Consider the following 57671-nt stretch of genomic DNA (forward strand, 5'->3'; position numbering starts at 1 on the left):
CCGCGCTTCCCGGTGATGTCGGCGGTCAACCGATCCGACTCGGAATCGTTATCGCCAGGACCGCCCGTGAGCAGGGCTTATCGACAAATCCACTGCGGTCGTTCGGCGCGCACTCGCCGATAAGCCGCACTTCGGTCAGCCTCCGTCGACCGGAACCTCGGCCTCCGTCAGCCGGGGCCTCGGCCTCCCGTCCGGGTCCGTCCGGGCCGGTCGGTGTCCGCCGGTGGCTGACCTCACGTCACCGTGGCTGGTTCCGGACGCTGTTGGGCATCCGCGTCCGCGGGTGGCGGTGTCTCCCAGCTGGGTTCGGGCTGCGACGGCGTCCCGGCCGTTCCCGCCTCCGGGCGGGAGGCGCGGCGGAAGGCCGAGGTGCCGCGCGCGAGATCGTGGCCGATCGCCAGCGCGTCGATGTCGGCCGACGTCCAGCTCTGGCCCTCGCGTACGTCCGAGCGCACCTTCAGCCTGCCCTGCACCACGACGGGGTCCCCCACGCTCAGTGACGCGGCCGCGTTGGTGGCGAGCTGCCGGTTGGCCCACACGGTGAAGAAGTTGGTGTGGCCGTCCGTCCAGGTGTTCTTCTCTCGGTCCCAGTACCGCGAGGTCACCGCCAGCCGGAAGCGCGCCGACGCTCCCGACGCCAGCTCCCGGAACACCGGCTGCGTCGCCACGTTGCCCACCGCGCAGATGACCGTCTCGTTCATCTCGATCCCCTCCCTCGCCCGAGCGCACGCCGAGCGGGTACGCGTACGGGCCCCTCCCGTACGGCCGCGTCCGCCGCGACGCGGCGAGCCCTGTGCCCGCCGCGATCACCGCGATCGCCGCGAAGCCAGACTGCCGCCGTCGGGCCGAGCCCGCGGAGCGCTGTGGACCACCGCCGGACTGTGGACAACTCCACCACCCGAACGGGGGACCCCAGCGCCGCCCCGCGTCGCCCCTGCCGGGTCACCGTGCCGCGGGCACCCCCATGAGCCGCCCGTACTGCTCCCGGACCTCCCGGTACCGCAGCAGCTCCGCCGCCACCGGATCCAGCACCCGCGCCCGCCCGCAGCCGGCGGACGCCTCCCGGAGCCGTCGTTCCGCCTCCTGGCCATAGCGCCGCGCGGGCCCCCGCGCCGCCATCCGGCAGCTCCACTCGACCAGCGGGCCGCCGATGATCCCGGCCACCATCAGCAGGACCGGGACACCCAGGTTCGGCGACATGAACCCGATGATCTGCCCCAGCAGCCACAGGCCGCCGACGACCTGAAGGATCGTCATGGACGCCTGGGCGAACACGGCGGCCGGCCACCAGCCCGGTCGCGGTGGCCGGCCCGGCGGCAGTCCGGCCCGGGCCGCCAGCTCGTCCAGCGCCTCGGGAAGCCCCTGCGCACCGCGTACGGCGGCCTCGCGCACCGCCTGCCCCCAGGGCGCGGGCAACCCCGTGGACGCCCGCTCGGCCAACGTCCGCACGGCCTGCTCGACCCGCTGGCGGGCCGTCGCCTCCTCGTCGACCTGGGCGCGCGCGGGGAACCGTCCCGTGGGAGCGTCGAGGCGGTCCTGGTACCACCGCCACAGCCGTAGCCAAGGGGTGCCGCAGGCGCGGTTGGCGTTGCGCAGCCAGGCGCGTTCGGCCGCCTCGCCCGCCGCGGTGGCGCCGATCGCCTCCGCGAGCCGGGCGGCGAACTCGTCCCGGTCCTCCTCGCTGAGCCCGGTCCGCTGCCCGGTGGCGTACACGGACCGCAGCCGCCACCCGGCGGCGTCCACATCGGCCGCGATCCGCCGGGCCGGCGCTCCCCGCTCCGCAAGGAACTGGCCGAGCGACTCCCGCAGTTCACCCACGCCGTCCCCGGTCAGCGCCGACAGGGCGAGCACGGTCGCACCCGGTTCGCCGTACTCGCCCAGTGCGATCCCGTCCTCGTCGAGCAACCGCCGCAGATCGTCGAGGACCTGCTCGGTGGCCTCCCCGGGCAGCCGGTCGATCTGGTTGAGGACGACGAACATCACCTCCGCGTGTCCGGCCATGGGGCGCAGATAGCGCTCGTGGAGGACGGCGTCCGCGTACTTCTCCGGATCGACGACCCAGATGACCGCGTCCACGAGCGCCAGCACACGGTCCACCTGCTCACGGTGCTGTACGGCGGCGGAGTCGTGGTCGGGCAGATCCACCAGGACGAGCCCGCGCAGCTGCGCCTCCGCCTCGGCGCTCTGCACCGGACGCCGACGCAGCCGGCCGGGGATGCCGAGCCGGTCGATGAGGCCGGCCGCGCCGTCGCTCCAGCTGCACGCGATGGGTGCGGCCGTGGTGGGCCGTCGTACGCCCGTCTCCGAGATGGTCACCCCGGCGAGCGTGTTGAACAGCTGCGACTTTCCGCTGCCCGTCGCGCCGGCGATGGCGACGACGGTGTGCTGTCCGGACAGTCGTCGTCGTGACGCCGCCTCGTCGAGGACCCGGCCCGCCTCCGCGAGGGTCCTGCTGTCGAGCCGCGTACGGGACAGTCCCACCAGTTCGCGCAGTGCGTCCAGCCGCGACCGCAGCGGTCCGTCGTACGCCAGCGGGGCGGTGGCCTGGGGTGGGGACGGCCGGGCCGGCGCGGTGGGGACGTGCTGTGCGGCGGTCTCCTCGGTGACCCGCCGCGCGATCAGCCCGTCGTCCCAGGAGCCCTCGGAATCGGCCTGCACACGCGCGTGGCGGTCCTTGGCGGGTGCCTCCGGCCCCGTGGCGGCGTGCTTCCCGGCGCTCGCCGCCGCGGACTTCTTCGATCCGCCGGCCGCGCGGTGCTCCGGCTCCTCGCCCTCGGACTTCTCCAAAGCCGCCTCGGCGGCCGGCTCCGGCCCCTCCGCCACGTCCTCGCCATCGGGACCGGCCGCCGTGGAGCGGCCGTCCTGTGGCGTGCCCTCTTCGGAGGCGGCGTTCTCGGAACGCTCCTCCGCGCGGCCCGTATCGTCGCCCGCGGCGTCCGCGTGCCCCTGGCCCCCCGCATGGTCCGCGTGCTCCGTGTGGTTGGTGTGGTCCGTGTGGTCCTGGTCTGTGACGGCGGTCACCGGTCACTCACCTCTCCTTCTGCAGTACGGACAGCGCGGCGATGAGTTCGGCCTGCGGTTCGGGGTGGACTTCGAGGGCGTCCAACGGGGCGAGACGGCGCTCGCGTTCGGTGTGCACGATCCGGTCGAGGTGCTCGGTGAGCAGCCGTCCGCCGCGGTCGCGGAGCCGCAGCGCGCCGTGCGCGCCGATCCGCTCGGCGAGCCCCTCGCCCGCCGACCGGGCCCGGCGGCCGCCCAGCAGCGCGGTGGCGACGAGCGCGGCGACCGCCTCGGGAGCGGGCGCGACGTTGCGGTCGAGGGCGCGCACCTCCTCTTCGGCGTACTCCTCCAACTCCCGCCGCCACCGCCGTACGGCGAGTCCGATCCGGTGCTCGGCACTCTCCGGGGACGATTCACGGCCCGTCAGCTCCGGGGCCGCCGCGGCTGGTTCGCGCCGCCAGATCTCGTCGACGCGCTCGTCGGCTGCGGTGACGGCGCACAGCACGAGGGCGCCGAGGCTCTCCACGAGGGCGTCGAGGAGCTCCTGAGCGGTGCAGTCGAGCGGGAAGGCCCGCCAGCGCTTCAGGGCGTCGCCGGCGAGCACGGCACCGGCCTGCAGACGGCTCCGTACGCGCGCGTGCTCGCTGTCGTACGCGTGGTCGACGGCGGCGGTGAGCCGCAGCGCCGCCGAGTACTGGGCGGCGGCGGCGCTCGCCAGCTCGGGCATCCGGGACCTGAGCGAGTCGAGGACGCCGTGCGCGGTCCTGGCCAGCGTGTGCTGGCGGGCCGCCTGGTCCTGGGCCTGATGGACGAGCCAGGTTCGCAGCGGCGCGACGGCGGTGGCCGGCAGGAGCCCGCCGCCCCACGCCGACTCGGGCAGCTCGGGCACGGTGAAACGGGGTACGTCGCCGAGTCCGGCCTTGGTGAGCAGCGCTCCGTACTGTCGCGAGACCTCCGAGACGACCTGGTGGGGCACGCGGTCGAGCACGGTGACGAGCGTCGCGTTGTACTCCTTCGCGGTGCGCAGCAGATGCCAGGGCACGGCGTCGGCGTACCGGGCCGCCGTGGTGACCATGACCCAGATGTCGGCCGCGCAGATCAGTTCGGAGGCGAGGACACGGTTGTCGGCGACCAGGGAGTCGACGTCGGGCGCGTCGAGGAGGGCGAGACCGGGCGGCATGGTGTCGGCGGTCTCGATGCGCAGGACGCGGGTGGGGTCCTCGCCGGGCAGCAGGAGTTCGTCCCCCTGCTCCCGTTGCGGCACCCACACGCGCGTGAGGTCGGGAAGCACCCTCATTCCGCTGAACCAGTGATGGTCCTCCGGATGGCAGACCAGCACCGGCGTCCGGGTGGTCGGGCGCAACACCCCCGCCTCGCTGACTCTTCGTCCCACCAGGGAGTTGACGAGCGTCGACTTGCCGGCCCCGGTGGAACCCCCCACCACGGCCAGCAACGGCGCTTCGGGGTCCTTCAGGCGGGGCACCAGATAGTCGTCGAGCTGGGCGAGCAGTTCGTCGCGGTTGGCACGCGCGCGTGGCGCCCCCGCCAGGGGCAGCGGGAAGCGTGCGGCGGCGACACGGTCGCGCAGGGCGGAGAGTGCGTCGAGCAGCTGAGGCCGTACGTCCAAGGTCACCACATGCGAAGAATGCCCAATTTTAGGGGAATTCTGAAGCATATGAGCATGTCTGCGCGCCGACGGAACACAACGGACGGAAGGGATGACTGGGACACGGGCACAGTCCAGGCATAACGAGTGCACAACACCCGGGGCGCGAGACGCCAAAAGCGATGCACGATTCGTACCTGCCTGCGATTATCAGGACCGCTTCACCGAACCTCCACATCGAGCCACGGAGGGGAGGCAACAGGGACCAGGACGCGGGAGCCCTATCCTTGTCCCCGGCAACGTCACGGAACGGCCCACATCCGGGCACCCAAGACAGAGGCCACCACACCCGGCCCCCGTAGCTCAGTGGATAGAGCAGGCGCCTTCTAAGCGCTTGGCCGCAGGTTCGAGTCCTGCCGGGGGCGCAAGTCTCCGCCCTCCCTTCGGGAGGGCGTTTTTGCTGCTCGGGGCGCGGCGGCCGTCGCGTACCGGCTTCCGGCCGGCGAAGTCCGGTCAGCCCTGCGTGAGTACGCGCGGATGAGGGGTCGCGAACCCCGCCGGTGCCGCGGGAGCGGTCCGGGTCCCGGCCGGGCGTGGCAGCCCCCGGGCGTGCCGCCGTCCGCTGTAGAGAATGGGCATGATTCTCAAGCATCCGTCCGACCGCGGAGGCTCGCGGAGCAAGCCGTTCGAGAGGCTGGCCGAGAACGCCTCACGGTTCACCAGTTCGGCGACGTTCTTCGGGATCTGCCTGATCCTGGTCGCCGTGGCTGTCGCGTTGCACGTGATCGGTCTGCCGATCGCGTGGCTCCTGTTCGTGGGCGAGGCCATGTCCGCGGTGACCCTGCTCATGGTGGCGCTGTTGAAGAACTCCGAGCTGCGGGCCGAACGCGCCGTACAGCGCAAGCTGGACCTCATCGCGGCGGCCCTGCTGGAGGGGCTTGAGGGCGGCGGCCCCGGAGAGGCACACCAGAGGCTGCGGTCCCTCCTCGACAGGGAAGAGAAGCCCTGAGGTGTCCGTTCCCCGCACGCGCGCTCCCGCGCCGGGCCGAGCGAGGGCGTCCGAGGGTCTCGACGGTGACCGAAAGTGACAGGCGCGTCGCAGCGGGCAACACTGAACCCCAGGTCAGAGCCCCTCGGCCATACGCGTTTCCCCCGAGGGGTGGCGGTCGGGCAAGATGGGGTGTATCTGCCCACTGCCCACCTGCCAGACTTCAAGCTGCCGGACGGTTTCTCTTGGCTGAGTACATCTACACCATGCGCAAGACGCGCAAGGCAATCGGCGACAAGGTCATCCTTGATGACGTCTCGCTGAACTTCCTGCCCGGCGCGAAGATCGGTGTGGTCGGCCCGAACGGTGCCGGTAAGTCGACCATCCTGAAGATCATGGCGGGGCTGGAGCAGCCGTCGAACGGCGATGCCTTCCTGTCGCCGGGGTACACCGTCGGCATCCTCCTGCAGGAGCCGCCGCTGAGCGAGGGCAAGACCGTCCTGGAGAACGTCCAGGAGGGTGTCGCCGAGGTCAAGGGCAAGCTCGACCGGTTCAACGAGATCGCCGAGCTGATGGCGACCGACTACTCCGACGCGCTGCTCGACGAGATGGGCAAGCTGCAGGAGGAGCTCGACCACGCCAACGCGTGGGACCTGGACGCCCAGCTGGAGCAGGCCATGGACGCGCTCGGGTGTCCGCCCGGCGACTGGGCCGTCACCAACCTCTCCGGTGGCGAGAAGCGCCGCGTCGCGCTCTGCAAGCTGCTGCTGGAGGCCCCCGACCTGCTGCTCCTCGACGAGCCCACCAACCACCTCGACGCCGAGTCGGTGAACTGGCTGGAGCAGCACCTCGCCAAGTACGAGGGCACCATCGTGGCAGTGACCCACGACCGGTACTTCCTCGACAACGTCGCCGGGTGGATCTGCGAGGTCGACCGGGGTCGGCTGCACGGTTACGAGGGCAACTACTCCAAGTACCTCGAGACCAAGCAGACCCGTCTCAAGGTCGAGGGTCAGAAGGACGCCAAGCGCGCCAAGCGGCTCAAGGAAGAGCTGGAGTGGGTGCGGTCGAACGCCAAGGGGCGTCAGGCCAAGTCCAAGGCGCGTCTGGCCCGCTACGAGGAGATGGCCGCCGAGGCCGACAAGATGCGGAAGCTGGACTTCGAGGAGATCCAGATCCCGCCGGGCCCGCGGCTCGGGAGCATCGTCGTCGAGGTCACCAACCTGACCAAGGGCTTCGGCGACAAGATCCTCATCGACGACCTCAGCTTCACGCTGCCGCGCAACGGCATCGTGGGCGTCATCGGCCCCAACGGCGCCGGCAAGACCACCCTCTTCAAGATGATCCAGGGTCTGGAGACGCCGGACTCCGGTGACATCAAGGTCGGCGAGACCGTCAAGATCTCGTACGTCGACCAGAGCCGCGCGAACATCGACCCGAAGAAGACCCTCTGGGCCGTGGTCAGCGACGAGCTCGACTACATCAACGTGGGACAGGTGGAGATGCCCTCGCGGGCCTACGTCTCCGCCTTCGGGTTCAAGGGCCCGGACCAGCAGAAGCCGGCCGGTGTCCTCTCCGGCGGTGAGCGCAACCGTCTCAACCTGGCGCTCACCCTCAAGCAGGGCGGCAACCTGCTGCTCCTCGACGAACCGACCAACGACCTCGATGTCGAGACACTGGGTTCGCTGGAGAACGCGCTGCTCGAGTTCCCCGGCGCGGCCGTGGTCGTCTCCCACGACCGGTGGTTCCTGGACCGGGTGGCCACGCACATCCTCGCCTACGAGGGTGACTCCAAGTGGTTCTGGTTCGAGGGCAACTTCGAGTCGTACGAGAAGAACAAGATCGAGCGGCTCGGCCCGGACGCGGCGCGTCCGCACCGCGCCACCTACAAGAAGCTGACCCGGGGCTGATCTTGCGGCACATCTACCGCTGCCCGCTGCGCTGGGCGGACATGGACGCGTACGGCCACGTCAACAACGTGGTCTTCCTCCGCTACCTGGAGGAAGCCCGTATCGACTTCCTGTTCCGCCCGGAGAAGGACTTCAAGCAGGGGTCCGTGGTGGCGCGTCACGAGATCGACTACAAGCGGCAGCTGGTCCACCGGCACACCCCGGTGGACATCGAGCTGTGGGTCACGGAGATAAGGGCGGCGTCCTTCACCATCGCCTACGAGGTGAAGGACGGCGACCAGGTGTACGTGCGGGCTGCCACGGTGATCGTGCCGTTCGACTTCGAGGCGCAGCGGCCGCGCCGGATCACCCCGGACGAGCGGGAGTTCCTCGAGGGGTACCGGGATGACGCCGAGGAGGAGGCCGTCGCCGCATGACGGTGCTTCACCTCGCCGACGAGGGGGAGGCAGCGGACCTCGCGGCCTTCCTCTCCCGGCTGCTCCACTACGACCGTGGGGCGGCGGTGCGCCTCCAGGCGGCCGGCACCGCACTCGCCGTCTTCGGGCGGCCGCCGTCCTTCGAGGTGCTGGCGATCCGCGCGGTGCGGCTCGCCAAGCCCTACGAGGACGGGCTCGACGTCACCCTGGATGTGACGGTGTCCGCGGGTGAGCTGCTCGAGGCCGTCGACGAGACCGCGGTCACCGCGGCCGTTCCGGCGGCGGTGACCGGGCCGCCGTGGGCGGGGGTGCTGCCGCCGCGTGGCGGCTGGCTGGAGGAACCGGGGCTGCCGGCGCCGGACGACCTGCGGGCGACGGTCGCCGCGGTGGTCGCGGAATTCCGGTCCCGTACACAGGAGTTGGAGCCCGAACGGCGTACGCGGGCCGAACTCGACCGGATCGGGCGGGACATCTGGTCCCGGACCGTCGGTGACACGCCGCTGCCGGTACGGGCCGTGCACGCCGCCCAGTCCCTGGGGTTCCTGCGGTCCATGGAGACCGCCGGGGACCTGGCGTTGCTCTCGTCGGGCGCGTGGCTGCGGCTACGCACGCCGTACGGGTCGATCGCCGTACGACGGGCGGGCCTCGGGATGCTGGACGTCAGCGTGCGCTGAGGTCTGACGGTGACGCTCGGGGCGGCGCCTCGGCGAACCCTGTGCGACGCCCGCTGGACCCCCTTGATCAGTCCCGCTCGCTGTCGTCCGGCCAGACGCCGATGTGGTCCGGTTCCAGTTCCAGGGCCACGCGGTCGCGCATGCCGAGGGCCCGGGTGTACTCCGCAGGGAGCTGGAGGCGGCCGGCGCGGTCGAGCATGGCGTACTCGCGGGCCACCACCGTCTCGTGGCCGGTCGTCGCGTCGACCTCGCTGCGACGCAGCACCTCCGTGGAGGTACGGCCGTCGCGGATGGCCACCGTGCGGCGGACCTCGCCGGCGACCGCCTGGTCGTGCGTGACGATGACGATGGTGGTGCCCAGCTGTTCGTTCGCGGTGCGGAAGGCGGCGAACACCTGTTCCGCGGTGTGGGAGTCGAGTTCGCCGGTGGGTTCGTCGGCGAGCAGGACCGCGGGGTTGTTGGCGAGGGCGACGGCGATGGCGGCGCGTTGCTGCTGGCCGCCGGACATCTGGTGCGGGCGGCGGTCTCGGCAGTCGGCGACCTCCAGCAGATCCAGGAGTTCCAGGGCGCGGTGGGTGGCGTCGCGGCGGGCCCCGCGGGAGCGGGTACGTCCGGACAACTGCAGCGGGAGCGCGGTGTTCTGGGCTGCCGTCAGGTAGGGCAGCAGGTTGCGCGAGGTCTGCTGCCAGACGAAGCCGACGACTTCCCGGCGGTAGGCGAGGCGGTCCTTCGCGGTCATCGTGAGGAGGTCGCGGCCGGCCACGCGGGCGGCGCCGGCGGTGGGTGTGTCCAGGCCGGCGAGGATGTTCATGAGGGTGGACTTGCCGCTGCCGGAGGCGCCGACCAGCGCCATGAGTTCGCCCTCGCGGACCAGGAGGTCGAGGCCCTGGAGGGCTTGGACTTCTATGCCGTCCGTGGTGAAGATGCGGACGAGGCGGTCGCAGGTGATGAGGGCGTCGTGGCCGTAGGTGGGGCGGTTGCGGTGTGCCGCGGCGCGGTGGGTCAGGTCGGCGAGGGTGGGGTTCGTTGTCATCTGGGTCTCCTGAGCGGGTGCCCGGGGTGGTTGCTGAGGGGTGCGTCGCGCAGCCCGGCGCTGCGGGGTGCCGCTGCGCCCACCCGTGCCGCCCCAGCGGCACGACTGCCCGCAGCTGCGGCGGTTGGGGGTGTTGTGGCGGCTGTGGCGGCTGTGGGGTGTCGCTGCGTCGACCCGTGCCGCCCCAGCGGCACGACTGCCCGCAGCTGCGGCGGTTGGGGGTGTTGTGGCGGCTGTGGCGGCTGTGGGGTGTCGCTGCGTCGACCCGTGCCGTCCCGGCGGGACGACTGCCTGCAGCTGCGCTGGTTGGGGGTGTTGTGGCGGCTGTGGCGGCTGTGGGGTGTCGCTGTGTCGACCCGTGCCGGCCCGGTGGGACGACTGCCCGCAGCTGCGGCGGTTGGGGGTGTTGCGGCGGCCGGGTCGGCGGGTCATCGCGCGTCGCCCGCTCTCAGCTCCCGTACCGACCCTCGCCGCCCCGACCACCAGGCCTGACCCACCGCGACACCCACCGCCAGCAGCAGGACCGAAGCCGCCGGGACCGTCAACGACAGGACGTCCGCGTGGAGTTCGGCCTCGTTGGTGGAGGACGGGGCCGAGGCGAGGGCGAGGGTGGTCAGGTCGACGCCGGGGGAGAGCAGGCGGATGGCCGCCCAGCCCGTCAGGGCGCCGCCGAGAGCCGCCAGCACGGCCTGGGGGAGGGACTCCAGGATGAGAAGGTGGCGGCCCTGGGCGCGGGTGAGGCCCATCGTGCGGAGGCGGGCCAGGAGCGCGCCGCGTTCGGGGGCGGCCCGCAGCAGGGCGAGGAGGAGGGCCAGGACGGCGTAGCCGGTGCCGGCCGCGACCGCGATGGCGTAGACGCGTTCGGCGCCGGACTGGAGGGGCGAGTCGACGAACCCCGCGCGCTCCACGGCCCGCAGCCGGACGGTCGCCGAGTCGCCCGCCGCCCGGCGCAGCGCCCCCGCGTCCAGACGGTCGCCGGTCACCAGCAGTGCCGTCGGCCGGGCCGCGGTGCGCGGCAGCCCGGCGCGGTCCACGACCAGGAAGTGGGCGCCGGAGATCGCCGGGGTGCGGTCCCGGACGAGGGTGATCCGGACGGTCACCGTGTTGCCGTCCTCCATCCGGACCGGGAAGGGACGGGTGCCGTAGGTCGCCGCGGTGGTCGGGGAGGCCAGCGCCGGGAGGGGCGCCGACCCGCGCTCGCCGGAAGCGGTGGCCGACGGGTCGTCTCCGGAGGCCGGCCCGCCCTTCCCGGCCGTCAACTCCCGCCCCTCGAACCCTCCGATCCCCGTCCGCTCCGTCAACGTCGCGTACGCTCCCGGGTCCACCCCCACCACCGGCACCGTCACCCGCCCGTCGTCCGGCTTCGCCTGGTACGCGATGCTCGCCTCGGCCAGCCCGCGCACGCCCGGTGTGTGCCGGACACGGTCGGGCAGGGCGGCCGGGAGGGGCCCGGTGGTCTCGATGCGGGCGTCCGCGCCGACGGCCAGCAGCGCCGCGTGGTCGCGGGCCTCGCGGACCCCGGCGAGGACCGAGCCGCCGAAGGCCGCGGTGGTGAGCGCGGTCAGCAGGGCGAGGAGGGGCAGCGCCGCGGGGACGGAGGTGCGGCCCGCGCGGGCCAGCGAGAGGTGTCCCACCGCGCCGCGCAGCCGGCCGGCCGGGCCGGCCAGCGCGCGCAGCGGGAGCGGGTACAGCCTCACCAGTACCAGCGCCGCGATCACGCCGACCAGCACCGGTGCCAGGGAGACGAGTTGGTCCCCGCCGGAGCCCGACGTGCCGCGTCGGCGCAGGGTCTCGACCGCGCCGGCCGCCAGGACCACCAGCGTGAGCTCGGCGACCGTACGGCGCCGGGACGGACGGACGGACGTCACGTCCTCGCGGCCGCCGTGGACGCGTACCGTCCGGTGCGCGGCGGCGGCCCGCAGGGGCAGGGCGACGCAGGCGAGGGCCGTGACCGCCGCGGCGGCCGGCACGGCGGCCGAGACGCGGGGTGCGGGCAGGGCGAGCAGCGCGGCCGTGAGGCCCAGGGCACCCGCGGGGAGGGCGGTCACCGCGGTCTCGGCGAGCAGCCGCCCCGTCAGGCCCCGCAGGGAGGCGCCCCGGGCGCGCAGGAGGGTGAGCTCCAGGCGCCGGCGGTCGGCGGCCAGGCCGCCCGCCATCAGCAGGACGACGGCGGCGACCGTGCCGGTGCCGAACGCGGCGACGGCGACCAGCGGGTCGACGCCCTCGCGCAGCCGTGCGTATGCGGTCAGCACGTCGTCGAGGTCGGTGGTGACGTCGACCACGCCCGAGGTGTACTCGTCCGAGAGGCCGCCGACCGTCGAGCGCACCTTCCGCAGCGCCGGGCCGGACTCCAGGGAGGCGATGGCGGACCGCAGCCGGTCGACGTCGTGGGCGTGCAGGGCGTCGGTGTCGGGCGCCAACTGCCAGTAGCTCCAGGGGTTTCCGGGCGTGCCGAGGATCGCGGGGGCCGCCTCGGGGGCGAGCAGGAGGGCGCCGAGCCAGTAGCGGTCCGCGTCCGAGGACGGGCCGGGCAGGCGGACCAGGGTGGGGGTGCGCAGCAGGGGCTGGGCCGACCAGTAGGGGCCGGCCGGGTCGCGCGGGGTGACGATCGCGGTGACGCGGACGGCGAGCGGGGCGCGTTCCACGCCGGGTACGTGGATCACCGAGCCCACCTTGATGTGCAGGCTCTCGGCGGTCTCGGCGGTGACCGCGGCCTCGACCTCCGCGCTCGCCGCGGTCACCTGGCCGTTCGCGCGCGGAAGCCTTCCCTCCCGTACGTCCGCGTGGTCGGCGAGGCCCGCCTGGGCGGCGAGGGACACCTGCGCGGGCAGACCGGTGGGCCGCGGCAGCCAGGGGTCCCGTGTCACCAGGTCCATGGTCGTGCGCACCCCGTACGCCGACTGGTCGCGGTCGACGGTCAGCGGCGCGGGAACGAGGGCGCGGACCCGGGCGTCCTGCCGGGCCAGGGCGTCGGGGCGCAGGGCGTCCTCCCGCTGCTTCTGCGGCAGACGCAGGTCCGGGGGCGGCGCGGCGACCCCCACACCGCTCCGCTCGGGCCGGGCCTGCTCGACCGCCCGGTGCAGGCCGGCGTCGCCGTACCGGTCGACGGCCAGCGGGAACGCGGCGGCCAGACACGCGGTCGTCGCCACCAGCAGCGCGAGGGCCCAGGCCGCGCCCGGCGCGGTCCGCAGCCGGGTACGGACCCAGGGCGCCAGAGTCGAACCCACCTCACTCACCCCCCTGTTCCCGCAACGAGGCCACCGGATCCGCCCGTCGCACCGCCAGCGCCGCCGTGACCAGCACCGGAGGCAGCGCGACCGCCGCCAGCAGTACGGCGATCCCCCCGGCCGGCAGTTCGACGAGCACCCGGGGCACCGGCCGGGTGGCCTCGGAGGTGAGGACGATCAGGGGGACCACGGCCCGGGTCAGGACGGTGCCCAGGGCCGCGCCCACCAGCAGGGCCAGCGCCACCAGCACCCCCTGCTCGACGGCGATGGTGCGGGCCAGCCGTCGGCGCGGGGCGCCCAGCGCGCGCAGTACGGCGAACTCGGCGCCCCGCTCCCGCAGGGAACCCGCCGAGCTCACCGCGAACCCGACCGCGGCCAGCGCCGCCGCCACCCCGGCCGCAGCGGCGAACGCGGCCTCGGGGCCCGCGCCGAACGGGTCGTCGCGCAGCTGCTCGGCGATCTCGTCGCGGACCACGACCTGTGCCGGATCCATGTCGGGCCGCGCCCGCAGCGCCGCGGCGACGTCCGCCGCCGCGCCCGGCGCCGTCCGCAGCCACCACTCGGTGGGCGTCACGCTCTCCCCGGACCGCGCCTCCAACACCCGGTTCACCGAACGCAGATCGACCACGATCGTCCCTCCGGTGGCCTCCTCGGTGGTCGGCAGCGCCTGTACCGAGCGCACGATCCGCACGGGCAGGGTGCCGCCGCCGAACGGCAGGTCCACGCGCTGCCCGGCGCGGGCGCCCGCCGAGGCGAGGAACCGGTCGGTCGCGACGGCCGTGACGGCGGGTGGCGGTGGCTGCGCCGCCCGCAGGCGCAGCGTCAACGACCCGAGGACCCAGGTGTCCTCGGCCGGGACGTAGCCCGTGCCGTACTCGACCGTCGGTGGCCCAGACCGTGTGCCGAGGCGCGGCTCGGTCGGTTTCGTCCGCTCGTCCGGCGACGACGTCTCGGCGTCACTGGCCGACGTGACCGTCCAGGCGTCCGGCAGGGGCACGCGGCGTTCCGCCCCCTCGGCGTCGGTGGCCGTCAACGCGTCGACGACGAAACGGTGTCGCTCGGCGCGGCCGATCGGCTGGGGCAGGACCAGTGCGACGCCGGTGAGCGTGAGCGGACCCGGCGGGACGTCCACGCCCAGGGTGTGGCGGCGGCCGTCGGCGGGCAGTTCGCCGGCCGGGAGCCGGTACGGGGTGCCGTGGCGGTCCTGCAGGGTGAGGGTGACGTCCGCGGTGGTGCCCGGCCCCGCCGAGTTGTGCAGGGTCGTGGTCAGCCGCAGCCGGGCGGTGCCGGCCGGTACCCTCGCACCCGCCGACGCGCCCTTCCCCTGCGGGCCCAGCCCCGCCAGCAGCGGCCGTACCGGCTCGGAGGCCAGGTCGGAGCGCATCAGCAGGGCGTCCGCCGCGTGCGCGGTGTCCAGCGCCAGCACGGTCGCGGTCCGGTCGCCGGACAGCGCGAGCTCCGAGCGGGCGGCGGGGGCCGCCTCTCGTACGCCGGGCACGGCCGCGTACTCGTCGGTGCGGCCGAGGCCGTCCGCCCCGGCGGCGAGGATCCGCACCGGCACCCCGGCCCGGAAGTCCGCCTGGTCGTTCTGCGAGCGGTCCCACGAGGAGCCCTGCCCGATCGCCAGCATGCCCAGCGCGACGGCGAGGACCAGCAGCAGCACCGGGCCCGCCCCGCGCATCGGGCGGCGGGCGATCTGCCAGCCCGCCAGCGCCGTGGTCAGCCCCCGTCCGCCGGCCGCCCGGCGTTCCGCGAGCCGGGCCACCGGCGGCAGCAGCCGTAGCGTCAGTACCGTCCCGGCCAGCAGCGCGAGCGCGGGCGCCGCCACCAGCAGCGGGTCGACGCCGAGGGCGCGCGTGTCGTCGCCGGTGGCGCCGGAGGTCTGGCGGTCGAGCTGCCAGTAGGCGACCGCGGCCACCGCCAGCAGCCCTAGGTCGGCGCCCGCGCGGATCGCGGAAGGCAGCGCCCGCGCCCGCCCGGAGGCGAAGGACGAGGTCAGCGCGGGCAGCGTCACCGCGAGCGCGCAGCCCAGGGCCACCCCCGCCGCCACCAGCCACACCCCCACCCGCCCGCCGGCCGGCACGTCGAGGCGCAGCCCGATCCGGGCCAGCGGCCCCTGTCCGGCCAGCAGCCGGGTCAGTGGCCCCGCGAGCAGCGGCGCGCAGACCACCGAGGGGACGGCCAGCAGCAGCGCCTCCAGCGCGGCCAGGCCCGCGATCCGGCGGCGGGAGGCACCTCGGGCCAGCAACAGCCGTGTCTCACCGGTGCGTTCGGTGCTCAGCAGCCGGGCCACCAGCAGCAGGGCGCAGGCCGCGAGCAGCGCCAGTTGCAGGGCGACGATCAGCAGCGTGGAGCGGGAGACGAGCAGCGAGCGGTCGACGCGGTCGAGGACGTCAGGCAGCGCGGTGGTGGCCACGGTGACGCCGCTGAGCGCGGGTTGTTCGCGCAGGGCCGCGTTCTCGGTGCGGGCCGCCTCGCGCAGGGCGTCGATCCGCCCGGTCGTCAGCGTCGAGAAGTCGGCCGACGCCAGCCAGGCCGACGCCCCGGCGCTCACCGTCCCCCCGGTCAGCACACCCGGATCGGCGAGCAGGGGGCCGTAGGTGGTGAAGTCGCTCTGCTTGATGCCACGGCCGCCGAGGTCGTCCAGCTTCCAGTACGGCGCGTCCGTCCGGGCGGGACGGTAGAGACCGGTCACGGTGACCCGCACCTTCGGGCCGCCGAGCCGGTCGGTGACGGTGAGGCTTTCGCCGGGTCCGAGCCCGAGGCTCCGGGCGGCGGCCTGCGGGAGCGCGACCTCCACGGCGCCGGAGGTCCGGGCGGGCGGCCGTCCGGCGACGAAGCGCACCTGGGTCCGGTCCAGGGCCGCGAAGAAGGTCAGATCCGGGTCGCCGGACCGCTCGGCGGGCGGCTGCAGGGAGCGGGGCAGGGCGTACGGGCCGGAGCGCCGCAGGGTCCGCACGGTCACCGGCAGCCCGTCGAAGGTGCGCTTGGCCGCCTCCCGTACGGCGGTGTCGGCGGCCGTACGCCGCTCTGCCGGCACGTCGGCCTTGACGATCAGCGCGGTGTCGACGGCGTTGCGGGGATCACGTAAGGAGTGGCGCAGGGCCGCGTCACCGATGGCGCCCGAGTAGGCGGCGAGCGTCGCCAGGACGGCCGTGGTCAGCAGGACGGTGAGCAGAGCCGCGGCGAGCAGCAGCCGGTGCGCCCGGGCCCGCTGGAGGACGAACCCCGCACTTCCCCCTGTCCCCGTCACCCGGCCCCCCGCCGTGTTGTCCAGACCTCCGGGTGATGTTGTCAGAGGGGACGGGCCGCGGGTAAGCGCTTGTGAGCTGGACTTGACCGGATCGTGACCGGAATCCGGAATCGTGCGACCGGAATCCGGGCCTCAGCGTGGGCGGGTCAGTCGGGGGTGTTCACCATCGAGGCCGCCGCGTACGTCAGGTAGTTCCACAGCGTGTGCTCGTGTTCCTCGGACAGGCCGAGCTCGTCGACGGCGTCCCGCATGTGCCTCAGCCAGGCGTCGTGCGCCGCCCGGTCGACGGTGAAGGGGGCGTGGCGCATCCGCAGCCGCGGGTGGCCGCGGTTGTCGCTGTACGTCGTCGGACCGCCCCAGTACTGGATGAGGAAGAGCACCAGCCGCTCCTCGGCCGGGCCCAGGTCCTCCTCGGGGTACATGGGCCGCAGGACCGGGTCCCCGGCGACTCCCTCGTAGAAACGGTGGACGAGGCGGCGGAAGGTCTCCTCCCCGCCGACCTGCTCGTAGAAGGTCTGCTCCTGAAGCGTGCCGCGCCGAATCTCTTTCACCCGTCCATGGTCTCAGACGGGGCGACCGAGGACTCGAGGCTTAGGACCACCCTCACAGAGCCCGACCGGCGGGGGCAGCGGCTCGCTTCCGGAGGGCCGCCGCAGCACAGTGGACGTATGGGCGCGCACGAGCTCGACCGGGACGGCCAGGACGAGGGCCGGGGCCTCGACGGCCTCGACGACCTCGCCGCCTCGGCCCGGGCGGAGCTGGTGGCGGAGATCGACGCCAGTGGGGCGTGGACCGGGGACCCGGTGTGGCGGGAGGCGTTCCTGGTGGTGCCACGGCACCTGTTCGTCCCCTACTACTACGTGGGCGTCATGGACGGCTACGAGCGGCGCTGGAGCGAGAGCCCCGACGCGCGCGGCCGTGAACGCTGGCTGCGCGGTGTCTACGCCGACACCCCGCTGGCCACCCGGCTGCACGACGGCGAGCTGGTCTCCTCCAGCAGTCAGCCCTCCCTGATGGCGCTGATGCTGGCCGAACTCGAGGTGGCCGACGGCGACCGGGTCCTGGAGATCGGCACGGGCACGGGCTACAACGCGGCCCTGCTCGCCCACCGCCTCGGCGACGACGACCTCGTCACCACCGTCGACCTGGAACCGGAGATCACCGAGGCGGCCCGGCGGCATCTGGCCGTGGCCGGCTTCAGGCCCGTCGTCGTCACCGGCGACGGGGCGGGCGGGGTGCCCGAACGGGCCCCCTTCGACCGGATCATCGCGACCTGCACACTGCGGTCGATCCCGCCCGCCTGGCTCGCCCAGTGCCGTCCCGGCGCCCGTGTCCTGGCACCGCTCGCCACCGGCCTGATCGCCCTGACGGTGCGGGACGCCGGGCAGGCCGAAGGGCGCTTCCTGCACACGCCCGCCTACTTCGTGCCGCTGCGCGGTGGCGGGCCCGAGCCGGAGCCGGCCCCGCTGGGCGGGGTGCCGCGCCCGGCCAGGGACCACGAACTGTTCCGGTTCCTGCTCGCTCTGACCCGCTCCGCCCTCGCCCCGCAGGAGGCGTACGCGCTGTGGGAGCGCGAGGGGCGGCCGCCGCGCGATCGCTACGGCATCACGGTCAGCGGCGGACGTGAGTGGGCGTGGCTGGACGAACCGGAGGGACCGTATGCCTGGCCCCTCCGGTGACCGACCCGTGTCGTCCTAGCCGCGGCGGATGGTGATCGTCGTCCAGGCGCCCACGTGGACCCGGTCGCCGTCCTGCAGGGGCACCGGCACGAAGGGCTGGATCGGCTCCTCGCCGTTGTTGACCGTCGTGCCGTTCGTCGAGTTCTGGTCGACGACCGCCCAGGAACCGTCCGGCTGCTGGACCAGCACCGCGTGCTGGTGCGAGACGCCCGGGTCCTCCGGCGGCACCGCCAGGTCGATGTCGGGGGTGTCGCCGGTGGAGTGCCGGCGGCGGCCGATGGTGATCTGGTTGCCGGTGAGGGCACGCTGCTGCTCGGGCGAGTACGCGGGCAGGTTGAGGCCCGCGGCCTCGGGCCCCGAGCGCTGCATCATCGCCATGAAGTAGTCGCGGTCCGGGCCGATGGTCGCCGTCCAGGTCGACGGCTGCTGCGGGAAGCCGGGGCCGGGAGGTGCGGGCGGGGCCTGGGTCGCGCCGGGCTGCGGATAGCCGTAGCCACCGCCGGGGCCCTGACCGGGCCCGCCCGGGCCACCCGGGCCGCCGGTCGTCGGCGGGGGCAGCACCCAGTCGTCGCCACCGCCACCGAAGGAGGGGCCGCCCGGCTGCTGCCGGTTCGGGTCCTGCGGGTATCCGGGCGGGCCGCCGGGGCCGGGCTGCTGGAACGCCTGCGGTGCCTGAGGTCCGCCGGGACCGCCAGGTCCGCCAGGTCCGCCGGGACCGCCGTGGGGGTTCGGGCCGGGGGGCGGCGGTACCGGGCGCGACGGGTCGGTACCGAAGGGCCCGGGTCCGCCAGGTCCACCGGGTCCGCCGGGTCCACCCTGGCCGCCGGGGTTGTTGGGGTAGCCGTAGCCACCGGGAGCGCCCTGACCACCGGGGCCGCCGGGGCCGTTGGGGCCGCCGTAGCCACCGGGAGCGCCGGGACCGCCTTGCCCGCCGGGGCCGTTCGGGCCGCCGAAGCCGCCAGGGCCACCCGGGCCGCCTTGCGCGCCGGGGCCACCCGGGGCGCCGAAGCCACCGGGGCCGCCGGGGCCACCAGGTCCCGACGGCGCGTTGCCGAACGGCGGGCCCGGCGGGATCGGCTCGGCCGGCCGGTTCACCTGCGAGGGGCGTGAGCCCTGGTAGTCGTACGAGTCACCGCCGCCGTACGACGGCCCCGGAGGCTGCTGGAACCGCCCGGCCGGGTTGGGGCCGGGAGGCGGCGCTGCCGGGGTGTACGAAGTCGCCGTGTTCGTCAGGAAGTTCCACCGGCACTCCTCGCAGAAGGGCGCACCGCCCTCACGGGGCGTGCGGCACTGCGGGCACAGCTCGGGCTCGGGCGCACGGCCGCCGGGCGGACCCGGCTGCGTGCCGGGACCCTGGGACGGCGGGAAGCCGTAACCCCCGCCCGGGGGCGGCGGTGGAGGAGGTGGAGGCACGGCACCCGCCATGCGGTGACCGCAGACCTCGCACCAGTCGTCGGAACCCGACTGGTGTCCGTTCGGGCAGGTCGGCATGTCGGCGCGTCCCCCTTTCCTTTGATTTCCTTCGATTTCCTACAGGGTCACTCAGGTCACTTCTTTACACGAACAGTCTTTGTCGACCGGGTCTCGAGAGTCATCTCGTCGGCCTCCGTGACCTTCGCCTTCAGTCGCACAGTACCTGTCGCGGCATCGACGACGTCCACCACCTTCGAAAGCAGTTTCGCAGTATCCGCGTTTCCGGAGGCGCTGGCGAGCTGGACGGCCCTGCCCAGTTTGGCCGTTGCTCCGTCGAAGTCTCCCGCTTTGCGTAGATCGAGCCCTTGTTGGATGGCCTGGGCCAGTTCGGCCTGGCCGGTGTAGTGGGCGACCTGGGGGTTGATCGACGTCGACGCGACCATGTCGTCGGTCCACACGGCCCGGACCAGGCCCTGCGCGCCGACCAGCGGCTGGGTGCTGCCGTCGGGCTGCGGCACGACCAGGGAGACCCGGGCGGCGAGCATCTCCTGGCCCACGTTCGCGGCCGGGACCTCGACGCAGACGTGGTAGTCACGGGACTCGTCCCCCCAGGAGCCGGTGGGGTAGTCCCCGGCGCGCGGGCCGGCCTCGGTGCGGCGGTCGGTGAGTTCCTCGACGGTGGGCGCGACCTGCTTGACGAACTTCACGGCGGTGCCGACCGGGGTCCACAGCCGCAGCGCGACGTCCGCGACCTCCTTGCCCATCGCCGTCTCCATCATCTGCGTGAAGTCGGCGGCCAGGGCGGCCGGGTCGGCGACGATGTCGGCGGTGCCGAGCAGCGCGGAGGCGATCGCTGTGACTTCTTTCACTTCCCAGTCGGTGCCCACCCCGCGGGCGTCACAGGTGAAGCGGCCGGCGCAGGCGTCCAGGGCGGCCTTCAGGTCCTCCGGCGACTCGTGCTCGTTGCGGCCGTCGGTGAGCAGGATGCCGTGGCGGATGGCGACGTCCGCGGAGGACAGCAGCCGGTCGGCGAGCCGCAGCCAGGTGCCGATGGCCGTGCCGCCGCCCGCGCTGAGCTTGCGCAGCGCCTGCTTGGCCTGGTCGCGGGTGGTGGCGTCGGCGACGGCGAGGCGACCGCCGCCGGGGTAGACCTCCTTGGCGACATGGGTGCCGCCGATCACCGCGAAGTGCACGCCGTCGCGCAGGGTGTCGATGGCGGCGGCCGTCGCGTCCCGGGCGTTGCGCATCTTGGTCGGCGGGTAGTCCATGGAGCCCGAGCAGTCGACCATGATCGCCACGGCGGCCGACGGTCCCTGCCCGTGCGAGTACAGATGGGGTGCCGCGACCGCGCTTCCGATCGTGCCACCGCCGGTCGCGGTGACGGTGACGATCGCGCTGACGTCGCGGCCGCCCTCCGGCAGGTACTCGTTCTGGTACACGTCCACCGAGAACTGCGGCACGTTCGACTTCGAGAAATTGGCCATACCTACTCAAATCCCCCTTGAACTCCCCACGGACGCGGGGCGATGACGGTGTGACGGACCGGTCCCCTCCGGTCCGTCGAGACGTCCCCGTGGTGCTCGGGCCGTAGTGGGCCTCAGGCCGATCCTGCCCCCTGCGGCGGGGCGGGGAACGGCAGGACGGCCACTGTTACGTTGTCGTGGCCCCCGCCGTCCAGGGCGTGGCCGACCAGGACGCGGGCGCTGTGCAGGGGGCGCACGGAGGCGTCCGGCGGCAGGACCTGGGCCATCTCCTCGGCAGCCTCCGCGTAGTTCCACAGACCGTCGGTGCACACCACCACCACGCCAGGCCGGTCCGGCTTGAAGGAAGCGGTGTGCGGCTCCAGTTCGTAGGCGTCCGCGCCGAGCCAGCCGGTGATCGCGTGGGCACGCTCGTCGGCGTACGCCTCCGCCTCGTTCATCAGGCCCGCGGCGACCATCTGCGCCGCCCAGGAGTCGTCCTCGGTGAGCCGCGCCGGGGGAGCGGTGCGGTCCACCGGCACCCAGTAGACGCGGCTGTCGCCGACCCAGCCGACGACCAGCAGCCCGGACGTCACCACCGCGCCCACCAGAGTGCAGGCGGGGGCGTTCTGGTGCGGGGCGTGCTCGCGGGCCGTCGCGGGCTCCTCCGCCAGCGCGTTGACCGCGTGCGAGGCGGCGACGATGGCGTCGTGCATGGCCTGCTGGGGGTGGGTGCCCAGGGGCAGGGCGGCCAGCAGTGCCTCGCTCGCGGCGCGGGAGGCGGCCAGCGAGGCGTCGTCGGGACGGGTCGCGGAGGACACGCCGTCGCAGACGATCGCCAGGACCGCCGTCGAGCCGTCGGGCAGCGTGGCACAGCCGAGACCGAACGCGTCCTCGTTGCGGTGGTGGCGCAGACCGCGGTCGCTGACGGCGGCGACCGGGCCGATGTCGTGCTCCATGTGGTCGCGCTCGCGGGGCTGGGCGTGCCCGCAGTTCTCGCAGTAGCCGTCGTTGTCCACCCGGCCGGCCCGGCAGGCCACGCACACGGGGGTGCCCTCGGCCGGGGCCGGGGCGTCACCGGCCACGCGCGGGTCCGGCGCCTGCAGCGGGTAGTCGTCGGGCTCCGACGGCCGGTCGAACCGTACGCCGGAGGCGGGGGAGACCGGGGAGCCCGTGAAGGGGGGCTGCGAGGCGTCCCCGACGGGCGGCTGCCGCGGTGCGGCCGGCGGCATGTCGGGCACACCGTCCGGCCGGAGCGGCACGGCGCCGTTCATGGCGATGGTCGGATGGTCGCCCGGGGGCGCGGGCACGGCGGACAGGTCGTATCCGCACGCGCCGCAGAAACGGTCACTCGACTCGAGGGGTTCCTCGCAGCTCGGGCACCTCGACAGGGCGGTCTGGGGCATCTGCGACATCAACTACACCCATGTCCGGGGGCGGTAACGGTTGGCACGTTCCACCAGGTCGATCCTCTCCTCGCCGCCCGACGCCAGCCGGGCCAGCGTGCGGTACGAACGCTCCAGGCCGAAGCGCAGGCCCCGCTCGTCCAGGCCGCTGCCGAGCAGCACCCGTCCCCCGACGGCGGGGGGCGGGGCGGAACCCTGGCTACCGGAGAGTATCCAGTCCAGCGCGCAGCCGAGGACTTCCGCGGACAACTGTTCCCGCCGCGCCGGGTCCAGACCGTACGCCTCCAGGGCCTCGACCTGGCCGGCTGCCGCCGTCAGATCGTCCAGGAAGGGTACGTCGGAAGCGACCGCGGTGCGCTGCCGCAGCCGTGCCCGCACGGCCGCCACGCGCGCGGCCGTGTAGTGGATGGACGACTCCGGAACCGACTCCAGCGTCCGTACGGCGCCCCGCCGGTCGCCGGTGGCGAGCTGGACGCGGGCCAGGCCGAAGGCGGCGCTGACGTAGCTGGGGTCGGTCGACCAGACGAGGCGGTAGTACTCGGCGGCGTTGTCGAGCTGCCCGAGCACCTCCGCGCACAGGCCGAGAGCGAGCTTGGGGGCGATCTCGCCGGGGAAGGCGTCGTAGATCGCGTCGAAGGCCAGCGCGGCGGCCTCGTGGTCACCGGTGACCAGCGCCGCGACCCCGCGGTACCAGACGACCCGCCAGTCGTCGGGCCGCTCCTCCTCCAGCTCCAGCAGGGACGCGTGCGCGGTGCCCGCGTCCCCGTTCTCCAGCCAGGCCCGGATCTGCCGCAGCCGGGTCTCGGTGGACCGGGCCGGAGCGGCCGCGATGGCCCCGAGCAGCTCGGCGGACGCGGTGGCCATCAGACCGGCGAGGAAACCGGCGTTCGGGTCCGAGGGATCGACGAGCGGAACGGGCAGCGCGAGCGCCGCGGCCGAGGCGTTGACGGTCTTGACGATGCCGGGCGTGACCGCTGCCGTGGCGCCGGCGGGCGGGGCGGCCGCGGGAAGCAGGGAGCCGGCACCGGCACGTGAGCCGGCACCGGCGCGCCGCCGGACCGGCACCGCCCGCGCGCCCAGCCGGGACACCTCACCGTCCAGCTTGGGGAACAACTCCGCGTCCGTGACCCGGACTTCGGGACCGAACAGGGTGGACAGCGCGGGGCGGGCCCGGCCCGACTGCAGGGACACCACCTCCCGGAGTACGCCCGTGAGCTGTTCCGCCATCTCCTGCGCGGAGGCGAAGCGGCGGGCCGGGTCCGGGTCGGTGGCACGGACCAGCAGCCGGTAGAAGGACTCGTACTGGCGGAAGACCTCGATGTTGTCCGGGTCGGGCAGGGAGTCCACGAAGACGTTCGTGTAGCCCTGGAAGTCGAAGGCCAGCACCGCCAGCGTGCGCGCGACCGTGTAGAGGTCGGACGCCACGGACGGGCCGACCTCCGCGACTTCCGGCGCCTGGTAGCCCACCGTGCCGTAGATGGCCGACTCGTCGTCGTCCATCCTGCGCACCGCGCCCATGTCGATCAGCTTGAGCTGGTCCTCGGTCTGGATGGCGTTGTCGACCTTGAAGTCGCAGTACAGCAGGTTGCGGCTGTGCAGGTGGCCGAGGGCCTCAAGGGCCTCGATGCCGTACGCGCACGCCTGCTCCACCGGCAGCGGGTCGCGCTTGCCCGCCGGTGTGCGGCGGGCGTTGGCGATCTCCTTGAGGGACTTGCCGCCGACGTACTCCATGACGATGTACCCGTCCAGCGAGCCGGTGCGCTGGTCGAGATGCTCGACGAAGTTGTAGATCCGCACGATGTTGGCGTGCTCGATCTCCGCGAGGAAGCGCCGCTCGGAGATCGCCGCGGCCATCGCGTCCTGGTCGCCGGTGTCCAGCAGGCCCTTGAGGACGACCCAGCGGTCGGAGACCGCGCGGTCCACGGCGAGATAGACCCAGCCGAGCCCGCCGTGCGCCAGACAGCCCGCGACCTCGTACTGGCCGTGCACGACGTCGCCGGACTTCAGCTTCGGTACGAAGGAGTACGGGTGGCCGCACTTCGTGCAGAACCCCTCCGTACGCCCCGGCCGGTCACCGCGCGACCGCCCCACCGCCGCCCCGCAGTCGGAACGCGAGCAGAACCGCTTGCGCTCCGGCACCTCGGGGTTGTCCAGGACCATCGCCCGCGGATCGGGCCGCGGCACCCCCGGCACCTCGACCAGGCCCACGCCGAGCCGGCCGCGCGCGGACGACCCGGCGCTGGAACCGGAGCTGCGCACCGACACCGAGCGGCCCGTGGAGCGGCCCGACACCGAGCGCGACAGCCGCCCCGACACCGAGCGCCGCGACTTCGACGACTGTGACGACGTACGCGAACTGCGGCTGCTGGAACGCGAACTGGTGCTGCCGGACGAACCCCGGGAGCCCCGGCCGCCGGCCGTGATCCCGGTGGGCGGCGAGCTGACCATGCCGGTCGTGGAGACGACCGGGGCCAGCCCGCAGGTGTCGCAGTACAGCTCGCCGCCGCCCACGTCCTCGTATGTCCCGTCGCAGTCCGGCCGCTGGCAGGGCTGTTGTGCCTGACTCATGACGACGCCGTCCCCCTTCTGTCGCTCACGCTCCCGGCCCCCTGCCGTCCTGTGGTCCGTCCGGCACCCGGGGGGCGGCGAGCAGTTCGGCGGCCGCGTGCTGGTAGCGCAGCACGGCCTGCTCGGCGACCCGCAGGTCGCAGGGCGCGCTCCACAGCATCCGCCGGGCCGCGTCGTACCGCTCGACCAGCAGCGAGTCCTCCGCGAGGCCGTGCCGGGCGACCTTCGCCTTGTACGCGTCGAGGCGGCCGCGCAGCTCCGCGCGGACCGCCAGGGGCGCGGTGACCGCGGTCAACGACTCGCGGGCGCGCAGCAGTTCGTCCTCCGCCTTCTGCTCCAGGGACTCCAGGAGCGGGGACAGACGGTGCCACTGGGCGTGTCTGCGGTACTCGGCGGCCGTCGCCAGCTGCTCCTGCAGCACGGTCGGCGGTCCGCCGACCACCGGCACCTCCGTGGCGGCGATCTTCGCGAGAACCTCGGTGCGCGCCGTGCGTGCCTCGGCGAGGGTGCGGTCGGCGCGGGAGAGCACGTCCCGCAGCTTGACCAGCCGGGTCTCCGCGTCCTGCCGGACCGTCAGCACGGCGTCGATCTCCCGGCGCACGTCCTCCAGAGCGCGCGCCTCCCGGTCGTAGACCGTGGTGTCGGGCTTGCCGCCGCCCGGGGCGGTGCTGCCCTCGGCGCGGATCCAGAACGCCAGCGGGTCGGACACCACCTGCTCGCGCAGGGACGTCAGCGTGCGCGTGATGCGCTCCAGGTCGTCGCCCGCCGGGTGTTCGCCGGGGCGCACACCGACGGGGTGGGCCAGCCGGCGGGTGCGCTGGAGCTCCGCGGCCAGTAAGTCGATCCTGGCGGGCAGCGCCGACCAGACCGCGTCGGCGGCGACGACCATGTCCAGCGAGGTCGCGTACAGCTCGTTCATCCGGTCCACGAGCGTGACCAGTGAGAACTGTTCGCTGAGCTTGCTCGGACCGCCGTGCAGTGTCGGTGCGTTGGCGATCGCGTGGGCGGACCCCGCGACGGTGACGGACTCGCCGCGCAGCAGCTCCGTCAGCTCCACCAGGTCCTCCCGGCTGGACCAGCGGCGGCGGGAGCGGATGTCCCGCGCGGAGCGCAACGCGTCGGTGTAGGCGTCGAAGTACGCCCACAGCAGGGTGATCGACGCCTCCGCGGCCTGCCAGCGCTCCTTGGTGACGCCCGTGAGCTCGGCGCCCTCGAGGAGTCTGCGACCCGCGTGGTCCTGCAGGGCGAGGAGCGAGGTCTCGATGGCCTCGTGCTCCGCGCCGAGCCGCGCCAGCGCACGGTCCACCTCGTCCCGGTCCATCACCGGCCCGGCGGGGTCCGTGACGCCCATCGATCACCTCTCGCTGCGTTGAGTTCGGTCAGTCGTCCAGGAATCCGTGTCGGTCGGCGGGTACTTGGTGAAGCGTCAGCTCTTGCGGAGGTACTCGGGCGACGCCGGCGGTTCCGACGTCGAGGAATCCTCGTCCAGTGTCGCCGAAAGCCACCTGTCGTACGACGCCTGCCAGCCGTTCGCGGTGTCCTTGCGGTAGTCCACCAGAACCTGGTTGACCCGGCGTACCAGATCGTCGGCGTCCTTCTTCATGGCCACTCCGTAGTACTCGGTCGTGAAGGGCTCGCCCTTGAGCTCGACCGTCGGGTCCTGTGCGGCCTGACTGGCGGCGAGCGCCCCGTCGGTCACCACGGCGTCCGCCTCGCCGAGTTGGAGCCGCACCAGACAGTCGAGCTGGTTGGGGACGGTGGGCTTCAGCTTGGCGGACGACACGAGGTCGCCGGCCTTCTGGTCGTCGACCAGCTTGGCGTTGGCCGTGGACCCCTTCGCCGAGCAGATCCGCTGCCCGGCGAGCGAGTCGTCGTACCCGCTGATCGTCGACGACTTGGGGGCCAGGACCTGCTGCCCGGTCTTGAAGTAGGGCGCGGAGAAGGCGACATCGGCCAGGCGCTTACAGTTGATCGTCATCGTGCGGACGACCATGTCGACCCGGCCGTCCTGGATGGCCGGGATGCGCTGGTCGGTCGGGATCGCCTTGAACTGCACCGCGTCCGGGTCGCCGAGTATGTCCTTGGCGATGCGGTGGACCAGGTCGATGTCGAATCCCTCGAGCACCGCGTCCTCACCGCTGTTGGGGTCGCGGTAGCCCCAGCGGTAGCTGTTCTGGTCGACACCGACGATCAGCTTGCGCTTCTCGCCCGGCCGGCTCTTGATCTTCTCTATGGTCGCGCCGTCGGCGCTCGACGGGGGCAGGGTCTGCTTCTCGGGCGCCGCCTCCATCTCGGGGGTGGTGCAGCCCCCTTCGGCGCGGGCCTGGACGCCGTGCGCGAGCCCCGGGCCGCCGGTGCCCGTGCTGCCGTCGCCGCCCGACGGGAACAGCGGGAGCAGCAGTGCGAACGTCAACGCCAGGGCGCAGACGACCGCCATCGCACCCACACCGCCCCAGCCCTTCAGACCGGTCCGCAGACCGCGCCCTCGCATCCGCCACCGCATCGTCACGCCCCCTCTCACCGGTACTCCGACAGCCTGCGGCCGATGCCGAGGACCGCGCCGGCCGCGCCCAGGACCGCGAGGACGGCGGCGCCCACCGTCATCCCGGTCATCGCGTCGAGGCCGTCGCCGGCGGCCTGGGCGAACTCGGCCTTCTCGTGGGTGAGCGCCTTGGCGAGGTTGGCGTCGACGCTGTCGAAGCACTCGCCGGTCGCGCCCTCGGCGCCGATCACCCGGTCCAGGGCCGCCTGGTAGTCGCCGTTCTCGTCCTCGTCGCGGGCCGCGGCGTGACGCTTCTTCCACTCCGCCATGTTGCCGACGGCCGAAGTGACCGGCTGCTCGCCCGCCTTGTCGTCGGCGAGGTTCTCGGCGAGGGCCAGCCCCCTGCCGAGGGTGTTCATCTCCTGGCCGAAGTCGTAGTCGTAGGCGTCGAAGGTCTCGCCGTCCACCTCGACGGTCTCGGCGCCGCGCGCCACCAGGGTGAGGTTCTCGCTGCCGCGTGCCTTCAGGGAGGCGATGCGGGCGTCGTGCAGGACGTTCAGCGAGCGGACGCCGTGGTCGTAGGAGTCGTCGAGCGCGGCGCGGGCCACGGTGTGGCCGACGACCAGCCACAGCAGGACCACGGTGGTGGTGGCGGTGGCGGCGACCAGGCCGTGGTTCAGGACGCGGTTGGTACGCCGGTAGTTGCGGTGCTGGGCCCAGGCGAGCCCGGCGAGCGCCAGGACCCCGAGGCCGATCGCCGCCCAGGGATAGGGCGTGGCGTCGGAGTAGTCGGCGCTCAGCCGCTGGTTCTCCTTCTTGTAGAGATCCTCCGCCGCCGGGAGCATCTCCTGCTGCATCTTCTCGTTGGCGTACCGCAGATAGGCGCCGCCGACCGGGAAGCCCTGGCGGTTGTACGTCCGGGCCCGCTCGACCAGGCCCTTGTACTCCGGCAGCAGCCGGTTCAGCTCGGCCACCGTCGCCGCGGCCGGCGAGTCGGGGTCGGAGTTGGCCGCGGCCTGGACCAGCCCCTCGGCGGCGGCGTCGATGTCCTTCTCGTACCGGTCGCGGGAGGCGGGTGTCTCCTGGCCGCCCGCCAGGAAGCCGCTGGAGGCCGCGGTGTTGGCGTCGGCGAGCGAGCGGTAGATGTCGGCCGCGGCGGAGCTGAGCGGCTGGCTGTTGTGGAGGACGTCGTCGGCGGCGGTGCGCCGGTCGGCCGTCTGCCAGGCCGTGACGGCGCCGAACGCGACGACCAGGAGCGCGAGGACGGCGCCGATGATGCGCAGCCGGCCGGGTTCGGTGGTGGCGGCGGCACGCAGCCGGTCGACACCCTCGGCGAAGGCGGTACGGCGGGGCTCCGCCGGGACGGGGGGGACGGGCCGGCTCGCGCCGCCGTTGTGCGCGGGGGCGCCGTACGCGGCCGACGCGGCCGACGCGGACGGCCCGGACGGCTGCGGCGGGACCGCGGGCATCGTGGGCACGCCGGTCGGCGGTGGTGGCGCCGCGCTGCTCTTCGGCGGGTGTGTCACTGTGACCTCCCCCATGGTCATCCGTCGCCGCAAGTATCGCTGCCGGGACTGACATCCGCACCGGCCTTGGCTTGATCTTGATCAGATCGCAGCGTGCGCTGCGGCGGTGCCGCGGCACCGCACCACCCCCTGCCCATGAATACGCCGGCGGAATCGGTTCGGTTCCCTCCCGGGGCGCTCGCGTAGGGTCGCGGCCATGGGTGGTGCGCGGGTGGTACTCATCGGCGGGACGTCGAACGCGGGCAAGTCCACCCTCGCCCGGGCGACCGCGCACCGGCTCGGGTTCGAGTGCCTCTCGACGGACGGTCTGGCCCGGCATCCGGGACGGCCCTGGCGGACCCCGGACCGCGAGGTCCCCGCGCATGTCGCCGACCACTACGCGACCCTCACGGTCGACGAGCTGGTCGGGTCGGTTCTCGGCCACTACGAGCGGCTGTGGCCGCGGGTGGAGGAACTGATCCGCGCCCACGCCGCCGCAGGGACCGGCCTGGTCCTCGAAGGGTCGGCGCTCTGGCCCGCCCTGGTGGCCCGGTCGGCCGTCCCGCGCACGGCTGCCGTGTGGCTCACCGCCGACGAGACCGTCGTACGCGCGCGCGTGCACGCGTCCGGGCGGTACGAGGAGGCGACCGGGGCGGAACGCCTCCTCATGGACAAGTTCCTGGCGCGGACCGTCCGTTACCAGGAGCTGATGGTGCGGGCCGTCGACGCGCTGGGGCTCACCCGCCTGGACGTCGGCGACGGCCGGCCCGTCACCGACCTGGTCGACCTGCTGCTCACGGCAGTCGGCCCTCAGCCCTCGAAGTAGGCCCGCGCCCGCGCCTGCGTCCGCGGGGACGCCCCGACCCGGTCCAGCCCGAGCAGCGCCGCCCCCAGCACCGGACTGGCGGTCACCACCCGGGGCACCGCCTTCGGGGCCCGCGAGGCCAGCAGGTCCCGTACGCCGTCGTCCAGTCGCGGGTGTCGAGCAGCCAGTACCCCGCCCCCCAGCAGGACCGGTGTCTCCTCCTCCAGCAGGCCGAGCCGTGTCAGCGCCACCGTGGCCATCGTCGCCACCTCCTCGGCCAGGCGGTCGACGAGGCCGCGGGCCACGGCGTCGCCCGAGACGGCCGTCGCGAAGAGGACCGGCGTCAGCTCATGACGGCGGGCCGGGCCGATGTGCTCCAGGTGCAGGGCCTCGACCAGGGCGTACACGGAGGTCAGCCCGAAGTGGGCCGGCAGGGTGTGCGCGAGGGCCGTGGGACCGCCGCGGCCGTCCTCCGCCCGGGAGGCGTGCCACAGGGCCTCCTCGGCGAGGCCCCAGCCGCCGCCCCAGTCGCCGGAGATCCGGCCCAGGGCGGGGAAGCGGGCGGTGCGGCCGTCGGGGCGCATGCCGACGCAGTTGATGCCGGCGCCGCAGACGACGGCGACCCCGCGCGGCTCGGTGACGCCCGCCCGCAGCACCGCGAACGTGTCGTTGCGCACCTCCGTGCTCGCGCCCCACGCGCGCGCGTGCAGCGCGGCCGCCAGCCGTTCCTCCTCGACGGGGAAGTCCGCGTTGGCGAGGCAGGCGGAGACATGCTCGACGGACGCCACCCCGGAGGCGGTGAAAGCCCGCGTCACCGCCTCCGCCACCTTGTCCACCGCCGCCTCCACGCCCACCACCGGCGGCCGGAACCCGCCGCCGCGGGCCGTGGCGAGGACGGTGCCGTCGGACGCCACGACCGCGACGTCGGTCTTGCTGTTGCCCGCGTCGACGGCGAGGACGCTTGCGGTCAGGCCCACGCGAGATGCTCCCGGTTGTGTGCGATCAGCTGGTCGGTCAGGGTCTCGGCGTACGCGTACTGGCCGACGAGGGGATGGGCGAGGAGCGTGCGGAACACCCGGTCGCGACCGCCGCGCAGCGCGGCCTCCAGTGCCAGCTCCTCGTACGCCGTCACCTGCGCCATCAGGCCCGCGTACAGCGGGTCGACGGCCGGCACGGCGAGCGGTGCCGCGCCCTTCGGCCCGACCGCCGCCTGCACCTCGATCACCGCGTCGTCCGGGAGGAACGGCAGCGTGCCCCCGTTGCGGGTGTTGACCACCTGGTAGGGGCTGCCGCCCGCCCGTCTGCCACCACCACCGTCGACGGAGGGCTCTTCGGGCCCGCTTCCTGTTCCGCCGAGCAGACCGGCCGCCAGATCGACGGCCGCCTCCGAGTAGTAGGCGCCGCCCCGCCTGGCGAGCAGCTCAGGTTTCTCGTCCAGCGTCGGGTCGGCGTACATGGTCAGCAACTGCCGTTCCATCTCCGCCACCTCGGCGGCCCGGGACGGCTTCGACCTGAGCTCCCGCACGACCTCGTCGTGCGCGTAGTAGTAGCGCAGGTAGTAGGAGGGGACCACGCCGAGGCGGTCCAGGAGCGGGCGGGGCAGGCGCAGGTCGGCGGCGATCGCCTCGCCGTACTCGGACAGCAGCCCGGGCAGGACGTCCTCGCCCTCGGGTCCGCCCAGGCGTACGCCCGTCTCCCAGGTGAGGTGGTTGAGGCCCACGTGGTCCAGGTGGATCTCCCCGGGCGCCACACCGAGCATCCTCGCGAACTTCCGCTGGAAGCCGATCGCCACGTTGCACAGGCCGACCGCCTTGTGGCCGGCCTCCAGCAGGGCGCGGGTCACGATGCCGACCGGGTTGGTGAAGTCGATGATCCAGGCGTCCGGGTTCGTACGGCGGACCCGTTCGGCGATGTCGAGGACCACCGGGACCGTGCGCAGCGCCTTGGCGAGTCCGCCCGCGCCGGTGGTCTCCTGGCCGACGCAGCCGCACTCCAGCGGCCAGGTCTCGTCCTGCTCGCGGGCCGCCTGACCGCCGACGCGGAGCTGGAGCAGGACCGCGTCGGCGCCCTCGACGCCCGCGTCCAGGTCGCCGGTCGTCACGATCCGGCCGTCGTGGCCGTGCCGGGCGAAGATCCGGCGGGCCAGGCCGCCCACCAGCTCCAGCCGGTCGGCGGCCGGATCCACGAGGACCAGTTCCTCGACGGGCAGGGTGTCGCGCAGACGGGCGAAGCCGTCGACGAGTTCGGGGGTGTAGGTCGAGCCTCCGCCGACCACGGTGAGTTTCATACGTCTCTAACCCTTCACTCCGGTGAGCGTGACGCCCTCGACGAACGCCTTCTGGGCGAAGAAGAAGACGAGGATCACGGGGGCCATGACCAGCACGGTCGCGGCCATGGTGAGGTTCCAGTCGGTGTGGTGCGCGCCCTTGAAGGACTCCAGGCCGTAACTCAACGTCCAGGCGCCGGGGTTCTCGGAGGCGTAGATCTGCGGGCCGAAGTAGTCGTTCCACGCGTAGAAGAACTGGAAGAGGGCGACCGCGGCGATGCCCGGCTTGGCCATCGGCAGCACGACCCGCAGAAGGGTGCGCAGGTCACCGCAGCCGTCCACCCTGGCCGCGTCCAGGTACTCGTTCGGGATGGTGGTCAGGAACTGCCGCAGCAGGAAGATGGAGAACGCGTCACCGAACGCCATCGGGATGATCAGCGGCCACAGCGTGCCCGACAGGTCCAGCTGCTTCGCCCAGAAGAGGTACATCGGGATGACGACCACCTGGGGCGGCAGCATCATCATCGAGATCACCAGCATCAGCGACAGATCGCGGCCCCGGAAGCGGAACTTGGCCAGCGCGTACGCCACGGGGATCGACGACACCACCGTGAGGACGGTCCCCGCGCCGGCGTACAGCAGCGTGTTCCTCCACCAGGTCAGGAAGCCGGGTGTGTCGAAGACCGCGGCGTAGTTGCCCCACTCCCAGGTGCGCGGGACCAGATCGCGGCTGAGGGCCTGGGATCCGCTCATCAGCGAGGTCAGGAAGACGAACACGAAGGGGAGGGTGAAGAAGAGGGCCGCGGCGACGCCGAGGGAGTGGATCCCGACCCATTCGAGGACGGCCCGGCGGCGGGCCGTGCGCTCGGCGGGCGAGGCCGGGGCCTTCGACTCCACGGGCTTGGCCAGTACTTGGGTCATGGTCAGTCACCTGCCTGGATGAGACCGCCCCGGCGCCGCATCAGCAACCCGGTGAACGCCATCGACAGGGCGAAGAGCACCAGGGCCACCACACAGGCGGAGCCGTAGTCGAAGCGCTGGAAGCCGAGGTTGTAGACGAGCTGGGGAAGGGTGAGGGTCGACTTGTCCGGGTAGCCGGGCTCGAACTGGGTGCCGGCGCCCTGGATCACGCCCGAGGCGACCTTCCCGGCGATCAGCGGCTGCGCGTAGTACTGCATGGTCTGGATCACGCCGGTGACCACGGCGAACATCACGATCGGCGAGATGTTCGGCAGGGTGACGAACCGGAACCGCTGCCACGCCGAGGCGCCGTCCAACTCGGCGGCCTCGTACTGCTCCCGGGGCACGTCGAGCAGCGCCGCCATGAAGATGACCATCAGGTCGCCGATGCCCCACAGGGCGAGCAGGGTGAGGGCCGGCTTGGACCAGGAGGGGTCGTTGAACCAGCCGGGGGCCGGGACGCCGATGCCTTCGAGGATCGAGTTGACGGGGCCCGTACCGGGGTTGAGCAGGAAGGCGAAGGCCATGGTGGCCGCCACCGGCGGGGCCAGGTAGGGCAGGTAGAACAGGGTGCGGAAGACACCCGTGCCCGTCTTGATCTTCGTGATCAGGAGGCCGATGCCCAGTCCGAACAGAACCCGGAGGGTGACCATGATCAGCACCAGCCACAGGGTGTTGCGCAGGGCGGGCCAGAAGAGGGGGTAGTTCTCGAAGACGTACGTCCAGTTCCTCGTGCCGGTCCACGTCGGCGTTCCGAAACCGTCGTAGTGCATGAAGGAGAAATAGACCGTCGAGATCAGCGGGTACGCGAAGAAGACCGCGAAGCCGATCAGCCAGGGCGACATGAAGGCGGCCGTGCGCAGTGCCTGTCTCCGCTGCTTCGCGGCGAGGCCCGCACTGCGGCCCTTCGAGGCGGGAGTGACCGTGCTCATCACTTCGCCTGGGCGATGTCCGTGTCGATCTGCCGCGCGGTGCTCGCCAGGCCCGCCTTGAGGTCCTTGACCTTGCCGCTCTCGTACTCGTAGCCGAACTGCTGGATCGTCGTCAGGTACACCCCGCCGTTGACGGAGGCCGGGGACGTCGTGGAGTTCGGGTTGGCGGCGATCTCCAGGAACGTCCTGAAGCGCGGGTCGTACTTCAGCTTCGGCGACTTCAGGGCGGCCAGGGTGGACGGCACGTTGTGGATGGCGTTGGAGAAGTTCACCACCGCGTCCGTGTTCGTGGTGATGTACTTCACCAGCTCCCAGGCCGCGTTCCGCTTCTGGCTGGTGGCGGCGATCCCGGCGATGGTGCCGGTGATGTAGCCCTTGCCATATTGGTCGGCCTGGTCGTCGGGCACGGGAAGCGGGGCGACGCCGATCTCGAAGTCAGGCTCGGCGTCCAGGGCCATGCCCAGCCGCCACTCGCCGTCCAGCTGCATGGCGACCTGACCGGTGTGGAAGGGGTGCTTGGGGCCCCACTCGTCGCCGAGCGTGGAGCGGTACTTCTCCAGCCGCCGGTAGCCGCCGAGTTCGTCGACGAGCTTCTTCTGGAGGGTGAACCCGGCCTCGAACGCGGGGTCCTTCGCGAGGTTCGACCTGCCGCTGGAGTCGAAGTACGTGGGCGAGAACTGTCCGAGGTAGTGCTCGGTGGTGGTCTCCCAGCCGTGGTAGTTCGGCATGAAGCCGAGCTGCTCGTAGCCGTCCCCGTCGGAGATCGTCAGCTTCCTGGCGTCGGACGCGAACTCGGACCAGGTCTTCGGCGGGCTCTTGATGCCGGCCTTCTCGAACGCGGTCTTGTTGTAGTAGAGGCCGTAGGCGTCACCCAGCAGCGGGACGCTGCACCGGTCGCCGTCGAACTGGGTGTACTCGTTCATCGCCTTGGGGAACGTCTTCTCCGGGTCGATGCCCGACTTCTCGAAGAACGGGTTGAGGTCGACCAGCGCACCCGACGAGCAGAACTTGCCCACGTTGTTGGTGGTGAACGACGAGATCACGTCGGGCGCCTTGTCGCCGCCGGTCCGCAGCGCCTGGTTCATCTTGTCGTCGGTCATGTTGCCGACGACGTTGACGTGGATGTTGGGGTGCGCCTTCTCGAAGCCGGCGACCAGCGACTTCACGGCCTGCACCTCGGCGGGCGCGCTCCAGGCGTGCCAGAAGTTGAGGGTCGTGTCCTGGGAGGCGTCGTCGCTCGCGCCGGACTCGGACCGACCGGTGCAGGCGGTGGCGAGGAGGACCACGGAGGCGGAGGCGGCGAGTATGACTTTTCTTGATATTCCGGGCATAGCTGGGTCTCCCTAGGGCAGGGCAGGGCAACGGTGGTGGGTGTGTGAGCGTGCGGGGCTTTTCGGTGAGGGGCCTGGGGCTCAGCGCGAGGTGTCGAAGACCTCGTCGCGGGTGGCCGCGAGCGCGCTCTCCAACGCGCCGCGCAGCACGGGGTGTTCACGGACGTCGCCGACCACGAGCCGGGGCCGGGACGCGGCCAGCTCCTCCAGTTCGGCCTGGACGAGGGCGCGCAGGGGTTCCCCGCCGGAGGTGAGCGAGGCGCCGCTGAGGACGACGAGTTCGGGGTCGAGGACGGAGACGAGGGAGGCGAGACCGGTGGCGAGGTGCGTGGCGTACGCCTCCAGGAGGCGCCGGTGGGGGCCGTCCTCGGCCTCGGCGGCCCGTTCGACGAGGGTCGCCGCGACCTCGGCGTACGGGCCCGACGGGATGTCCTGGACACCGAGTTCACGGGCCAGCCTGGGAAGCGCCTGCGAGCCGGCCAGTTCCTGGTAGCCGCCGCTGCCCGCCTTGCTGACCTGTCGGACCAGGGGGGTGCCCGGCACCGGCAGGAACCCGACCTCGCCGGCGCCGCCGGTCCAGCCGCGGTGCAGCCGGCCGCCGAGGACCAGGGCGGCACCGAGGCCGCCCTCGTTCCACAGCAGGACGAAGTCGCCGTGCCCGCGGGCCGCGCCGAGCCGCTGCTCGGCCACGGCGACGAGGTTCACGTCGTTCTCGTACTCGACGGGCATCGGCAGGATGGCGGCGAGCTCGTCGAGCAGCGTGGGGGCGTGCCAGCCCGGGAGGTGGGAGGCGTAGCGCAGCCGGCCGGTGTTGGGGTCGAAGGCGCCGGGGGTGGCGATGACGAGCCGGTGGACGTCGTCGCGGGTGAGCCCCGCCGCCTTCACCGCGCCGTCCAGGGCGTCGGTGACCTGCCGGACGACGGGCTGGGCGGGGCGCCGGCCCGGTGTCGGGAGTTCGTACGACCCCACCGTGCGGCCGGTGATGTCGGCGACGGCGGCGCGTACCCGCTCGGGGGTGACGTCGAGCCCGGCGGCGTACGCGGCGGCCGGGTTGACCTCGTACAGCTGGGCGTTGGGGCCCGGCCTGCCTTCGCTGGTGCCGGTCGCGAGGACCAGCCCCGACGCCTCCAGGCGGGCCAGGAGCTGGGACGCGGTCGGCTTGGACAGGCCGGTGAGCTTGCCGATCCGGGTGCGGGACAGCTGCCCGTGCTCCAGCAGGAGGTCGAGGGCGGCACGGTCGTTCATGGCGCGCAGGACGCGCGGGGTGCCCGGCGTACCGGCGGTTCCTGCCATGGGGTCCACACCTGCCCTTCGGCTGTCCAGGTTCCCAGTGATCACACCGGGAAGTCCATCCGCGTGATTGTTAGGAAGGTTTCCTGTTCGGTGGTCTGGACCATAGGACCGGTGCGAAGGGGTCGTCAAGAGGCGTCGGCCGAGGCAACAGAGTCGTTACCTGCGGGCGGTACGGAGGGCGCCACCAGGAGAGAGGGCATGGCGAGGGGGGAGGGCATGGCGAGGGGGGGAGGGCATGGCGAGGGGGGAGGGCACCACGAGGGGGAGGGGGGCACCGCGAGAGGGGGGAGGGGCGTGTCGCCCCTCCCCCCTCTCGCCGCCTGGTTGTGCCCCGTGCCCTCGCGGCTACTTCGTCGGGCTCGGCGGCGTCAGCGGGGTGGCCGCCTGGGCCTGTGGCGAAGCCGTGTTGGAGTACGCCGACGGGGCCGCCATGCCGGCCGTCGGGTCGGCGTCGGCGGGGGCCTCCGTCAGGAGGGGCGGGCCGCCGACGATCGGGATGTCCGCGGCGTCGAAGGCCCGCTTGATGCGCCAGCGCAGTTCGCGCTCGACGGTGAGGGCCTTGCCGGGCATGGTCTTCGCGGAGACGCGGACCACCATGGAGTCGAGCAGGACGCTGTCCAGGCCGAGCACCTCGATCGGGCCCCAGAGGAGCTCGTTCCAGGGCTCCTCCTTGCTCATCTTCTCGGCGACCTCGTTCAGGGTGCGCCTCACCTTGTCGAGGTCCTCGTCCGCGCGGACGGTCACGTCGACGCCGGCCGTCGCCCAGCCCTGGGAGAGGTTGCCGATGCGCTTGACCTCGCCGTTGCGGACGTACCAGATCTCGCCGTTGTCACCACGGAGCTTCGTGACGCGCAGGCCCACCTCGATGACCTCACCCGAGGCGACACCCGCGTCGATGGTGTCGCCGACGCCGTACTGGTCCTCCAGGATCATGAAGACGCCGGACAGGAAGTCCGTCACCAGGTTCCGCGCGCCGAAACCGATCGCCACACCCGCGACACCGGCGGACGCCAGCAGCGGCGCCAGGTTGATCTCGAAGGTCCCCAGCACCATCAGCGCCGCGGTGCCGAGGATCAGGAACGACGCCACCGAGCGCAGCACCGAGCCGATCGCCTGCGAGCGCTGACGCCTGCGCTCCACGTTCACCAGCAGACCGCCGAGGGAGGAGCCGTCGACCGACTGCACCGACCGGTTCATGCGGTCTATCAGCTTGGTGATCGCCCGCCGCACCGCCACTCTCAGCACCGCCGCGATCACCAGGATCAGCAGGACCCGAAGACTGATCGCGAGCCAGGTGGACCAGTTCTGCTCGACCCAGCTGGCGGCGTTCGTCGCGCTCTCCTGCGCGTCCTCCAGGGACGGCACCGCGGGGGTCGTCTCGGAAGGGGACGGCGTCGGCGACGCGGCGGCCAGTAGGGCGGCGGACAAGGACACGGCAGGTACCTCCAGTGCAGCGGTCCGCCCCGCCGGCAGCGGTCAAGGTCATCCGTCGTGTTTCAAGGTCACGAAAAGGTCACCGGTGGGGCAGGCCCACCACACTATCGGGGCATCGTGTGTGGATCGTTGCAATGTTCGGGGGAGAGACTGCCTGAGCCTGGGGATGAACAGGTGGGATGAACAACTCATGATCCTGGGGATGCTTCAGATGTGGTCGAAAACACTCCCAGCCCGTTACCGGGACATGGTGGCGCTTCGGCCAGGCATGAGGGGACACTGACTTACGAATCGTCCCGGCGCGAGCCACGCGCCGCCGGCGTCCAAGGAGGCCACGTGCCGCATGTCCTGGTCCTGAACGCGTCGTACGAGCCGCTCGGCGTCGTACCGCTCCGCCGCGCGCTCATCCTCGTCCTGGAGAACAAGGCCGTGTGCCTCGAGGAGTCCGGCGCCTTCATGCACAGCGCGACCGTCACAGTCCCCGCACCCAGCGTGGTCCGGCTCAAGCGTTTCGTCCGGGTCCCCTATCGGGGGCCCGTTCCTCTGACCCGCCGGGCACTCTTCGCCCGGGACGGGGGCCGGTGCATGTACTGCGGTGGCGTCGCAACCAGCGTCGACCACGTCATCCCGCGCAGCCGCGGAGGCAAGCACGTCTGGGACAACGTGGTGGCGTCCTGCCGCCGCTGCAACCACGTGAAGGCCGACCGTCATCTCGTCGAGATCGGCTGGCGGCTGCGCCACAAACCCGCCCCGCCCACCGGCCTGGCCTGGCGCATCATCGGCACCGGCCATAGGGATCCGCGCTGGCTGCCGTACTTGCAGCCGTTCGGCGCGGACGACGCCCTGGCCCGGATCGACGGCATTTCCGCCTGACGACGATCCGGGCTTTCGCACACCTGGCGCCAGGGAGGGGCCTACGTCCGGGACGTGAGGCCCCTCCGAGCGGCTCTCAGGAGCGCGGGCCCTCCGCGCGCGCTCCCCGGGCGACGTACAGCGCCCCGCCGCCCAGGAACACCACCAGTGCCGTGGCCCAGGAAGCCGTGCCCCCTTCCGGCTGCACCGGCCACGCCCACACCCCGCTCGCGCCCCCGCGGGCACCGGCCGCCCCCAGGTACACCGCGCTGACGTAGCCGAAGGCCGGCAGCCAGCTCAGCCGGGCGCCGACCAGCGTGGCCGCGGCGGCGGTCAGGCCCGTACCGCCCAGCGTGTTGCGGATCATGGCCGGCGGACCGAACACGGAGGTGTGCCCGAGGACCGCCACCGGCAGCAGGGCCGCGGCGAGCCCGGTCAGGGCCAGCAGGTGCAGCGCGCGCAGCCGCCACCACGGGCGCACCGCGGTGCGGTCCAGCTCGTCGGACGCGGTGTGCAGGCTGGAGCCGATCACCGCCGCCGCGAACAGGGGGGCCAGCGCCACGACCGGAACCCGTCGATCCGGATCGATGTGGGCGTTCAGGCTGTGCGCCGCCCACACGGCGAGACCGGCGGTGGCGAGGAGCACGACGAGGGCGCGCGGGACGGTACGCGAGCGGGCGTACAGAAGCAGTCCGGCGGCGAGTGCGCGGTCGTGGCGCAGGGTGGGTGCGCTCACAGCGTCGGCACCCCGTCCGGCGTGCACTCGTCCGCCGTCGCGAAGTACTCCGACAGCCACGCGCGGCGCTCCTGCTCGCCCATCCCGCGCAGCCGGGCGCGGGCCTTCAGCTGTTCCCGGAGCTCGGCGCGGTCGGCCTCGCTGCCCTTGGCGTACATCTCGTCGAAGTCCTTCTCCAGGGCGCTGGGGGCCAGGTAGTTCTCGACGGCGTCGTCGATCCGCTGCACGCGGGGATCCGTCCGGTCGCACTCGGCGCGGCCGTACAACGCCATCCCGGCCTCCCACGCGTACTGCCGCGGATCGGTGAGCCGCCCCCGTACGACGCTCCGGCCGATCGGCGTGAGCATCGGCAGCTCCACCTCGTCCCGGGCCGGCCGCCCCGGCCGGTCCTCGAATCGCACCGGCAGGTTCCGTACGCCCTCCAGGCGTCCGGTGAGACCGGACAGGGCCTTCCTGACCTGCGGCAGAAGGGCCTCGTAGCGGGCGTTCACACAGATCTGCGGGGTGGTGGAGGTGTCGCACACCTGGCGGCGGGCGACCGGACCGGTGTGCCACAGGCCGTCCCCGGTCTGCACCAGCAAGGTGGCCGCGGCGATCGCGGCGGTCAGCGGCAGCACGGCCACCGCCCGGCGGCGGGCCGCGAAGGCGAGGACGGCGGCGGCCGCGAGCCCGCCCGCCCACACTGCCATCGCCGCCGGCTGCCACCACACCGGGACAGAGGCGGTCGTGCCGTCGAGGACGGGTGAGAGGTGGGCGAGCGCGTTCTCGCCGGTGCCGTACGTGAGGACGCCGATGCCGACGTACCCACCCACCGCCAGCAGGGGTGCCCCGAGCCGCCAGGCCACCACCCGGCCCACGACGTGGCCCGCCAGGACGGCGGACGCCAGCACGACCGCGTCCGTGAGCGGCGTGACCGGGTACGGGCTGTCACCCGTGGCGCGGTACCAGGTGGCGAGCCAGGCGAGGACGGTAGCGACCGCGTGTCCGGCGACCACCCACAGCACCAGCGGCAGCGCCGACGCCAGCAGCCGGGCGAGCGGACCGCGCGCGGACACCGTCATCAGCTCCTCGGTACGGCGTCTGCGCTCGCGGCCGCCGTGCCAGCAGCCCGCGGCCAGCGCCAGCGGGACGGCGAGCAGCCCGGACGCCGTGTGCAGACGCTCCCGGGTCTCGGCCCAGCCGCCCTGCCACTGCTGAGAGTTGGAGGCCAGCGCGACCGTGAGCATCAACAGGACGGCGGCCCCCGCCCAGGGGCCGAAGCCGCGGACGACCTCGGCGCGCAGGGGATGCCGCGAGCGCTCCCGCCTTCTCTCCGCCACGAGGGTCATCGCGCCGTCCCCTCCACAGCGAGGGCCGGTGCGGGGGACGCGCGGTGCGTGCGCAGGGCGGCCGTGTAGCCGCGCTCGATCGGGTTGTCGCCGACGCCGCCCGCCGCCTCGCCGAGCGCGGTCAACGACTCGGGGGTGCCGCGGTAGGCGACGTGGCCCGACTCGATGAGGGTGACCTCCGTGCAGGCCGCCGCCACGTCCTCCACCAGGTGCGTGGAGACGATGACCGTCGACGAGGTGCCCAGCTCGCGCAACAGCTCGCGGAACTCCACCCGCTGCTCCGGATCGAGACCGGCGGTCGGCTCGTCGAACAGCAGCACGTCCGGGTCGTTGACGATGGCCTGGGCGATACCGACGCGGCGGACCATGCCGCCGGACAGCGTCTTCACCTTCGCGTCGACACGGTCGGCGAGGCCGACGCGGGCGACGGCCCGTTCGACGGCGGCCGGGGTGTCGGCGGCGGGCATCTCCTTCAGCCAGGCCACGTACGCGACGAACTCCCGCACGGTGAAGCCCGGGTAGTAGCCGAACTCCTGCGGCAGATAACCCAGCCGGCGGCGCACCGCAGCCCGCCGCCGATGGTCGCGGACGTCGTCCCCGAGCAGTTCCACCCGGCCGTCGGTCGGCGCGGCGACCGTCGCGAGGACCCGGATCAGCGAGGTCTTGCCCGCGCCGTTCGGCCCGAGCAGCCCGTGCACACCGGGGCCGAAGTCGAGGTCCACCGAGTCGAGGGCGAGGGTCCTGCGGTGCCGGACACTCAGCCCGGCCACTCGTATCGTGCTCAACGGTTCTCCAGAGGTGGCAGGCGAGGAGGGCGCGGCCGTGGTCACGGCCTCTCCAGGCGGTCGTAGGCGGGACGGCGGGCGGCCAGCAGTACGGCGCACAGGACGGCCGCCGCCGCCCAGCCGCCCTGCGCCGGGGCGCCGTCCAGGCAGTACGAGAGCTGCTCGGACAGCCGTGCGGTCAGCCGGCCGCCGGGCGCGGCGAGCGCCGGGACGAGCACGGCGCACAGCCAGCCGCCGCCCGTCACGGCCGTCGCCGTACGGCAGCCGACGTACCCGGCCAGGGCCAGCGAGGCCAGCGTGAGCGCCAGCCCCGGCAGCAGCCAGGCGGCCGCGCCCGGCGCCCCCGAGGACGGCACCAGCAGCCCGGCCAGCGTCAGCAGCGGCAGGCTCACCGCCAGCACCGCGACCGTCCGCGTCAGCACCAGCCGCAGCCCCGCGGCCGGCGTGGACGCGGCGATCTCGTGCAGCGGGTCGGCATGCGCCCCGTAGGACAGCGCGACCCCGACCACCGGCACCAGGGGCGCCACCGCCAGCAGCAGGGGGCGTGTCCCCGCGAACCCGGCCCCGTAGGCGAGCACGACCGCCCCGACCGCCACGAGCAGCACGGCCGGCAACCAGGCGCCGCGCACGGCGGGCCCGGCGGCCCACAGGACGCGGGTGAGGCGGGGGACGGGGGAGGGGCGCCCCAGGTACCGGGAGGACCAGATGCGGGCTCGGGTGGAGGGGAGGGAGGGGCGCGGCGCGGTCCTGGCGGGGACCGCACCGGGCGCCGCACCCGCCGGGACCTCACCGGCTCCGACCGCGACCCCGGCCGCACCCGCCGGGACCTCACCGGCTCCGACCGCGACCCCGGCTCCGGTCGGGGCCGGAGCCGGGGCAGGTGCCGGGGCCGCCCCCAGTACGGCCCCGCGCACCTCCGCCAGCACCACGCCCGCCGGAGTCGTCCGTACCGCGTGCGACACGCGGGCCGCGCAGTGGCCGCAGCTCTCCAGGTGTTTCTCCAGGGACCAGGCGTCCGGCTCCGGCAGGGTGCCGTCGCCGTAGCGGGTGACCAGGTCGTCGGACGCGTGCCAGCCGGTCATGCCGGGCCTCCCAGCGGTGACGGGTTCAACTGGGCGAGGGCCGCGCGCAGTTCGGCGCGGGCGCGCATCGCGCGGGACTTGACGGTGCCCTCGGGGATGCCGAGCAGCCGGGCCGTCTCTCGGGTGGTCAGCCCGTCGACGACCGTGGCGCGCAGCACCTCACGCAGCTCGGGGGAGATCCGGTCGAGGGCGGTGCCCACGTCGCCGTACTCCAGGGCCGCCAGCACCCGGTCCTCCGCGGACGCCGACGCCGACGCCGACGCGTAGGTGGAGTGCGCCTCGTCCGGTGGCGCGTTCATCGGAGCGGCCTCCAGTCGCGTCGCCCGCTCGTGCGCCCGCCGGGCGTCGACCAGGCGCCGCGCGGCGATGGTCCACAGCCAGCCGCCGGCCTCCTCACCGCGGTGCCCGGCCGCCGACCGCCACACCGTGACGAACGTGTCCTGGAGCACCTCGCGCACCACCTCGGCGTCGGCGCAGCGCCGGGTCAGCCGGGCGTGCAGCCAGCCCGCGTGCCGGTCGTACAGCTCGGCCATCGCCGCCGAGTCCCCGGCCGCGACCGCGCGCAGCAGTGCCGCGTCCGCCTCGTCGGAGGCTCCCTCGTCCTTCTCCCGCTGGCCCCCCATGGGGCGGAACAGTCTCACACCCCCTCTATCGACCGGCTCCGAGCGCGCGGTTCACGGCCCTGAGCGCCTCCCGTGTGTCGTGCGTCACCCCTGGCTGTCCCACCCGTGACTGTCCCGGTCGTGGCTGCCCCAGTCGTGGAGGGAGCCGGCCGTCCTGCGGCGTTTGCACCGGTCTGGAGAGCCCTAGCCGGAACAGAATGTGAGGAGACGCACGTTGTCCCTCTCGATACGTCTGCCGCCGCGACCACTGGGTAGGGCTGCGATAACCGATCGTCGAACTCGACAAGGAGGCCCCCGTGGCCGCATCGGCACACCTTCTGCTCCCGGCCCCTTCCAAACCCGAGGCGGAGCCGTCCGCCGCACCCGATCTGCACTTCTGCGTGTTCAGCGCGGAGGGAGCCTGCGTGGAGACCCCCCTCACCAGCGAACCGCCGCTGCCGGATGCCGAACCCCTCACCAGCGAGCCGCCGCTCGCCGACGCCGCCCCCCTGACCAGCGAGTCCGACGCGCACGCGGAGCCCTAGGTGACCGCGTCCCGGCCGGTCGAGCCGCCCTCCGAGGACCTGTCCCGGCTCGCCGCCCTGCACGGCGTCGCCACCTCCTACAGCCCGTCCCCGGACCGTACGGTCGCGGCCTCGGTCACCGCCGTCACCCGGGCCCTGTCGGCCCTCGGCGTCGACGCGGACACCCCCGCGGCCGTCCGGGACGCACTCGCCGCCCGCGAGCGGGAACTGCGCGAACGCCTGCTGCCCCCGACGGTGGCGTGCTGGAGCGGCGCCCGCCCCGCCGCCCTCGACGCCCTCCCGGACGGCACCCGCCTGCGCATCGAGACCGAACAGGGCGAGATCCGCGCCACCGCCGACCAACTCCCGCCAGGCTTCCACCGGTTGACCGCCACGGCCCCCGACGGCCGCACCGCCCGCGCCCACCTGATCGTGGCCCCGCCCCGGCTGCCCGCACCCCCCGGACGCTCGTACGGCCTGCTCGTCCAGCTCTACTCCCTGCTCTCCCGGCGCTCCTGGGGCATGGGAGATCTCGGCGACCTCGGCGAACTCGCCGCCTGGGCGGGCCGCGCGCTCGGCGCCGGGTTCATCCAGGTCAACCCGCTGCACGCGGCCGTACCCGGTGCCCCCACCGACCCGTCCCCCTACCGGCCCTCCTCGCGCCGCTTTCCCGACCCGGTCCATCTGCGGGTCGAGGACATCCCCGAGTACGCCCACGTCGAGGACGGCGAGCGGGCGCGGGCCCTGCTGGAGCGGGCCGGGCGGCTGCGGGCGTCGGTGCTGGAGAAGGGCGCGCTGATCGACCGGGACGCCGTGTGGGAGCTCAAGCGGGAGGCGCTGGAGCTGGTCCGGGACGTGCCGCTCGGGCCCGGCCGCCGCGCCGCCTACGTCGACTACCTCGCCGAGCAGGGCCAGGCCCTCGAGGACCACGCCACCTGGTGCGCCCTCGCCGAGGTGCACGGTGTTGACTGGCACCGCTGGCCGGCCGGCCTGCGTGACCCCCGCTCGGCCGAAACGGCCCGCGCCCGCGGCGAGTTGATGGACCGGGTGGACTTCCACTGCCGTCTCGCCTGGCTCACCGACACCCAGCTCACCGCCGCCCAGCGTGCGGCCCGGGAGGCGGGCATGCCGGTGGGCGTGGTCCACGACCTCGCGGTCGGCGTCCATCCCGGCGGCGCCGACGCGTGGGCGCAGCAGGACCACTTCGCGGCCGGCATGTCGGTCGGCGCGCCCCCGGACGCCTTCAACGCCCGCGGCCAGGACTGGGGCCTGCCGCCCTGGAGGCCGGACCGCCTGGCCGAGTCGGGGTACGCGCCCTTCCGCGCCCTGCTCAGGGGCCTGTTCCGCTACGCCGGTGCCCTGCGCATGGACCACGTCATGGGCCTGTTCCGGTTGTGGTGGGTGCCCCAGGGCGAGCTGCCCACGGAGGGCACCTACGTCCGCTACGACGCCGAGGCCATGCTCGCCGTCCTGGTCCTGGAGGCCTCCCGCGCCGGGACCGTGGTGATCGGCGAGGACCTGGGCACGGTGGAACCCGGGGTGCGCGAGACGCTGCGCGAGCGAGGGGTGCTCGGCACGTCGGTGCTGTGGTTCGAACGCGACTGGGGCGGCGACGGCCGCCCCCTGCCCCCCGACCAGTGGCGCGCCGACTGCCTGGCCACCGCCACCACCCACGACCTGCCGCCCACCGCGGCCCGCCTCACCGGCGAACACGTCGAACTCCGTGACAGCCTCGGCCTGTTGGCCCGCCCCCTGGACGAGGAACGGGCGGAGGCCTCGGCGGACACGGCCGAGTGGCTTGAGCTGCTCGCCCGGCTCGGCCTGCTGCACGGCACCGGCGGCGGCACCGACGTGTCCGCCGAGGAGGCCGAGATCCAGGCCGTCCACCGCTATCTCCTGCACACCCCGGCCCGCATGATCGGCGTCTGGCTGCCCGACACCGTCGGCGACCGCCGCCCGCAGAACCTCCCCGGCACGTGGGACCAGTACCCGAACTGGCGTCTGCCGATCGCGGACACGGAGGGGCGGCCGGTGACGCTGGAGGAACTGGCGGCCTCGCCGCGGCTGCACGCCCTGGTCGAGGTGGTGCGGTCAGCGCCCCAGGCCGCGTCGGGCGGGCGGGAGTGAGGGTGTTCGCGGCCGGTCCGCGCCTCGTACGCACCCCCCGGGCGAGCGACTCCGATCGCCGTTGGGTACTTTGGCCCCGTGGACAAGAAGAACGCCCTGCGCGCCGGCGCCCTGGCTGCCGGTACGACGCTGATGTTGCTGCTCATGTCGTCTCCCGCGCTCGCGCTGACCCGCGACGACGGTGACGACCCCGGCCCGGGCCTGAGTGTCATCGACACGCTGGGACTCTTCGTCGTGGCCCCGATCGTGCTGTTCGCGGTCATCGCCGGTCTGGTGATGGTCCTGGACAAGTCGCACGAGTCGCACCGGGTGACCACCCGCAACATCAAGACCAAGGCCAAGGCCGGCTCGAAGGCCTGACCTGGCGCATCCCCGAGGGCGCCGACCCCGCCGTACGTACGCGCACCCGCGTACGTGGGCGAGGCCGGCGCCTTCGGCGTGTTGCGAGGTCCCCTCTCAGGGGCTGGGTGCCGTCAGGTACCGCTGAACCGCGGGCCCCAGCCACGCCACGACCTCCCGGGGGTGCAGCGCCACGGCCGCCGGCAGCCGCAGCACGTACCGGGTGAGTGCCAGCCCCAGCAGCTGGGTCGCCACGAGCGCGGCCCGCGTCGGCACCTGCTCGGGGTCCGGGCACACCGCACGGGTGACCGGCAGCACCTGGTCCCGGAAGATGCCCTGCATCCGCTCGGCCCCCGCCTCGTTGGTCGCGCCGACCCGGAGCAGGGCGGTGAGCACGTCGTTGTCCTCCCACATGCGCAGGAAGTGCGTGACGAGCGCCGGGCCCGCGTCCTGCCGGGGCAGCGCTGTCAGGTCGGGCAGTTCCAGGTCGACGGAGACCGCCGCCGCGAAGAGGCCCTCCTTGTTGCCGTAGTAGCGCATCACCATCGACGGATCGATGCGCGCGTCCTTGGCGATGGCCCGGATGGTGGCCCGCTCGTACCCGTCGGCGGCGAACCGCTCGCGGGCCGCGGCGAGGATCGCGTTGCGGGTGGTGTCGGAACGCCTGGGCTGCGGGGAGGAGCTGCTTTCCGTCATGCCAACAAGTGTAGGCCAACACGTGTTGACCCTTGCGTGGCGCCGCGTTACGCTCGCCAACAAGCGTTGGCAAACAGGTGTTGGCAAACGGCTGCCGACAAACCAGCGCCGGCATCAGGAGGCCCTCATGGACGGCACCGGCACCCGCACTGGCACCCCCCACGGCACTCCCACCCCCCACTCCGTGATCGTCGTCGGTTCCGGTCCCACCGGCCTTCTCCTGGCCGGCGACCTCGCCACCGCCGGCGTCCCCGTCACCCTCGTCGAGAAGCGCCCCCACCAGGTCGGCAACCTCTCCCGAGCCTTCGTCCTGCACGCCCGCACCCTCGAGCAGCTGGACGCCCGCGGTCTCGCCGACGAACTCGAAGCCGTCGGCCGCCCCCTCGACCGCATGAGCCTCTTCCGCCGGCTCACCGTCGAGCTCGACACCCTGCCCTCCCGCTTCAACCACCTCCTCGTCCTCCCGCAGTACGAGGTGGAGAAGGTGCTGGAGCGGCGGGCCGTCGAGGCGGGCGTCGACTTCCGGTACGAGACCGAGGTGACCGGCCTGGCACAGGACGCGGACGGCGTGACCGTCGAGGTCCGGGCCGGCGGGGGCAGCGGGGACGAGAAGGGCGGGGCGGCCGAGAGGCTGCGCGCCGCGTACGTCGTCGGCGCCGACGGCATGCGCAGCTCCGTGCGGGACGCGGTCGGACTGCCCTTCCCGGGGCGCTCGGTGATCCGTTCCGTCGTACTCGCGGACGTGCGGCTGGCCGAGGAGCCGGACACCCTGCTGACGGTCAACGCCGCCGGCGACGCCTTCGCCTTCCTCGCACCCTTCGGCGACGGCTACTACCGCGTGATCGGCTGGAACCGGGTCCGCGACGTCCCGGACAGCGAGCCCCTGGACCTGGACGAGGTCAAGGAGGTCACCCGGCTCGCCCTCGGCAGCGACTTCGGGATGCACGACGCCCGCTGGATGTCCCGCTTCCACAGCGATGAGCGCCAGGTCCCGGCCTACCGCGTCGGCCGCGTCTTCCTGGCCGGCGACGCCGCGCACGTCCACACCCCGGCCGGCGGCCAGGGCATGAACACCGGCCTCCAGGACGCGGCCAACCTGAGCTGGAAGCTCGCCCAGGTGCTCGGCGGCCACGCGGACCCGGCACTCCTCGGCACCTACCAGACCGAACGGCACCCGGTCGGCAGGTCGGTGCTCCGCAGCAGCGGCGGCATCGTCCGCCTCGCCATGGCCCGGCGTCCCTGGGAGCTGGCGCTGCGGGCGACCGTGGCGACCTTCCTCAACGTCGTCGCCCCGGCCCGCCGCAGGATGGCCGGCAGGCTCACCGGCATCGGCTACCGCTACCCGGCCCCTCGCGGCGCCCACCGTCTCGCCGGCACCCGCGCCCCGGACGCCGCCCTCGCCGCCGGCGGCCGCCTCTACGAGTCCCTGCGCGGCGGACGGTTCGTGCTGATCACTCCCGAGGGGTACGAGGTCCACGGCGCCCGCCGGGGCCGGCTGGCCGTGGAGCGCTGGGCGGGCGACCGCCGTACGACGGTCCTCGTGCGCCCCGACGGATACGTGGCCTGGGCGGCCGACCGCGCCGACCGGGCGACGGTCGAGTCCGCTCTCGCGTCCCGTGTGGGCTGAGCCGGCTCAGGCCCTCTCGGTCCCCGCCAGCAACTCCCGCAGCAGGTGGGACAGCTGCTCGGCCTGCTGGTCGTCCAAGGCGGCCTTCAGGGCCTGTGTCTGGACGGCCAGCCCCGCGCCCACCGCCTCGTCGACCAGCTTCAACCCCTTGTCCGTCAGGGTCACCTGGAGGCCCCTGCGGTCGTGCGGGTCGGGGGAGCGGCGGAGCAGGCCGGCCCGCTCCAGTTTGTCCAGGCGGCCGGTCATGCCGCCGGTGGTGAGCATCAGGGTCGCGGAGAGCTGGCGGGGGGAGAGGGTGTGCGGGGCTCCTGAGCGGCGCAGGGTGGCCAGGACGTCGAACTCGCCGCGGGAGATCCCGAGGGGCGCGTACGCCTCCTCCGTGCGGTCGCTCATCGTGCGCGCGAGCCGGTAGATCCGCCCGAAGACCTCCATGGCGGCGGTGTCGAGGTCGGGCCGCTCCGCGGCCCACTGCTCGATGATCGCGTCGACCGGGTCCCTGTGCTGTGCGCTCATGCGTTGAGTATCCGCTCGTCGGCAGGTCGCCCGCAAGAAAGTAGCTTGACTGTAAGTTGCTTAGCGCTAAGCTAATCAGCGTCAAGTTAACTTCGCAGAAGGGTGCCGTCATGCCACGGCCCGGGACCGTCCTGCTCACCGCCCTCGCCCCGATCTCCTGGGGCACCACCTACGCCGTCACCACCGAGTTCCTGCCGGCCGACCGCCCCCTGTTCACCGGCCTGATGCGCGCCCTGCCCGCCGGACTCGTCCTGCTGGCCCTCGCCCGGGTGCTGCCGCGAGGCGCCTGGTGGGGCAAGGCGACGGTGCTCGGCGCGCTGAACATAGGCGCCTTCTTCCCGCTGCTGTTCCTGTCGGCGTACCGGATGCCGGGCGGGATGGCGGCGGTCGTCGGGTCGGTCGGGCCGCTGTTCGTCGTGGGGCTGTCGGCGGTGCTGCTGGGGCAGCGGCCGACCGCACGCAGTGTGGTCACCGGGTTCGTGGCCGCGGCCGGCGTGAGCCTGGTCGTGCTGAAGGCGGCCGGGGCGCTCGACACGGTGGGTGTGCTGGCGGCGCTCGCCTCGACCGCCTCGATGTCCGCCGGGACCGTGCTGACCAAGCGGTGGGGCCGCCCGAACGGGGTCGGGCCGCTCGCGCTCACCGCCTGGCAGCTGACCGCGGGCGGCCTGCTCATCGCTCCCCTCGCCCTCCTCGTCGAGGGGGCACCGCCCGCGCTGGACGGCCGGGCGGTCGGCGGCTACCTCTACCTGGCCCTCGCGAACACGGCGGTCGCGTACTGGCTCTGGTTCCGCGGCATCGGCGGGCTCTCCGCAACGCAGGTCACCTTCCTCGGCCCACTGTCACCGCTGACCGCCGCGGTGGTCGGCTGGGCGGCGCTCGGGCAGGCACTCACGCCCGTACAACTGGTGGGCATGGCCCTGGCGTTCGGGGCGACGGTCGTGGGACAGCTGGGACCGCGCACGGACGGCGCGTCCGGTGCGTCGTTCCGTTCCCCCGCGGCGACCGCTCGCGAGGATGCGACGGCCCTGGCGGGTCCGGCACCGCGACGGTAGGAACCGCGGCTGCGCGGAGGGCTGTCGACACACAGCCGAGGGGCGCCCGATGTACCACCGGGCGCCCCTCGCCGACGTACGAACGTACGACGTACTACGACTCCTGCTACCTGCTACCTGCTACCTGCTACCTGCTACCCGGCCGCCGCGTCCGCCGCCTGGGCCTTCAGGGCGCGCTCCACGCCCGCCCGGGACTCGGAGACCAGGCGACGCAGCGCCGCGTTGGGCTCCGCCGAGGCCAGCCACTCGTCGGTCTTGCGGAGGGTGTCCTCGGAGACCTGGAGCGACGGGTAGAGGCCGACCGCGATCTGCTGGGCCATCTCGTGCGAACGGGACTCCCAGACGCCCTTGAGGGCCTCGAAGTACCGGTCCGTGTACGGCGCCAGCAGCTCGCGCTGGTCGGTCTGGACGAAGCCTCCGATGACCGCCTCCTGGACGGCGTTCGGGAGCTTGTCGGACTCGACGACCGACGCCCAGGCCTCGGTCTTCGCCTCGTCCGTCGGGCGGGAGGCCCGCGCGGAGGCCGCGTGGCGCTCACCGGCGGCCGTCTTGTCCCGCTCGTACTCGGCGGCGATCTCCGCCTCGTCGAACCGGCCCACGGTCGCCAGCCGCTGCACCAGAGCCCAGCGCAGCTCCGTGTCGACGGCCAGGCCCTCGATCGTCTGCGTGCCCTCCAGCAGCGCGTCGAGCAGGTCCAGCTGCTCCGGCGTCCGCGCGGTCGCGGCGAACGCGCGCGCCCACGCCAGCTGGTGGTCACCGCCCGGCGCGGCCGCCCGCAGGTGGGCGAGCGTCGCGTCGGTCCAGCGGGCCAGCAGGGCCTCGCGCGCGGCCGGGTCGGCGTACAGCTCGATGGCCATCTTCACCTGGCGGTGCAGCGACTGCACGACGCCGATGTCGGACTCCTTGCCGATGCCCGACAGGACCAGGGACAGGTAGTCGCGGGTCGGCAGCTCGGCGTCCCGGGTCATGTCCCACGCCGACGCCCAGCACAGGGCGCGGGGGAGGGAGGACTCGAAGTCGCCGAGGTGCTCGGTCACGAAGGCGAGGGACTGCTCGTCGAGGCGGACCTTCGCGTACGACAGGTCGTCGTCGTTGAGCAGCACCACCGCCGGACGGCGCCTGCCCACCAGCTGCGGCACGGCGGTCAGTTCGCCCTCGACGTCCAGCTCGACGCGCTCGTCGCGCACCAGCTTGCCGCTCTCGTCGTCGAGTTCGTACAGGCCCACGGCGATGCGGTGCGGGCGCAGGGTGGGCTCGCCCTTGGCGCCGGCGGGCAGCGCGGGGGCCTCCTGGCGGATCGCGAAGGACGTGACGACGCCGTCGGCGTCCGTCTCGATCTCCGGGCGCAGGACGTTGATGCCGGCGGTCTCCAGCCACGCCTTCGACCAGGCCTTCAGATCACGCCCCGAGGTCTCCTCCAGGGCGCCCAGCAGGTCCGACAGGCGGGTGTTGCCGAACGCGTGCGCCTTGAAGTACGCCTGCACGCCCGCGAAGAACTCGTCCATGCCGACGTACGCGACGAGCTGCTTCAGTACGGAGGCACCCTTGGCGTAGGTGATGCCGTCGAAGTTGACCAGCACGTCGTCGAGGTCGTTGATCTCGGCCATGATCGGGTGCGTGGACGGCAGCTGGTCCTGGCGGTAGGCCCACGTCTTCATGGAGTTGGCGAAGGTGGTCCAGGAGTGCGGCCACCGGCTGCCCGGCGCGTGGGCCTGGCAGGCGATGGAGGTGTAGGTGGCGAACGACTCGTTCAGCCACAGGTCGTTCCACCACTCCATGGTGACCAGGTCGCCGAACCACATGTGGGCCAGCTCGTGCAGGATCGTCTCGGCGCGCACCTCGTACGCCGCGTCCGTCACCTTCGACCTGAAGACGTACTGGTCGCGGATGGTGACCGCGCCCGCGTTCTCCATCGCGCCCGCGTTGAACTCCGGCACGAACAGCTGGTCGTACTTCTTGAACGGGTACGCGTAGTCGAACTTCTCCTGGAACCAGTCGAAGCCCTGCCGGGTCACCTCGAAGATGGCGTCCGAGTCGAGGTGCTCGGCCAGCGAGGGCCGGCAGTAGATGCCGAGCGGGACGGACTGGCCGTCCTTCTCGTACACGCTGTGCACCGAGTGGTAGGGGCCGACGATCAGCGCGGTGATGTACGTCGAGATGCGCGGCGTCGGCTCGAACTCCCAGACGTTGTCCTTCGCCTCGGGCGTCGGAGAGTTGGAGATGACCGTCCAGCCGTCCGGGGCCTTCACGGTGAACTGGAAGGTGGCCTTGAGGTCGGGCTGCTCGAAGGACGCGAACACGCGGCGGGCGTCCGGCACCTCGAACTGGGTGTAGAGGTAGGCCTGGTTGTCGACGGGGTCGACGAACCGGTGCAGGCCCTCACCGGTGTTGGTGTAGGCGCAGTCGGCGACGACCCGGAGGATGTTGCGGCCCTCCAGTAGTCCCGGCAGCGCGATCCGCGAGTCCGCGAAGAGTTCCGCGGGGTCGAGCTGGTCGCCGTTGAGGGCGATCTCGTGGACGGTCGGGGCGACCAGGTCGATGAAGGACTCCGCGCCGGTTTCGGCGACGTCGAAGCGCACCGTGGTCACGGACCTGTAGGTACCGCCCTCCTGCGCGCCGGAGAGGTCGAGATCGATCTCGTACGAGTCAACGGTGAGCAGCTTCGCCCGCTGCTGCGCCTCTTCGCGAGTCAGGTTTGTGCCAGGCACGCGGTCATCTCCTCGATATGTGTGGGTTGCGCCATCCTTCCACGGGCCCGCACCGAACGCGATGTCCGTTTCCCGCCGGTGAGCGGGGTGGACGCGCGCGAGTCTGGGGACATGACGACGTACACCGCACGGCCCATCGGTCAGGTGGCCCTGAAGGAGCTGCGCTCTGCTGACGACCGGGGGCGCGAGATCGTTCCCGTGACCGACGAGGAGGGCGGCGCCCCGCTCCGCTGCTGTCTGCGCCGCAGCGCCCCGGGGGAGCGGATCGCCCTGGTCTCCTACGCCCCGCTGCGCCGCTGGGCGAGGGAGACGGGCGTCGATCCGGGGGCGTACGACGAGCAGGGGCCGGTGTTCGTGCACGCGGAGGACTGCGCGGGCCCGGCCGACGACCGGCTTCCCTTCACCGACGCCCACCGCACGGTCCGCAGGTACTCGGCCGACGGACGGATCCTGGGCGGGCGGCTGGTCGAGGAGCCGGACGGGTTCGGTGACGCCTTCCGGGAGGCCTTCGACGACCCGGCCGTGGCACTCGTCCACGTCCGGGCCGTCGAGTACGGCTGCTTCCTCTACGAGGTGCGCAGGGACTGAGTACAGGGACGCGCCGGCGGGCGTGCGGTGATCTGGACCTCCGTGTCACCGGGCTTCTACTCTGCCGTTCACGATCCGCCGGCGAGTGCGGTGGGAACCGCCCGCGGCGAGACGGCTGCCGCGGCGCAGTCGGCGGCCGCGAGGAGGCTCGGGTGGACGAGATCAGCCACATCCTGACGGGAACGGTCGTCCGGTCCGTCGGCAGGGCCGTGGACATGGGGGTCGTCGAGTTCGAGGGCTCCGGGGGCGAGACGGTCATGGCCCATCTGCAGTGCCCGTTCCGGATGCTGCACGACGGAAAGATCGTCCTGGGATCCGCGGACATGCGGTACGCGCAGAAGGGCGCGGGAGAGCGGGCCTTCGACGAGTTCCGCATGATCTTCGATGCCCGCACGGCCAAGCTCAACACGATCCTCGCCGAGCTGCGACCCCGCGTCGAGGACGTGCGTGTCGGCGAGGGCGGTGAGCTCACCGTGAGCTGGGCGCCCGGGTTCCGGCTCACGGCGTTCCCCGACTGCTCCGGCGCGATGGAGGCCTGGCGGGTCCTGGTCCGCGGCGGTGCCCATCACGGGTTCCCGCCGGGCACCGTCTGACATGACATGACATGACATGACATGGTCCGGCCCCCTGCTCCGAAGCCTACGGAGCAGGGGGCCGGACCTCGTCCACGGCGTCAGCCCTTGAGCTCGGCCGCCACCAGCTCCGCGATCTGCACCGCGTTCAGCGCGGCGCCCTTGCGGAGGTTGTCGTTGGAGACGAAGAAGGCGAGACCGTTGTCGACGGTCTCGTCCGTGCGGATGCGGCCCACGAAGGAGGGGTCCTGGCCGGCCGCCTGGAGCGGGGTCGGGACCTCGGTGACGGCGACGCCGGGGGCGCCGCCCAGGAGCTCCTTGGCGCGCTCGACGCTGATCGGACGGGCGAAGCGGGCGTTGACCTGGAGAGAGTGGCCCGAGAAGACGGGGACCCGCACGCAGGTGCCGGAGACCTTCAGCTCGGGGATCTCCAGGATCTTGCGGGACTCGTGCCGCAGCTTCTGCTCCTCGTCGGTCTCGTTCAGACCGTCGTCGACGATCGAACCGGCCATCGGGAGCACGTTGTACGCGATCGGCGCCACGTACTTGTTCGGCGCGGGGAACTCCGCCGCCGAACCGTCGTGCGTCAGCTTCGGCGCGTCCTCGCCGACCTTCTTGACCTGCTCGAACAGCTCGTCCACGCCGGCCAGCCCGGAGCCGGACACCGCCTGGTAGGTGGCGACGACCAGCGCCTGAAGGCCCGCCTCGGCGTGCAGCGGCTTCAGGACCGGCATCGCGGCCATCGTGGTGCAGTTCGGGTTGGCGATGATGCCCTTGGGGCGGTTGGCGATCGCGTGCGGGTTCACCTCGGACACGACCAGCGGCACGTCGGGGTCGCGGCGCCACGCCGACGAGTTGTCGATCACCACGGGGCCCTGGGAGGCGACCTTCTCGGCCAGCGCCTTGGAGGTCGAGCCGCCCGCGGAGAACAGCACGATGTCCAGGCCGGTGTAGTCGGCGGTGGTCGCGTCCTCCACCGTCACGCCGTCCAGCACCGTCCCCGCCGAGCGGGCCGAGGCGAACAGGCGCAGCTCCGTCACCGGGAAGTCGCGCTCCGTGAGAATCCTGCGCATGACCGTGCCGACCTGACCGGTGGCTCCGACGATTCCGACCCTCACGACGACTCCTTCTGCGTGCTCTCTGCGTGACGTACATGTGCCTGATGCATGGCTGAGGTGTTTCCATCATGCGGTCAGTCCCGGTCCGCGTGTCCACTTCTTTGGGCGGCGTGCCCGAGGAATGGGACGCGTCCGGCCCCAGGTCCGGCTCCGGTTCTCCCTGCCGGACCCCGCTGAGCTGCAGAAATTCGTCCGGCAGCGGCCCTGTGCCGCAAGCTGTACTGCCCCACCCCTGCCCGCCGTGTCCCGCCGCACGCGGAGGTGTGACGTACGCCTCTGCGGTGCGGCGGGAAAAGAGGCCGAACGTTTCGGCCCCCGACGGCGTCATAGAGGAAACGCGGCGAGAAGAGGGGGCGCTGTGCTGCGCAGAAAGTCCCGCCGCGGCCAGGGGGACGGCACACACGACGTGCTGGACGACCCGCTGGACGCGGCCCAGGAACGCCGGGTGCGGGCGGTGCTCGCGCTCGGGGGAGTGCCGCAGGCGGACCTGCCGGACGGGGTGCAGCAGGTCCGTCTGCGGCTGCTGGAACGCGCGGCCCGGGGGGACGAGGCGCCGCGTGACGTGTCGGCCTGGGCGGCGGTCGTCGCCTCCAACCTGGCGATGGACTGGCACCGGGCCAAGCGCCGCCAGGAGCGCGTCGGTGAACGCCTCGCCTCCCTGCGCCAGCTGGAACACCCCTCGGGCGAGGACACCAGCGTGCTCTCCCTGGCCGTGGCCCAGGGCCTGGACGAACTGCCCGACGCCCAGCGCCAGGTGCTCGTCCTGCGTTTCTACGCCGACCTCCCGGTGAGCGGCATCGCCGAGGAACTAGGCATCCCCGAGGGCACGGTGAAGAGCCGGCTGCACACGGCGGTACGGGCCCTGCGTGCCCGCCTGCACGAGGACGAGGTGGTGTGACGTGACCGCCGAACACGACGGACGCGCCGGCGCGGACGCGCTGATGGCCGCGATCACCGACGAACCGCTGCCGGACACCGCCCGCGCCGACCCGGCCTTCCTGGCCGAACACCGCTCGGCCCAGGCCGATCTCGCCCTGCTGCGCGAGCAGCTGGGCCTCATCGGGCACGCCCTCGCCGAACCGCCCGCGGCCCCCCGACCGGCGCCCGTTCGCCCGTCCCGGAGCCCGTCCCGGACCCCGGCCCGGCGCCGGGCCTTCAACCTGGCCTTCGGAGCCTTGGCGGTGACCGCCGCCGCGGCCGTGCTGTCGGGCATGGGCTGGCTGCTGTCCCAGGCCCCGAGCGGAGCCGGCGCCGGCGCGGACAGCGGGGCCGCCAAGCAGGAGTCCGGCGGTGTCCGCTTCGGCAGCCCCCGCTACCTGGCCTGCGCCCGCACGGTGGCCGAGGGGACCGTCCTGCGCGCCGAGGAACTGCCTGACGGGGAGCTGCTGCGAGTCACCGTGCGCGTGACCCGCTACTACAAGCCGGCCGAGGGCGAGGACGAACTGACCTACGTGATCAGCCGGTACGTGATGTCCCGTCTGCCCGCGAAGGGCGACCGGGTGCTGTTCGGGGCCTGGCACGACGCGGCCACACCCGACTCCTGGGTCCTGGGGGAGCGGGCGGTGGCCCGCGAGCGGGCCTGGATCACCGCCTCGCTCCCGGAGTCCCGCGGGCTGACCTGCTCATGAGAAAGGGCGGGCGCCCGTCACCTGACGACGAACGCCCGCCCCCACAGCCGCAGTGACTACGGCGTGACCTTCTCGATCTTCACGCTGCCCAGGCCCGCGACCGTGCCGCGCGCGTTGACCAGCTGGACCTGGCCGAAGAACTCACGGCCCTCCGGGGCGGCCGCGGCGGCGGTGACGCTGCCGGAGACCGTCGTGGAGTCGCCGGTGCCGAGCTTCACCGGCGCCGAGCCGTCGACGGCGACGGAACCGAGCGCGGCGGAGAAGAACACGTCCTGGTAGTCGTACGCGGTGCTGCCGGCCGGGATCGCGTAGCCGATGACCTCGATGGTGTACGTGCCGGGGGCCGGGTCGGCCACCGAGACGGACTCCTCCGAGTCGCCGTCGGCGGAGCTGCCGGCTTCCGCGCCCGCCGCGTCGTACACGACGAGGTCGAGGTCGGCGGCGGCGTCGGAGACGTTGCCGATCGCGACGTCCAGGGACTTGGCGCCCTCGGGCACCGTGACCGTGGTGGTCGCGGTCTCGCCCTCGGCGATCGTCGGGCGGGCCGACTTGGCCGAGCCGAGCGGGCCGCCGACCAGCTTGCCGTCGACGGCGGCGAGCTTGTTCGTCACCTTCCAGGAGGCGGCGGCCGGCGTGCCGACCTTGGCCTCGGGCACGGTCACGGTCTCCGGGTCGAAGACCGCGCCGAGGACGGCGACGTCCAGCTTGTACGGGTTGTCGAGCAGCGGCGACGTACGGCGCGACTCGACCTCGATCTCCCAGACACCCGGCACCGGGTCGGCGTACGAACGCACGTCGGGCCTGCAGCCGTTGCCGTCGAGGTAGTTGTTGTAGCAGTTCGGGGTGCCGGTGTTGTCGACCGGGACGCCGTAGGGGTGGATGGCGATGAACCGGGTCTGGCTCTGGCCCTTCAGCCCGCCGATCGCGACCTCGAGGGACTTGGCGCCCTCGGGCACGGTCACGAAGTACGACTGGGTGCTGTTGCGCTGGACCGTGTTCGACGCCGAGAAGGTGTGGTTCACGGGTGCGGAGACCACGACCGTGGTCATGACCTGCTTGTCGATGCCCTCGGTCTTCGGGTCGTCGACCTCGAGGATCGCGCTCTTGAGACCGGCGGACTTCGGCGCGGCCTGGACCTTGACGGTGACCGGCT

47 protein-coding genes and 1 tRNA gene (1 of these 48 running past the window's edge) are annotated in these 57671 nt (G+C 73.1%); 17 read left to right on the forward strand and 31 right to left on the reverse strand.

The features are described from left to right. Nucleotides 1–233: 233 nt before the first annotated feature. From AQJ84_RS37770 to AQJ84_RS37780, 3 genes are all read right to left on the reverse strand, one after another. A complete protein-coding gene (locus AQJ84_RS37770; protein ID WP_030043778.1) occupies nt 234–701 on the reverse strand; it encodes a single-stranded DNA-binding protein in 468 nt (155 codons plus the stop codon). A 241-nt stretch (nt 702–942) separates the two neighbouring features. Further along, nucleotides 943–3021 (reverse strand): GTP-binding protein, encoded by a 2079-nt coding sequence (locus AQJ84_RS37775; RefSeq protein WP_053193445.1) that lies wholly within the window; start codon nt 3019–3021, stop codon nt 943–945. Between the two features lie 7 nt (nt 3022–3028). Further along, a complete protein-coding gene (locus tag AQJ84_RS37780; protein WP_053193442.1) occupies nt 3029–4636 on the reverse strand; it encodes a dynamin family protein in 1608 nt (535 codons plus the stop codon). A 322-nt stretch (nt 4637–4958) separates the two neighbouring features. On the opposite strand from AQJ84_RS37780, the gene AQJ84_RS37785 reads away from it, so the two are divergent. The 5 genes from AQJ84_RS37785 (at nt 4959) to AQJ84_RS37805 (ending at nt 8594) form a co-directional block, all read left to right on the forward strand. Further along, nucleotides 4959–5031: transfer RNA gene (locus AQJ84_RS37785), tRNA-Arg, on the forward strand. A 212-nt stretch (nt 5032–5243) separates the two neighbouring features. Then, nucleotides 5244–5615: a low affinity iron permease family protein gene (locus AQJ84_RS37790; protein WP_053193480.1), complete on the forward strand. Its 372-nt coding sequence runs from the start codon at nt 5244–5246 to the stop codon at nt 5613–5615. Nucleotides 5616–5839: 224 nt separating this feature from the next. Beyond that, complete coding sequence (gene ettA / locus AQJ84_RS37795; protein ID WP_030043781.1) at nt 5840–7504, forward strand: energy-dependent translational throttle protein EttA; 1665 nt, start codon at nt 5840–5842, stop codon at nt 7502–7504. A gap of 2 nt (nt 7505–7506) precedes the next feature. Further along, nucleotides 7507–7920, forward strand: coding sequence for an acyl-CoA thioesterase (locus AQJ84_RS37800; RefSeq protein ID WP_030043782.1), 414 nt, complete (start codon nt 7507–7509; stop codon nt 7918–7920). Then, nucleotides 7917–8594 (forward strand): hypothetical protein, encoded by a 678-nt coding sequence (locus tag AQJ84_RS37805; RefSeq protein ID WP_053193439.1) that lies wholly within the window; start codon nt 7917–7919, stop codon nt 8592–8594. The genes AQJ84_RS37800 and AQJ84_RS37805 overlap by 4 nt, the downstream gene beginning before the upstream one ends. A gap of 67 nt (nt 8595–8661) precedes the next feature. On the opposite strand, the gene AQJ84_RS37810 is transcribed toward AQJ84_RS37805, so the two are convergent. From AQJ84_RS37810 to AQJ84_RS37825, 4 genes are all read right to left on the reverse strand, one after another. Further along, the gene (locus tag AQJ84_RS37810; RefSeq protein ID WP_030043784.1) at nt 8662–9627 is read right to left on the reverse strand and encodes an ABC transporter ATP-binding protein; all 966 of its coding nucleotides are present in this window, start codon (nt 9625–9627) and stop codon (nt 8662–8664) included. Nucleotides 9628–10055: 428 nt separating this feature from the next. Then, a complete protein-coding gene (locus tag AQJ84_RS37815) occupies nt 10056–12854 on the reverse strand; it encodes an FtsX-like permease family protein (RefSeq protein ID WP_063785390.1) in 2799 nt (932 codons plus the stop codon). A gap of 1 nt (nt 12855) precedes the next feature. Beyond that, nucleotides 12856–16107, reverse strand: a complete 3252-nt coding sequence (locus AQJ84_RS37820) for an FtsX-like permease family protein (protein ID WP_053193434.1) — start codon at nt 16105–16107, stop codon at nt 12856–12858. A 146-nt stretch (nt 16108–16253) separates the two neighbouring features. Next, the gene (locus tag AQJ84_RS37825; protein WP_030043789.1) at nt 16254–16658 is read right to left on the reverse strand and encodes a globin; all 405 of its coding nucleotides are present in this window, start codon (nt 16656–16658) and stop codon (nt 16254–16256) included. A gap of 117 nt (nt 16659–16775) precedes the next feature. Between AQJ84_RS37825 and AQJ84_RS37830 the strand changes: the two genes are divergently transcribed. Further along, nucleotides 16776–17786: a methyltransferase domain-containing protein gene (locus AQJ84_RS37830; RefSeq protein ID WP_053193431.1), complete on the forward strand. Its 1011-nt coding sequence runs from the start codon at nt 16776–16778 to the stop codon at nt 17784–17786. Nucleotides 17787–17801: 15 nt separating this feature from the next. Here the strand turns inward: AQJ84_RS37830 and AQJ84_RS37835 are convergent, their stop codons facing one another. From AQJ84_RS37835 to AQJ84_RS37865, 7 genes are all read right to left on the reverse strand, one after another. Continuing rightward, complete coding sequence (locus tag AQJ84_RS37835; RefSeq protein WP_037804139.1) at nt 17802–19277, reverse strand: FHA domain-containing protein; 1476 nt, start codon at nt 19275–19277, stop codon at nt 17802–17804. A 56-nt stretch (nt 19278–19333) separates the two neighbouring features. Further along, nucleotides 19334–20683: a vWA domain-containing protein gene (locus AQJ84_RS37840; protein WP_030043791.1), complete on the reverse strand. Its 1350-nt coding sequence runs from the start codon at nt 20681–20683 to the stop codon at nt 19334–19336. 113 nt (nt 20684–20796) lie between these two features. Further along, a complete protein-coding gene (locus AQJ84_RS37845) occupies nt 20797–22077 on the reverse strand; it encodes a PP2C family serine/threonine-protein phosphatase (RefSeq protein WP_030043792.1) in 1281 nt (426 codons plus the stop codon). After that, nucleotides 22078–24633 carry a serine/threonine-protein kinase gene (locus AQJ84_RS37850; RefSeq protein ID WP_053193427.1) on the reverse strand — a complete coding sequence of 852 codons (2556 nt, stop codon included), beginning with the start codon at nt 24631–24633 and terminating at the stop codon, nt 22078–22080. Nucleotides 24634–24658: 25 nt separating this feature from the next. Next, nucleotides 24659–25984: a hypothetical protein gene (locus AQJ84_RS37855; protein WP_030043793.1), complete on the reverse strand. Its 1326-nt coding sequence runs from the start codon at nt 25982–25984 to the stop codon at nt 24659–24661. 75 nt (nt 25985–26059) lie between these two features. Next, nucleotides 26060–27124, reverse strand: coding sequence for a glutamate ABC transporter substrate-binding protein (locus tag AQJ84_RS37860; RefSeq protein WP_030043794.1), 1065 nt, complete (start codon nt 27122–27124; stop codon nt 26060–26062). A 26-nt stretch (nt 27125–27150) separates the two neighbouring features. Beyond that, complete coding sequence (locus AQJ84_RS37865) at nt 27151–28641, reverse strand: hypothetical protein (protein WP_225889249.1); 1491 nt, start codon at nt 28639–28641, stop codon at nt 27151–27153. Between the two features lie 196 nt (nt 28642–28837). On the opposite strand from AQJ84_RS37865, the gene AQJ84_RS37870 reads away from it, so the two are divergent. After that, nucleotides 28838–29446, forward strand: coding sequence for a hypothetical protein (locus AQJ84_RS37870; protein WP_198536413.1), 609 nt, complete (start codon nt 28838–28840; stop codon nt 29444–29446). Here AQJ84_RS37870 and AQJ84_RS37875 read toward each other — a convergent pair. The 7 genes from AQJ84_RS37875 to AQJ84_RS37905 form a co-directional block, all read right to left on the reverse strand. Then, nucleotides 29431–30402, reverse strand: a complete 972-nt coding sequence (locus AQJ84_RS37875; protein WP_053193421.1) for an N-acetylglucosamine kinase — start codon at nt 30400–30402, stop codon at nt 29431–29433. The genes AQJ84_RS37870 and AQJ84_RS37875 overlap by 16 nt on opposite strands. Further along, on the reverse strand, nt 30393–31712 hold the full coding sequence (locus AQJ84_RS37880; protein WP_030043797.1) for a 6-phospho-beta-glucosidase: 1320 nt from the start codon (nt 31710–31712) through the stop codon (nt 30393–30395). Before AQJ84_RS37880 ends, AQJ84_RS37875 begins: the two co-directional genes overlap by 10 nt. 6 nt (nt 31713–31718) lie before the next feature. After that, nucleotides 31719–32612, reverse strand: a complete 894-nt coding sequence (locus AQJ84_RS37885; RefSeq protein ID WP_030043798.1) for a carbohydrate ABC transporter permease — start codon at nt 32610–32612, stop codon at nt 31719–31721. 2 nt (nt 32613–32614) lie between these two features. Next, nucleotides 32615–33583, reverse strand: coding sequence for a carbohydrate ABC transporter permease (locus tag AQJ84_RS37890; protein WP_030043799.1), 969 nt, complete (start codon nt 33581–33583; stop codon nt 32615–32617). Next, nucleotides 33583–34914 carry an ABC transporter substrate-binding protein gene (locus tag AQJ84_RS37895; RefSeq protein WP_030043800.1) on the reverse strand — a complete coding sequence of 444 codons (1332 nt, stop codon included), beginning with the start codon at nt 34912–34914 and terminating at the stop codon, nt 33583–33585. Before AQJ84_RS37895 ends, AQJ84_RS37890 begins: the two co-directional genes overlap by 1 nt. 81 nt (nt 34915–34995) lie before the next feature. Further along, nucleotides 34996–36207 carry an ROK family transcriptional regulator gene (locus AQJ84_RS37900; RefSeq protein ID WP_053193417.1) on the reverse strand — a complete coding sequence of 404 codons (1212 nt, stop codon included), beginning with the start codon at nt 36205–36207 and terminating at the stop codon, nt 34996–34998. Between the two features lie 345 nt (nt 36208–36552). Further along, nucleotides 36553–37641 carry a mechanosensitive ion channel family protein gene (locus AQJ84_RS37905; RefSeq protein ID WP_030044336.1) on the reverse strand — a complete coding sequence of 363 codons (1089 nt, stop codon included), beginning with the start codon at nt 37639–37641 and terminating at the stop codon, nt 36553–36555. A gap of 336 nt (nt 37642–37977) precedes the next feature. On the opposite strand from AQJ84_RS37905, the gene AQJ84_RS37910 reads away from it, so the two are divergent. Further along, nucleotides 37978–38514, forward strand: coding sequence for an HNH endonuclease (locus AQJ84_RS37910; RefSeq protein WP_030044337.1), 537 nt, complete (start codon nt 37978–37980; stop codon nt 38512–38514). A 76-nt stretch (nt 38515–38590) separates the two neighbouring features. On the opposite strand, the gene AQJ84_RS37915 is transcribed toward AQJ84_RS37910, so the two are convergent. The 5 genes from AQJ84_RS37915 to AQJ84_RS37935 are packed head-to-tail and all read right to left on the reverse strand — an operon-like array spanning nt 38591 to nt 43047. Beyond that, nucleotides 38591–39229: a hypothetical protein gene (locus AQJ84_RS37915; RefSeq protein ID WP_225877429.1), complete on the reverse strand. Its 639-nt coding sequence runs from the start codon at nt 39227–39229 to the stop codon at nt 38591–38593. Further along, entirely contained in the window at nt 39226–40557 is a 1332-nt protein-coding gene (locus AQJ84_RS37920; protein ID WP_053192348.1) for a hypothetical protein, read from the reverse strand. The genes AQJ84_RS37915 and AQJ84_RS37920 overlap by 4 nt, the downstream gene beginning before the upstream one ends. Next, a complete protein-coding gene (locus tag AQJ84_RS37925; protein WP_225877431.1) occupies nt 40554–41342 on the reverse strand; it encodes an ABC transporter ATP-binding protein in 789 nt (262 codons plus the stop codon). The genes AQJ84_RS37920 and AQJ84_RS37925 overlap by 4 nt, the downstream gene beginning before the upstream one ends. A 41-nt stretch (nt 41343–41383) precedes the next feature. Next, the gene (locus AQJ84_RS37930) at nt 41384–42424 is read right to left on the reverse strand and encodes a zf-HC2 domain-containing protein (RefSeq protein WP_053192346.1); all 1041 of its coding nucleotides are present in this window, start codon (nt 42422–42424) and stop codon (nt 41384–41386) included. Beyond that, nucleotides 42421–43047: an RNA polymerase sigma factor gene (locus AQJ84_RS37935; protein ID WP_030044342.1), complete on the reverse strand. Its 627-nt coding sequence runs from the start codon at nt 43045–43047 to the stop codon at nt 42421–42423. Before AQJ84_RS37935 ends, AQJ84_RS37930 begins: the two co-directional genes overlap by 4 nt. A gap of 296 nt (nt 43048–43343) precedes the next feature. Here AQJ84_RS37935 and AQJ84_RS37940 point away from each other — a divergent pair, with 296 nt between their 5' ends. The 3 genes from AQJ84_RS37940 (at nt 43344) to AQJ84_RS37950 (ending at nt 46037) form a co-directional block, all read left to right on the forward strand. Next, nucleotides 43344–43571: a hypothetical protein gene (locus AQJ84_RS37940; RefSeq protein ID WP_030044343.1), complete on the forward strand. Its 228-nt coding sequence runs from the start codon at nt 43344–43346 to the stop codon at nt 43569–43571. Further along, nucleotides 43572–45677, forward strand: coding sequence for a 4-alpha-glucanotransferase (gene malQ / locus AQJ84_RS37945; RefSeq protein WP_030044344.1), 2106 nt, complete (start codon nt 43572–43574; stop codon nt 45675–45677). Between the two features lie 78 nt (nt 45678–45755). Then, a complete protein-coding gene (locus AQJ84_RS37950) occupies nt 45756–46037 on the forward strand; it encodes a hypothetical protein (RefSeq protein ID WP_030044345.1) in 282 nt (93 codons plus the stop codon). Nucleotides 46038–46133: 96 nt separating this feature from the next. Here AQJ84_RS37950 and AQJ84_RS37955 read toward each other — a convergent pair whose 3' ends face one another. Next, nucleotides 46134–46712 carry a TetR/AcrR family transcriptional regulator gene (locus AQJ84_RS37955; RefSeq protein WP_030044346.1) on the reverse strand — a complete coding sequence of 193 codons (579 nt, stop codon included), beginning with the start codon at nt 46710–46712 and terminating at the stop codon, nt 46134–46136. A 127-nt stretch (nt 46713–46839) separates the two neighbouring features. Between AQJ84_RS37955 and AQJ84_RS37960 the strand changes: the two genes are divergently transcribed. Beyond that, on the forward strand, nt 46840–48339 hold the full coding sequence (locus tag AQJ84_RS37960) for an FAD-dependent monooxygenase (RefSeq protein WP_053192344.1): 1500 nt from the start codon (nt 46840–46842) through the stop codon (nt 48337–48339). Between the two features lie 6 nt (nt 48340–48345). Here the strand turns inward: AQJ84_RS37960 and AQJ84_RS37965 are convergent, their stop codons facing one another. Beyond that, complete coding sequence (locus AQJ84_RS37965) at nt 48346–48852, reverse strand: MarR family winged helix-turn-helix transcriptional regulator (protein WP_030044349.1); 507 nt, start codon at nt 48850–48852, stop codon at nt 48346–48348. Nucleotides 48853–48962: 110 nt separating this feature from the next. Here AQJ84_RS37965 and AQJ84_RS37970 point away from each other — a divergent pair, with 110 nt between their 5' ends. Further along, nucleotides 48963–49904, forward strand: coding sequence for an EamA family transporter (locus tag AQJ84_RS37970; RefSeq protein WP_037804380.1), 942 nt, complete (start codon nt 48963–48965; stop codon nt 49902–49904). Nucleotides 49905–50038: 134 nt separating this feature from the next. On the opposite strand, the gene pepN is transcribed toward AQJ84_RS37970, so the two are convergent. Beyond that, a complete protein-coding gene (gene pepN / locus AQJ84_RS37975; RefSeq protein WP_030044351.1) occupies nt 50039–52612 on the reverse strand; it encodes an aminopeptidase N in 2574 nt (857 codons plus the stop codon). A gap of 111 nt (nt 52613–52723) precedes the next feature. Here pepN and AQJ84_RS37980 point away from each other — a divergent pair, with 111 nt between their 5' ends. Then, the gene (locus AQJ84_RS37980) at nt 52724–53200 is read left to right on the forward strand and encodes a DUF1203 domain-containing protein (RefSeq protein ID WP_030044352.1); all 477 of its coding nucleotides are present in this window, start codon (nt 52724–52726) and stop codon (nt 53198–53200) included. A gap of 152 nt (nt 53201–53352) precedes the next feature. Next, complete coding sequence (locus tag AQJ84_RS37985; RefSeq protein ID WP_030044353.1) at nt 53353–53793, forward strand: hypothetical protein; 441 nt, start codon at nt 53353–53355, stop codon at nt 53791–53793. An 80-nt stretch (nt 53794–53873) separates the two neighbouring features. Here the strand turns inward: AQJ84_RS37985 and AQJ84_RS37990 are convergent, their stop codons facing one another. Continuing rightward, nucleotides 53874–54890, reverse strand: a complete 1017-nt coding sequence (locus tag AQJ84_RS37990; protein WP_030044354.1) for an aspartate-semialdehyde dehydrogenase — start codon at nt 54888–54890, stop codon at nt 53874–53876. 358 nt (nt 54891–55248) lie between these two features. Between AQJ84_RS37990 and AQJ84_RS37995 the strand changes: the two genes are divergently transcribed. Together AQJ84_RS37995 and AQJ84_RS38000 are read left to right on the forward strand one after the other, a co-directional pair. Continuing rightward, on the forward strand, nt 55249–55788 hold the full coding sequence (locus tag AQJ84_RS37995) for an RNA polymerase sigma factor (RefSeq protein ID WP_030044355.1): 540 nt from the start codon (nt 55249–55251) through the stop codon (nt 55786–55788). A gap of 1 nt (nt 55789) precedes the next feature. Beyond that, on the forward strand, nt 55790–56518 hold the full coding sequence (locus AQJ84_RS38000; protein WP_030044356.1) for a hypothetical protein: 729 nt from the start codon (nt 55790–55792) through the stop codon (nt 56516–56518). A 56-nt stretch (nt 56519–56574) separates the two neighbouring features. Here the strand turns inward: AQJ84_RS38000 and AQJ84_RS38005 are convergent, their stop codons facing one another. Then, nucleotides 56575–57671, reverse strand: the 3' end of a protein-coding gene (locus AQJ84_RS38005; protein ID WP_053192342.1) for a S8 family serine peptidase. Its footprint extends 2203 nt past the window's final position; 1097 of the gene's 3300 nt are visible here — the last part of the coding sequence; its start codon lies beyond the right edge, outside the window — the gene reads right to left on this strand; its stop codon occupies nt 56575–56577.

This window comes from Streptomyces resistomycificus, assembly GCF_001514265.1.
In the GTDB taxonomy this organism is placed as follows: domain Bacteria; phylum Actinomycetota; class Actinomycetes; order Streptomycetales; family Streptomycetaceae; genus Streptomyces; species Streptomyces resistomycificus.

Excerpts from the sequence above, each read along its gene's own strand:
- AQJ84_RS37805 (WP_053193439.1), top strand. The coding sequence starts at position 7,917 with ATGACGGTGCTTCACCTCGCCGACGAGGGGGAGGCAGCGGACCTCGCG.
- AQJ84_RS37885 (WP_030043798.1), bottom strand. The coding sequence starts at position 32,612 with ATGACCCAAGTACTGGCCAAGCCCGTGGAGTCGAAGGCCCCGGCCTCG.
- AQJ84_RS37955 (WP_030044346.1), bottom strand. The coding sequence starts at position 46,712 with ATGACGGAAAGCAGCTCCTCCCCGCAGCCCAGGCGTTCCGACACCACC.
- AQJ84_RS37900 (WP_053193417.1), bottom strand. The coding sequence starts at position 36,207 with ATGGCAGGAACCGCCGGTACGCCGGGCACCCCGCGCGTCCTGCGCGCC.
- AQJ84_RS37960 (WP_053192344.1), top strand. The coding sequence starts at position 46,840 with ATGGACGGCACCGGCACCCGCACTGGCACCCCCCACGGCACTCCCACC.
- AQJ84_RS37855 (WP_030043793.1), bottom strand. The coding sequence starts at position 25,984 with ATGGGCGTCACGGACCCCGCCGGGCCGGTGATGGACCGGGACGAGGTG.
- AQJ84_RS37970 (WP_037804380.1), top strand. The coding sequence starts at position 48,963 with ATGCCACGGCCCGGGACCGTCCTGCTCACCGCCCTCGCCCCGATCTCC.
- AQJ84_RS37850 (WP_053193427.1), bottom strand. The coding sequence starts at position 24,633 with ATGAGTCAGGCACAACAGCCCTGCCAGCGGCCGGACTGCGACGGGACA.
- AQJ84_RS37920 (WP_053192348.1), bottom strand. The coding sequence starts at position 40,557 with ATGACCCTCGTGGCGGAGAGAAGGCGGGAGCGCTCGCGGCATCCCCTG.
- AQJ84_RS37810 (WP_030043784.1), bottom strand. The coding sequence starts at position 9,627 with ATGACAACGAACCCCACCCTCGCCGACCTGACCCACCGCGCCGCGGCA.
- AQJ84_RS37890 (WP_030043799.1), bottom strand. The coding sequence starts at position 33,583 with ATGAGCACGGTCACTCCCGCCTCGAAGGGCCGCAGTGCGGGCCTCGCC.
- AQJ84_RS37860 (WP_030043794.1), bottom strand. The coding sequence starts at position 27,124 with ATGCGAGGGCGCGGTCTGCGGACCGGTCTGAAGGGCTGGGGCGGTGTG.
- AQJ84_RS37895 (WP_030043800.1), bottom strand. The coding sequence starts at position 34,914 with ATGCCCGGAATATCAAGAAAAGTCATACTCGCCGCCTCCGCCTCCGTG.
- AQJ84_RS37835 (WP_037804139.1), bottom strand. The coding sequence starts at position 19,277 with ATGCCGACCTGCCCGAACGGACACCAGTCGGGTTCCGACGACTGGTGC.
- AQJ84_RS37965 (WP_030044349.1), bottom strand. The coding sequence starts at position 48,852 with ATGAGCGCACAGCACAGGGACCCGGTCGACGCGATCATCGAGCAGTGG.
- AQJ84_RS37980 (WP_030044352.1), top strand. The coding sequence starts at position 52,724 with ATGACGACGTACACCGCACGGCCCATCGGTCAGGTGGCCCTGAAGGAG.
- AQJ84_RS37880 (WP_030043797.1), bottom strand. The coding sequence starts at position 31,712 with ATGAAACTCACCGTGGTCGGCGGAGGCTCGACCTACACCCCCGAACTC.
- AQJ84_RS37840 (WP_030043791.1), bottom strand. The coding sequence starts at position 20,683 with ATGGCCAATTTCTCGAAGTCGAACGTGCCGCAGTTCTCGGTGGACGTG.
- AQJ84_RS37870 (WP_198536413.1), top strand. The coding sequence starts at position 28,838 with ATGGGTGGTGCGCGGGTGGTACTCATCGGCGGGACGTCGAACGCGGGC.
- AQJ84_RS37830 (WP_053193431.1), top strand. The coding sequence starts at position 16,776 with ATGGGCGCGCACGAGCTCGACCGGGACGGCCAGGACGAGGGCCGGGGC.
- AQJ84_RS37790 (WP_053193480.1), top strand. The coding sequence starts at position 5,244 with ATGATTCTCAAGCATCCGTCCGACCGCGGAGGCTCGCGGAGCAAGCCG.
- AQJ84_RS37770 (WP_030043778.1), bottom strand. The coding sequence starts at position 701 with ATGAACGAGACGGTCATCTGCGCGGTGGGCAACGTGGCGACGCAGCCG.
- AQJ84_RS37935 (WP_030044342.1), bottom strand. The coding sequence starts at position 43,047 with ATGGGGGGCCAGCGGGAGAAGGACGAGGGAGCCTCCGACGAGGCGGAC.
- AQJ84_RS37930 (WP_053192346.1), bottom strand. The coding sequence starts at position 42,424 with ATGACCGGCTGGCACGCGTCCGACGACCTGGTCACCCGCTACGGCGAC.